Source organism: Gottfriedia acidiceleris, from assembly GCF_002128425.1.
Lineage (GTDB): Bacteria > Bacillota > Bacilli > Bacillales > Bacillaceae_G > Gottfriedia > Gottfriedia acidiceleris.
Genome location: NZ_NESS01000012.1, coordinates 57,672 through 115,342, shown reverse-complemented (window position 1 = coordinate 115,342; position 57,671 = coordinate 57,672). Strand labels below are relative to the sequence as shown.

General features: G+C 32.3%; 55 protein-coding genes, 1 pseudogene and 1 riboswitch (1 of these 57 only partly in view). Of the genes and pseudogenes, 14 read left to right on the top strand and 42 right to left on the bottom strand.

The genetic code is table 11. The annotated features are described in order from the left end of the window. The 3 genes from B6K90_RS18510 to B6K90_RS18500 all read right to left on the bottom strand — a co-directional run. On the bottom strand, nucleotides 1-89 hold the 5' portion of the coding sequence (locus B6K90_RS18510) for a hypothetical protein (protein WP_139840760.1). It extends 205 nt beyond the left edge of the window; the window shows 89 of its 294 coding nt (coding positions 1-89); it begins with the start codon at nucleotides 87-89; its stop codon lies off the left edge, out of view. Nucleotides 90-201: 112 nt separating this feature from the next. Beyond that, nucleotides 202-474, bottom strand: a complete 273-nt coding sequence (locus B6K90_RS18505; protein ID WP_088014244.1) for a hypothetical protein — start codon at nucleotides 472-474, stop codon at nucleotides 202-204. Nucleotides 475-646: 172 nt separating this feature from the next. Further along, nucleotides 647-2,068 (bottom strand): SpoVR family protein, encoded by a 1,422-nt coding sequence (locus B6K90_RS18500; RefSeq protein WP_088014243.1) that lies wholly within the window; start codon nucleotides 2,066-2,068, stop codon nucleotides 647-649. Between the two features lie 632 nt (nucleotides 2,069-2,700). Between B6K90_RS18500 and B6K90_RS18495 the strand changes: the two genes are divergently transcribed. After that, nucleotides 2,701-2,958, top strand: a complete 258-nt coding sequence (locus B6K90_RS18495; protein WP_088014242.1) for a YhdB family protein — start codon at nucleotides 2,701-2,703, stop codon at nucleotides 2,956-2,958. Nucleotides 2,959-2,998: 40 nt separating this feature from the next. Here B6K90_RS18495 and B6K90_RS18490 read toward each other — a convergent pair whose 3' ends face one another. Then, nucleotides 2,999-4,723: a phospho-sugar mutase gene (locus B6K90_RS18490; RefSeq protein ID WP_088014241.1), complete on the bottom strand. Its 1,725-nt coding sequence runs from the start codon at nucleotides 4,721-4,723 to the stop codon at nucleotides 2,999-3,001. Between the two features lie 172 nt (nucleotides 4,724-4,895). Here B6K90_RS18490 and B6K90_RS18485 point away from each other — a divergent pair, with 172 nt between their 5' ends. Next, entirely contained in the window at nucleotides 4,896-5,108 is a 213-nt protein-coding gene (locus tag B6K90_RS18485) for a DUF1540 domain-containing protein (protein WP_088014240.1), read from the top strand. A gap of 49 nt (nucleotides 5,109-5,157) precedes the next feature. On the opposite strand, the gene B6K90_RS18480 is transcribed toward B6K90_RS18485, so the two are convergent. Then, complete coding sequence (locus B6K90_RS18480; RefSeq protein WP_088014239.1) at nucleotides 5,158-6,024, bottom strand: SDR family oxidoreductase; 867 nt, start codon at nucleotides 6,022-6,024, stop codon at nucleotides 5,158-5,160. Nucleotides 6,025-6,208: 184 nt separating this feature from the next. Here B6K90_RS18480 and B6K90_RS18475 point away from each other — a divergent pair, with 184 nt between their 5' ends. Together B6K90_RS18475 and B6K90_RS23830 are read left to right on the top strand one after the other, a co-directional pair. Beyond that, nucleotides 6,209-7,510 carry an NCS2 family permease gene (locus B6K90_RS18475; protein ID WP_088014238.1) on the top strand — a complete coding sequence of 434 codons (1,302 nt, stop codon included), beginning with the start codon at nucleotides 6,209-6,211 and terminating at the stop codon, nucleotides 7,508-7,510. Nucleotides 7,511-7,698: 188 nt separating this feature from the next. Continuing rightward, nucleotides 7,699-7,842, top strand: coding sequence for a hypothetical protein (locus tag B6K90_RS23830; RefSeq protein WP_167555425.1), 144 nt, complete (start codon nucleotides 7,699-7,701; stop codon nucleotides 7,840-7,842). A 309-nt stretch (nucleotides 7,843-8,151) separates the two neighbouring features. On the opposite strand, the gene B6K90_RS18470 is transcribed toward B6K90_RS23830, so the two are convergent. Both B6K90_RS18470 and B6K90_RS18465 read right to left on the bottom strand, forming a co-directional pair. Continuing rightward, nucleotides 8,152-9,024: a patatin-like phospholipase family protein gene (locus B6K90_RS18470; RefSeq protein ID WP_088014237.1), complete on the bottom strand. Its 873-nt coding sequence runs from the start codon at nucleotides 9,022-9,024 to the stop codon at nucleotides 8,152-8,154. 330 nt (nucleotides 9,025-9,354) lie between these two features. Beyond that, the gene (locus tag B6K90_RS18465; RefSeq protein WP_088014236.1) at nucleotides 9,355-11,751 is read right to left on the bottom strand and encodes a penicillin acylase family protein; all 2,397 of its coding nucleotides are present in this window, start codon (nucleotides 11,749-11,751) and stop codon (nucleotides 9,355-9,357) included. Nucleotides 11,752-11,879: 128 nt separating this feature from the next. Between B6K90_RS18465 and B6K90_RS18460 the strand changes: the two genes are divergently transcribed. After that, nucleotides 11,880-12,434 (top strand): thioredoxin family protein, encoded by a 555-nt coding sequence (locus B6K90_RS18460; RefSeq protein ID WP_088014235.1) that lies wholly within the window; start codon nucleotides 11,880-11,882, stop codon nucleotides 12,432-12,434. Nucleotides 12,435-12,497: 63 nt separating this feature from the next. On the opposite strand, the gene B6K90_RS18455 is transcribed toward B6K90_RS18460, so the two are convergent. The 6 genes from B6K90_RS18455 to B6K90_RS18430 all read right to left on the bottom strand — a co-directional run bounded on the left by B6K90_RS18455 (nucleotide 12,498) and on the right by B6K90_RS18430 (nucleotide 18,185). Beyond that, nucleotides 12,498-13,223 carry a prepilin peptidase gene (locus tag B6K90_RS18455; protein ID WP_328588131.1) on the bottom strand — a complete coding sequence of 242 codons (726 nt, stop codon included), beginning with the start codon at nucleotides 13,221-13,223 and terminating at the stop codon, nucleotides 12,498-12,500. Nucleotides 13,224-13,489: 266 nt separating this feature from the next. Beyond that, nucleotides 13,490-13,948 (bottom strand): C40 family peptidase, encoded by a 459-nt coding sequence (locus B6K90_RS18450; RefSeq protein WP_088014233.1) that lies wholly within the window; start codon nucleotides 13,946-13,948, stop codon nucleotides 13,490-13,492. Nucleotides 13,949-14,259: 311 nt separating this feature from the next. Continuing rightward, nucleotides 14,260-15,933 carry a glycoside hydrolase family 13 protein gene (locus tag B6K90_RS18445; RefSeq protein ID WP_088014232.1) on the bottom strand — a complete coding sequence of 558 codons (1,674 nt, stop codon included), beginning with the start codon at nucleotides 15,931-15,933 and terminating at the stop codon, nucleotides 14,260-14,262. Nucleotides 15,934-16,206: 273 nt separating this feature from the next. Further along, nucleotides 16,207-17,019 (bottom strand): polymer-forming cytoskeletal protein, encoded by an 813-nt coding sequence (locus B6K90_RS18440; RefSeq protein ID WP_167555424.1) that lies wholly within the window; start codon nucleotides 17,017-17,019, stop codon nucleotides 16,207-16,209. A 21-nt stretch (nucleotides 17,020-17,040) separates the two neighbouring features. Then, nucleotides 17,041-17,658, bottom strand: a complete 618-nt coding sequence (locus B6K90_RS18435; protein ID WP_088014230.1) for a DUF4004 family protein — start codon at nucleotides 17,656-17,658, stop codon at nucleotides 17,041-17,043. A gap of 191 nt (nucleotides 17,659-17,849) precedes the next feature. Further along, a complete protein-coding gene (locus tag B6K90_RS18430; RefSeq protein ID WP_088014229.1) occupies nucleotides 17,850-18,185 on the bottom strand; it encodes an MGMT family protein in 336 nt (111 codons plus the stop codon). Between the two features lie 154 nt (nucleotides 18,186-18,339). Here B6K90_RS18430 and B6K90_RS18425 point away from each other — a divergent pair, with 154 nt between their 5' ends. Both B6K90_RS18425 and B6K90_RS18420 read left to right on the top strand, forming a co-directional pair. Then, nucleotides 18,340-19,038: an FTR1 family protein gene (locus tag B6K90_RS18425; RefSeq protein ID WP_167555423.1), complete on the top strand. Its 699-nt coding sequence runs from the start codon at nucleotides 18,340-18,342 to the stop codon at nucleotides 19,036-19,038. A gap of 180 nt (nucleotides 19,039-19,218) precedes the next feature. Then, complete coding sequence (locus tag B6K90_RS18420; protein ID WP_088014227.1) at nucleotides 19,219-19,509, top strand: HesB/YadR/YfhF family protein; 291 nt, start codon at nucleotides 19,219-19,221, stop codon at nucleotides 19,507-19,509. Between the two features lie 89 nt (nucleotides 19,510-19,598). Here B6K90_RS18420 and B6K90_RS18415 read toward each other — a convergent pair whose 3' ends face one another. The 7 genes and pseudogenes from B6K90_RS18415 to B6K90_RS18385 form a co-directional block, all read right to left on the bottom strand. After that, on the bottom strand, nucleotides 19,599-22,700 hold the full coding sequence (locus B6K90_RS18415) for an efflux RND transporter permease subunit (RefSeq protein ID WP_088014226.1): 3,102 nt from the start codon (nucleotides 22,698-22,700) through the stop codon (nucleotides 19,599-19,601). Between the two features lie 110 nt (nucleotides 22,701-22,810). Further along, nucleotides 22,811-24,142 carry a HAMP domain-containing sensor histidine kinase gene (locus B6K90_RS18410; RefSeq protein ID WP_088014225.1) on the bottom strand — a complete coding sequence of 444 codons (1,332 nt, stop codon included), beginning with the start codon at nucleotides 24,140-24,142 and terminating at the stop codon, nucleotides 22,811-22,813. After that, nucleotides 24,139-24,822, bottom strand: a complete 684-nt coding sequence (locus B6K90_RS18405; protein WP_088014224.1) for a response regulator transcription factor — start codon at nucleotides 24,820-24,822, stop codon at nucleotides 24,139-24,141. The genes B6K90_RS18410 and B6K90_RS18405 overlap by 4 nt, the downstream gene beginning before the upstream one ends. A gap of 173 nt (nucleotides 24,823-24,995) precedes the next feature. After that, a complete protein-coding gene (locus tag B6K90_RS18400) occupies nucleotides 24,996-25,229 on the bottom strand; it encodes a hypothetical protein (RefSeq protein WP_088014223.1) in 234 nt (77 codons plus the stop codon). A 41-nt stretch (nucleotides 25,230-25,270) separates the two neighbouring features. Then, nucleotides 25,271-25,410: riboswitch (cyclic di-AMP (ydaO/yuaA leader) on the bottom strand. A gap of 287 nt (nucleotides 25,411-25,697) precedes the next feature. Further along, nucleotides 25,698-25,834 (bottom strand): annotated as a pseudogene (locus B6K90_RS24245) (VOC family protein); the annotation flags it as partial. Nucleotides 25,835-25,843: 9 nt separating this feature from the next. Beyond that, nucleotides 25,844-26,422: a TMEM175 family protein gene (locus B6K90_RS18390; RefSeq protein ID WP_088014222.1), complete on the bottom strand. Its 579-nt coding sequence runs from the start codon at nucleotides 26,420-26,422 to the stop codon at nucleotides 25,844-25,846. Between the two features lie 98 nt (nucleotides 26,423-26,520). Then, a complete protein-coding gene (locus B6K90_RS18385; protein ID WP_235821844.1) occupies nucleotides 26,521-27,006 on the bottom strand; it encodes a DinB family protein in 486 nt (161 codons plus the stop codon). A gap of 394 nt (nucleotides 27,007-27,400) precedes the next feature. Between B6K90_RS18385 and mprF the strand changes: the two genes are divergently transcribed. The 3 genes from mprF (at nucleotide 27,401) to B6K90_RS18370 (ending at nucleotide 31,026) form a co-directional block, all read left to right on the top strand. After that, nucleotides 27,401-29,923: a bifunctional lysylphosphatidylglycerol flippase/synthetase MprF gene (gene mprF / locus B6K90_RS18380; RefSeq protein ID WP_088014220.1), complete on the top strand. Its 2,523-nt coding sequence runs from the start codon at nucleotides 27,401-27,403 to the stop codon at nucleotides 29,921-29,923. Between the two features lie 205 nt (nucleotides 29,924-30,128). Beyond that, complete coding sequence (locus B6K90_RS18375) at nucleotides 30,129-30,575, top strand: MarR family winged helix-turn-helix transcriptional regulator (protein WP_088014219.1); 447 nt, start codon at nucleotides 30,129-30,131, stop codon at nucleotides 30,573-30,575. Between the two features lie 31 nt (nucleotides 30,576-30,606). Then, nucleotides 30,607-31,026: an organic hydroperoxide resistance protein gene (locus B6K90_RS18370; protein ID WP_088014218.1), complete on the top strand. Its 420-nt coding sequence runs from the start codon at nucleotides 30,607-30,609 to the stop codon at nucleotides 31,024-31,026. Between the two features lie 51 nt (nucleotides 31,027-31,077). Here the strand turns inward: B6K90_RS18370 and B6K90_RS18365 are convergent, their stop codons facing one another. From B6K90_RS18365 to B6K90_RS18345, 5 genes are read right to left on the bottom strand one after another with little or no spacing between them, the layout of a single operon-like run. After that, nucleotides 31,078-31,857: an ABC transporter permease gene (locus B6K90_RS18365; protein WP_088014217.1), complete on the bottom strand. Its 780-nt coding sequence runs from the start codon at nucleotides 31,855-31,857 to the stop codon at nucleotides 31,078-31,080. A 12-nt stretch (nucleotides 31,858-31,869) separates the two neighbouring features. Further along, entirely contained in the window at nucleotides 31,870-32,592 is a 723-nt protein-coding gene (locus tag B6K90_RS18360) for a phosphate ABC transporter ATP-binding protein (RefSeq protein ID WP_088014216.1), read from the bottom strand. A 60-nt stretch (nucleotides 32,593-32,652) separates the two neighbouring features. Continuing rightward, nucleotides 32,653-33,453, bottom strand: coding sequence for an ABC transporter ATP-binding protein (locus B6K90_RS18355; RefSeq protein ID WP_088014215.1), 801 nt, complete (start codon nucleotides 33,451-33,453; stop codon nucleotides 32,653-32,655). Between the two features lie 4 nt (nucleotides 33,454-33,457). Beyond that, a complete protein-coding gene (locus tag B6K90_RS18350) occupies nucleotides 33,458-34,510 on the bottom strand; it encodes a FecCD family ABC transporter permease (RefSeq protein ID WP_088014214.1) in 1,053 nt (350 codons plus the stop codon). Further along, a complete protein-coding gene (locus tag B6K90_RS18345) occupies nucleotides 34,507-35,508 on the bottom strand; it encodes a FecCD family ABC transporter permease (protein WP_088014213.1) in 1,002 nt (333 codons plus the stop codon). Before B6K90_RS18345 ends, B6K90_RS18350 begins: the two co-directional genes overlap by 4 nt. A 169-nt stretch (nucleotides 35,509-35,677) precedes the next feature. Here B6K90_RS18345 and B6K90_RS18340 point away from each other — a divergent pair, with 169 nt between their 5' ends. Beyond that, nucleotides 35,678-36,637: an ABC transporter substrate-binding protein gene (locus B6K90_RS18340; protein WP_088014212.1), complete on the top strand. Its 960-nt coding sequence runs from the start codon at nucleotides 35,678-35,680 to the stop codon at nucleotides 36,635-36,637. 112 nt (nucleotides 36,638-36,749) lie between these two features. Here the strand turns inward: B6K90_RS18340 and B6K90_RS18335 are convergent, their stop codons facing one another. The 6 genes from B6K90_RS18335 to B6K90_RS18310 form a co-directional block, all read right to left on the bottom strand. Continuing rightward, the gene (locus B6K90_RS18335) at nucleotides 36,750-37,289 is read right to left on the bottom strand and encodes a GNAT family N-acetyltransferase (RefSeq protein ID WP_088014211.1); all 540 of its coding nucleotides are present in this window, start codon (nucleotides 37,287-37,289) and stop codon (nucleotides 36,750-36,752) included. A gap of 231 nt (nucleotides 37,290-37,520) precedes the next feature. Continuing rightward, complete coding sequence (locus B6K90_RS18330) at nucleotides 37,521-38,222, bottom strand: response regulator (RefSeq protein ID WP_088014210.1); 702 nt, start codon at nucleotides 38,220-38,222, stop codon at nucleotides 37,521-37,523. After that, nucleotides 38,188-39,822 carry an ATP-binding protein gene (locus B6K90_RS18325; protein ID WP_170927389.1) on the bottom strand — a complete coding sequence of 545 codons (1,635 nt, stop codon included), beginning with the start codon at nucleotides 39,820-39,822 and terminating at the stop codon, nucleotides 38,188-38,190. The genes B6K90_RS18330 and B6K90_RS18325 overlap by 35 nt, the downstream gene beginning before the upstream one ends. 68 nt (nucleotides 39,823-39,890) lie before the next feature. Continuing rightward, nucleotides 39,891-41,396 (bottom strand): tripartite tricarboxylate transporter permease, encoded by a 1,506-nt coding sequence (locus B6K90_RS18320; RefSeq protein ID WP_407920541.1) that lies wholly within the window; start codon nucleotides 41,394-41,396, stop codon nucleotides 39,891-39,893. A gap of 39 nt (nucleotides 41,397-41,435) precedes the next feature. After that, nucleotides 41,436-41,888 (bottom strand): tripartite tricarboxylate transporter TctB family protein, encoded by a 453-nt coding sequence (locus B6K90_RS18315; protein ID WP_088014208.1) that lies wholly within the window; start codon nucleotides 41,886-41,888, stop codon nucleotides 41,436-41,438. Between the two features lie 63 nt (nucleotides 41,889-41,951). Continuing rightward, nucleotides 41,952-42,971, bottom strand: coding sequence for a Bug family tripartite tricarboxylate transporter substrate binding protein (locus B6K90_RS18310; RefSeq protein WP_407920540.1), 1,020 nt, complete (start codon nucleotides 42,969-42,971; stop codon nucleotides 41,952-41,954). Nucleotides 42,972-43,532: 561 nt separating this feature from the next. Between B6K90_RS18310 and B6K90_RS18305 the strand changes: the two genes are divergently transcribed. Continuing rightward, nucleotides 43,533-44,117: a DNA-3-methyladenine glycosylase gene (locus B6K90_RS18305; RefSeq protein WP_088014207.1), complete on the top strand. Its 585-nt coding sequence runs from the start codon at nucleotides 43,533-43,535 to the stop codon at nucleotides 44,115-44,117. 79 nt (nucleotides 44,118-44,196) lie between these two features. Here B6K90_RS18305 and B6K90_RS18300 read toward each other — a convergent pair whose 3' ends face one another. The 5 genes from B6K90_RS18300 to B6K90_RS18280 all read right to left on the bottom strand — a co-directional run bounded on the left by B6K90_RS18300 (nucleotide 44,197) and on the right by B6K90_RS18280 (nucleotide 49,770). Continuing rightward, nucleotides 44,197-45,843 (bottom strand): glycerol-3-phosphate dehydrogenase/oxidase, encoded by a 1,647-nt coding sequence (locus B6K90_RS18300; protein ID WP_088014206.1) that lies wholly within the window; start codon nucleotides 45,841-45,843, stop codon nucleotides 44,197-44,199. Between the two features lie 474 nt (nucleotides 45,844-46,317). Beyond that, nucleotides 46,318-47,553 carry a sensor histidine kinase gene (locus B6K90_RS18295; protein ID WP_088014205.1) on the bottom strand — a complete coding sequence of 412 codons (1,236 nt, stop codon included), beginning with the start codon at nucleotides 47,551-47,553 and terminating at the stop codon, nucleotides 46,318-46,320. 8 nt (nucleotides 47,554-47,561) lie between these two features. Further along, entirely contained in the window at nucleotides 47,562-48,233 is a 672-nt protein-coding gene (locus B6K90_RS18290; protein ID WP_088014204.1) for a response regulator transcription factor, read from the bottom strand. 554 nt (nucleotides 48,234-48,787) lie between these two features. Beyond that, the gene (locus tag B6K90_RS18285) at nucleotides 48,788-49,063 is read right to left on the bottom strand and encodes a hypothetical protein (protein WP_088014203.1); all 276 of its coding nucleotides are present in this window, start codon (nucleotides 49,061-49,063) and stop codon (nucleotides 48,788-48,790) included. A 332-nt stretch (nucleotides 49,064-49,395) separates the two neighbouring features. Next, the gene (locus B6K90_RS18280) at nucleotides 49,396-49,770 is read right to left on the bottom strand and encodes a hypothetical protein (RefSeq protein WP_088014202.1); all 375 of its coding nucleotides are present in this window, start codon (nucleotides 49,768-49,770) and stop codon (nucleotides 49,396-49,398) included. Between the two features lie 533 nt (nucleotides 49,771-50,303). On the opposite strand from B6K90_RS18280, the gene B6K90_RS18275 reads away from it, so the two are divergent. Next, entirely contained in the window at nucleotides 50,304-51,554 is a 1,251-nt protein-coding gene (locus tag B6K90_RS18275) for an MFS transporter (protein WP_235821843.1), read from the top strand. 37 nt (nucleotides 51,555-51,591) lie between these two features. Here the strand turns inward: B6K90_RS18275 and B6K90_RS18270 are convergent, their stop codons facing one another. Beyond that, nucleotides 51,592-52,725 carry a zinc-dependent alcohol dehydrogenase gene (locus B6K90_RS18270; protein ID WP_088014201.1) on the bottom strand — a complete coding sequence of 378 codons (1,134 nt, stop codon included), beginning with the start codon at nucleotides 52,723-52,725 and terminating at the stop codon, nucleotides 51,592-51,594. A gap of 303 nt (nucleotides 52,726-53,028) precedes the next feature. On the opposite strand from B6K90_RS18270, the gene B6K90_RS18265 reads away from it, so the two are divergent. Next, nucleotides 53,029-53,901, top strand: coding sequence for a hypothetical protein (locus B6K90_RS18265; protein ID WP_088014200.1), 873 nt, complete (start codon nucleotides 53,029-53,031; stop codon nucleotides 53,899-53,901). A gap of 49 nt (nucleotides 53,902-53,950) precedes the next feature. On the opposite strand, the gene B6K90_RS18260 is transcribed toward B6K90_RS18265, so the two are convergent. Genes B6K90_RS18260 through cobS form a run of 5 tightly spaced genes read right to left on the bottom strand, consistent with a single transcriptional unit; the run spans nucleotide 53,951 to nucleotide 57,670 of the window. Further along, nucleotides 53,951-55,039 (bottom strand): DNA alkylation repair protein, encoded by a 1,089-nt coding sequence (locus B6K90_RS18260; protein ID WP_088014199.1) that lies wholly within the window; start codon nucleotides 55,037-55,039, stop codon nucleotides 53,951-53,953. A gap of 31 nt (nucleotides 55,040-55,070) precedes the next feature. Next, entirely contained in the window at nucleotides 55,071-55,841 is a 771-nt protein-coding gene (locus B6K90_RS18255; protein ID WP_088014198.1) for a hypothetical protein, read from the bottom strand. Beyond that, nucleotides 55,822-56,319 carry an ECF transporter S component gene (locus B6K90_RS18250; RefSeq protein ID WP_167555422.1) on the bottom strand — a complete coding sequence of 166 codons (498 nt, stop codon included), beginning with the start codon at nucleotides 56,317-56,319 and terminating at the stop codon, nucleotides 55,822-55,824. The genes B6K90_RS18255 and B6K90_RS18250 overlap by 20 nt, the downstream gene beginning before the upstream one ends. Before the next feature lie 14 nt (nucleotides 56,320-56,333). Beyond that, nucleotides 56,334-56,933, bottom strand: coding sequence for a histidine phosphatase family protein (locus B6K90_RS18245; protein ID WP_088014196.1), 600 nt, complete (start codon nucleotides 56,931-56,933; stop codon nucleotides 56,334-56,336). Further along, nucleotides 56,930-57,670, bottom strand: a complete 741-nt coding sequence (cobS, locus tag B6K90_RS18240) for an adenosylcobinamide-GDP ribazoletransferase (protein ID WP_088014195.1) — start codon at nucleotides 57,668-57,670, stop codon at nucleotides 56,930-56,932. Before cobS ends, B6K90_RS18245 begins: the two co-directional genes overlap by 4 nt. Nucleotide 57,671 lies beyond the last annotated feature (1 nt).

Sequence of the window (57,671 nt, the reverse complement as noted above, 5' to 3'; positions counted from 1 at the left end):
GCGTTTGCCCACATTTCTGCTTGTCGATGTGTTTCGAAAATATAATTATCTTCTTTGTAGCTACCGTTTATCCATTGTACGCTCTCCATTGGTTCACTCGCTTTCAAAGTGTTTAATACATTTCCTTATTTAACTAATGCACTGTGTTTGTTGAATAGAAATATGTGTTAAAAGTATCTGAAAACCTCGACAAATATAAGACTAGTTTTTTTTAGAAAAAGACGGGATACTTTGTTTCCTTTTTATTGCAAAAGCCATTAATAACAGACTTTCGTAACCAATTATAGAAACGCCAATCCTAATATGGCTATTTACACTGCTATTCATATGCGTTTTAAAGATATGGGTCTCATTTACTGTCATATTAGTTGAACTTATTGCATCTTTATAGTGTGCATAATCCATCGAAAAGTCAATTGCTGTAAGTATAAGAAATGATAAAGCAACAATTATTGATATCGATCTTAGATTCATAGTTCACTCCTTATAAGCGATTCGAATAACGAAACTTTATTAATAGTATAATTCAACGTCTTATCTTTAAGTCCTTGTTCAACTAAACTGCCATTTAGTCACATAAGGTCCACTTACCGAAAAAGAATTCTATACTTTCTAAACATAAAGAAAACCACCTATAAAAGGTGGCTCAAATATACTTCCGATGAATATTCTTCCCATCATAACTAAACAACACAGACTTATTCTCAATATTTGTCTCCAAATGAACCCCTCTACCCCACAACTGGTGAATATAAGGCATTACCTTCTCAACATACTTCACATCAAGTTCCATATGTTCATAGGAATGCTTCAAATAAAGCTCTCCATTTTTTAAATAATCACCCTCTTGGACAACTATATAAGGGAATCCGCCATTTACCCTACTTACAACAAGTTGATCTCGTACATTTTCCCATGCCTTATCAGTGACTTTATATTCCTTACCTTGGCGCTGGAATAAATACATATCTTCACGCATGACAAGGTCTTTCGTTAAGTAGTTTCGTATAAATGAACTATCAGACTCTAACTCTCGTACTTCAAACATTTTTTCTCGACCGCTACCAGGTTTTACACCTAATTCTCTCATTTCTTTTGTTGGATTATTATATCGCTCTTCTATATCTTCAAACATTCTTAATCCTAAATAATACGGGTTAATGCTTGTTTTTGATGGCTGAACTACTCCTGCATTAAGCTTTGCGTACTCAATTGCTTCATTAGAATCAAGGTTTAATTTACGCATAATTCTTATATGCCAGTAACTTGCCCAGCCTTCATTCATAATTTTCGTTTCAAGTTGTGGCCAGAAATAAAGCATTTCTTCTCGTAACATTGTCAGGATGTCACGTTGCCATTCTTCTAGCTCTCTTGAGTACTCTTCGATGAATAATAGGATATCTTTTTCGGGTTGTGGTGGGAAATGTTTACGTTTAATTGGGATAAGATTTGAATCATTTTTCTTTTCTTTACTTTGATCCATATTCCATAGATCATCGTATGGTGTAACTCTCTTTTTCTCTTTTATTGGGAAATCACTTTCTAAATCATAAGCTAATTTTGGCCGCATTAAAGATGGATCAATATGCTCTTGAATCGAGAGAACTGCATCTAGGAAATTTTCAACTTCTTGTTTTCCGTATATATGTTCATAATGTTTAATTCGTTCAGCTGTAGCTGCCATACTTTCGACCATATCTCTCTTCGTATTTGAGAAACGTATATTATTTTTAAAGAAGTCACAATGAGCTAATACGTGGGCAACGATTAATTTGTTTTGAACGAGAGAGTTCGTATCTAATAAAAATGCATAACATGGGTCAGAGTTGATTACCAATTCATAAATTTTGCTTAACCCTAAATCGTAATGAAGCTTCATTTTATAAAACTGTTTTCCAAAGCTCCAGTGGGAGAATCTTGTAGGCATACCGTAAGCGCCAAATGTATAAATGATATCTGCAGGACAGATTTCATAGCGCATTGGGTAAAAGTCTAGCCCAAATCCTCTCGCAATCTCTGTAATTTCGTCAATCGCATATTCCAACGCTCTATAATCACTCGCCTTCATCACACTCTCCTCCTGTCTCTTCTTATATTATTCTATGAACTGAAAATTGAATTAATGTAAAAATAGTCATATCTCTACTATATTCATTTGCTTAATTTTTAATTTTTTGAAAAAAATTTTAAACACAAAAAAACGTATGAAAAAATTCATACGGTAGTTAATTTTATTTGTACAATGCGATTGATATAACTTCTTTTTTGAATTAAATACTAATTGTTATTAAGACAGTGTTTTAAGTTTTAGGAATCCACACTTACTCCAGTATTTCTATCCGTTATTTATTTAATGTTATTATTCCTGTTTCTTATGGAAGTATACTTAAGTGTTGGAAAAGATTAGTTCTATATTGAAAGAAGAAATCCAAAACAAACGCAAAAATATTCAGTAATTAATATATTTTGCTAATTTCAGGTTCAATTGAAAAGGCCACTTCTTTCAAAATTTTATCAAAATCAATAAAATATTCTTGTTATACGACTAATCTCACTACTCTTCTTGTTTTCCCTACAGTTCCTATACCTAACCATCCTTTTTTTACCTAACCTCTACCGTAACCTTTTGTTAAATTCTCTCATGGCTAATTAATTTTTTTCGCCATAAACTATGTGTACCCTCTAAAAAGGAGGTTCACAATGCAAGCACAATCCGATTATGATTTAGCATTGTATTACACTTATTGTTGTCAATGGGATAAGCTTCTCGTGTTAATGGTAAATACGAAAGACGAACTTTTTTCAAAGCGTATCGAACATTTTCTACATGCCTTTAAATACGAGAGGGACTTAGCGATCATTGATGAAAAGCTAAAAGGTATGTTCCAACATATTGAGCATGCTACTAGAGAAGAAAGTGTCGAGGAACAATCTTTTATCTCATCATTAGAGCTTTAACTAAAATAAATGAAAAGAGCGACTAAATAGTCGCTCTTTTTTAGACTAATACTTCAATTTTTTCCATAAATGCTTGTTGTAAACTATCCAATTTTTGGATGCTATCTTCACGAGATTTTCCAACAATGCCGAAATAGAACTTGATTTTTGGTTCAGTTCCAGATGGACGTAGGCATACCCATGAACCGTCTTCAAGTTGATACTTTAATACATTTGATTTAGGTAGAAGTATTTGCTCTTTTTCTCCTGATTCTAAAGTCGTTTTTTCTTGAAGTTTATAATCTTCAACAGTAACAACTTTTAGACCGTTTATATCAATAGGAGGGTTTTGACGGTAATTTGTTAAAATCGATTGGATTTTTTCTGTACCTTCAATCCCTTTTAATGTTAATGATTTTAATCCTTCTAAATAATAACCAAATTGCTCATATAGACTATTTAGGCCTTCATATAAAGTCATACCTTTTGTTTTATAATAAGTAGCAATTTCTGCAGCAAGTACTGTTGCTTGGATTGCATCTTTATCACGAACAAATGGTTTAATTAAATAGCCATAGCTTTCTTCATAACCGAATAAGAATGAGTATTCATTTGTTTGCTCATATTCTTTAATTTTTTCACCGATAAACTTAAATCCAGTAAGTGTATCGATTGTTTTAACACCGAATTTTGATGCGATTACTTGACCAAATTCTGATGTAACGATTGTTTTAAGTAATAGCGCATTTGAAGGTACGTTTTGTTGGCTTAATAAATAATGAAGCATTAAAGCTCCTGTTTGATTTCCAGTTAAGACTACATATTCGCCGTTTTCATTTTTTGTAGCGATTCCTAATCGGTCTGCATCCGGGTCAGTTGCAATTAATACATCTGCATCAATTTCTTTACCGTAACGAATTGCATATTCAAACGCTGCGTGCTCTTCAGGATTCGGTGATTTTACAGTTGTAAAATTCGAATCTGCTTTTGCTTGTTCTTCAACAATTGTTACATTTTCAAAGCCAACTGCTTTTAATGACATCGTTGCAGGTACTAGTGCCGTGCCATGTAATGGTGTAAAAACAATTTTTAAATCTTTACCATGCTCTTTTACTAACTCGTTGTTAACAACAACTGTTTTTAGTTGCTCTACATATAATTTGTCCATTTTTTCATCTAATCTATGTATTAAGCCTTTTTCAACTAATTCTTGTTCAGAAGTTACTTCAATTTCTAACTCATTTTCAAATGAATTAACATATTCAATTACTTGATCAGCAGCAGCTGGAGGTAATTGGCCACCGTCATCGCCATAAACTTTAAATCCATTATATTCAGGTGGATTATGACTAGCCGTAATAACAATTCCACCGAAGCAGTTTAACTCACGTACTGCAAATGATAATTCTGGTGTAGGACGTAATTCATTGAATACATAAGCTTTAATGCCATATGTTGCAAGAGTTTTTGCTGCTTCCATTGCAAACTCAGGACTTTTATGACGAGAATCGAAAGCAATTGCAACTCCACGGTTTTTTGCTTCTTCTCCAAAGCTTTCAATATATTTTGCAAAACCAGCAGATGCTTTACGAATTGTATAAATGTTCATACGATTCGTTCCAGGTCCGATTTCTCCTCGCATTCCACCTGTTCCAAATTCTAAATTTTGATAGAAGCTTTCCTTAAGTATAAGGTGATTATTCTCAAGATTAATTAATTGTTCTTTTAGTTCTTGATCTAATGTCGGCGATTGAATCCATTTTTCATAAGTTGTTTCCCAATTCATTTTGTTCTCCTCCTATACTTAATCAGAGTTCAGAGTTCGATAATAGTCTCACGAACTCCTTCTATATAACAAAAGTTTACAATATTCTCACTAAAATATCTATAATGCACTATCTTAAATCTGAATGAGATTGCAAAGTATGTAGAAAATAAAACAAAAGGAGGGCGAGTTCATGCCAGAAATTAGATGTAGTGTTGCAAATTGTAATTTTTGGGGTCAGGGAAACTTTTGCCAAGCAGACTCAATTCTTGTTCAAACAGAAGCATATGAATATTCAAATGACTTTGATTTATCGATTCAAAATGCAGTCTTAGACGGCGAAATAACTACTTCTGCTGTACATAGTGGTGAAACTTGCTGTCACACATTTCGACCTAAATATTAATGAAAATGGTGCCATTTACATTTTATCGTATATGGCACCATTTTATTTTTTATCCGTTCACAATTACTCCACCATTAACATGAATGATTTGTCCTGTAATATAGGAAGCTTCATTGCTGGCTAAATACAGATATGCCGGTGCAAGCTCTACTGGTTGTCCAGCTCGTTTCATTGGAGTTGTGCTACCAAACTTTGCTACTTCTTGTTCGTCAAAACTTGCTGGGATCAACGGTGTCCAAATTGGTCCAGGAGCTACACCATTAACACGAATTCCCTTTTGAGCAAGGTTTGTAGAAAGTGAACGAGTAAATGAGACAATCGCTCCTTTCGTCGCAGAGTAATCCAATAATTGATCATGTCCTTTATAAGCAGTTATTGACGCAGTATTTATTATAGAGTCCCCTTGCTTCATATGTGGAAGGCAAGCTTTTGATAAAAAGAACATTGAAAAAATATTTGTTTCAAATGTTCTTTTTAATTGCTCTTCCGTAATGTCTTCCAAATTCTTTTGTGGATACTGAACAGCAGCATTGTTCACTAAAATGTTAATTTTTCCGAAGGTTTGGATTGCATTTTGAACAATTTGTTTACAAACTTCTTCAGTTCGAATGTCACATCTCATTATTTCACAATTTCCACCTAAATCATTTATAAATTTCTTTGTATCTTGTGCATCTACATCCTCATCAAAATACGGTATAAAGACCGATGCCCCTTCTTTCGCAAATAGTATTGCAACTGCTCTACCTATCCCACTATCTCCTCCAGTAATAATGGCTACTTTATCCTTTAATTTACCACTTGGAGTGTAATTTGGATCATCCGATATAGGTATTGGTGTCATTTCCTTTTCAATACCTGGTTGCTTATTTTGATGCTGCGGAATAAATTTAGTCGGAAACTGTTTTTGAGTCATTTACTACATCCTCCTTTTGAATAATTCAGATTTAGCATGCCCAAATCATACTTTTTGGAATACTAAATATAATTGAATTCGTTAAAAGAGGTTAATCTAATAAAAAAGCTTGCACTTTTATAATAAAACGAATATTATTAATAACTGTTGAGTTTATCATTCGTATTTTACAAGGAGAACTATTATGTTTAAATTAAAAGAGGCTAACACTACCGTTAAAACAGAAATTATAGCCGGCTTTACAACTTTTTTAACTATGGCTTATATAATTATTGTTAATCCTATTATATTATCTGCTGCTGGCGTTCCATTTGACCAAGCATTTACTGCAACAATCATTGCAACTTTAGTCGGGACATTATTTATGGCATTGTTCGGAAACTACCCAATTGCAATTGCTCCCGGAATGGGAATGAATGCATATTTTGCCTATTCAGTTGTTTCAAAAGCACATGGTATTTCATATCAATTAGCTTTCTCAGCTGTATTTATTACAGGTATTTTATTCGTTATCCTATCTTTAACTAAATTTAGAACTCATTTAATAGAAGCAATTCCAAATACATTAAAACACGCAATTAGTGTTGGGATTGGATTATTTATCGCATTTATAGGCTTACGTCTTTCAGGGATTATCGTTGCTAACAAAGATAATCTTGTAGGATTAGGCGATCTTCATTCTCCTGGAGTAGTTCTTACTTTAGTCGGAATTGCAATTACGGTTATCTTATTTGCCCTAAATGTAAACGGAGCTTTATTCTTCGGAATGGTTTCAACAGCAATCATTGCGGGCTTTGCTGGAAAATTACACATTAAAGGAAGTATTTTCTCTTTACCTAAATTACCTGAGCATATCATTGTTGCTAATCCAATAACAGCTGCTTCAGATGTCATTCATTATGGACTCTATTCAGTTGTCTTTTCATTCTTATTAGTTACAATTTTTGATACGACAGGTACATTCTTAGGAGTAGCTTCTCAAGCTGGTTTATTAAATAAGAAGGATGAAAAACGTACTGGTCGTGCGATGCTTTCTGATTCATTCGGTACAACAATTGGAGCTATGTTTGGTACTTCACCTACAACAGCTTATATTGAATCTACAGCAGGTGTTGCAGCTGGGGGTAGAACCGGTTTAACAGCACTTGTTGTTGCATTACTATTCGTTTTTGCTGCATTCTTTAGCCCACTTGTTAATTCAATTTCTGATGTAGCGGCAATTACTTCACCATCATTAATTGTAGTAGGTTGCTTAATGATGGGTAGTGTTCGTCATATTGAGTGGGATAACTTTGAAGAAGCATTCCCTGCATTTCTAGTTATTATCACAATGCCACTTACATCAAGTATTGCTACAGGTATTGCACTTGGGTTTATTACCTACCCATTATTAAAAGTCGTTAAAGGGAAAGCAAAAAATGTTAAACCAGTTATTTATATATTTGGAATTTTATTCTTAATCCAATTGGTTTTCTTCCCACATTAATATTAAATAATAGAAAAGCACATGATCTTTAACAGATTAATGTGCTTTTTTTATTTTTATTTAGGTACTAGCCTTTCCTTGATGGGACATCTATGCATACTTTGTTTATGTAGATTATTCAAGGAGGTGTTCTACGATGTGGAACAACCAAGATCAAGTCAACATGAACTCAAGTAGATGTAGACGTAATGACTGTGATTGTGACGATTGCAGAAGAAGACGTTGCGATTGTGATGATTGTCATCGAGATCGTTGCGATTGCCATAACCATGATTGTCATTGCAGATGCAGATGCTGTTGCTTTAGAAGAAAAAGTCACTGTGGCTGTATGAATCCGTGTTTAGGTGTAGATATGGTAATGTTTGAAATGATGATGAAAAACATGATGAACAATAAAAACAACAAAGATAATGATAAGGATTAGTCAAATTTCTCCCTCCCCCAATTAAAAGACGACCTGAAATGAACAGGTCGACCAAACTGTTGACAAACGCTCGCTTTCTTTGTTGTTTTGCTTTCCTTAATTAATCGTTTAATAAATCAATTTCTCATCATGCTTTGTACTTTGAAAGACAAGCGTTTTCAATCAGTCTGAATATCGTAACATTAATATATTTTCAACATATTAAAACGACCTGCAGTTAACAGGTCGTTTTTTCGTATGAAATAAATTCTAAAATTTGTTCACGAAGGCGTTTAGCATCTTCGTAGCCTTCTTTATAAAGCTCTAATAAACGTTCTTTATTTCGTTCAATTCGTCCAACTTTTAACTTTTGTATAGGACGAATAACTAATATATTCCCAGCTTTTTCTTGCTCCTCAATATATTCAAGCTGCTTATTATAAACATCATATCTATTAAGAACCGCCTGAACTAGTCCAGGATAATCTTTATATTTTTTTTGTAAATACCAAGTACCTTTTGAAGGTTTTTTTCGATAACCAGCATTTCTAGTTAAAACAACTATATTTTTTTTATTTCCATCCGCTTCAGATTTACCAATTGGAATCGGATCAGCAATACCACCATCCATTAAGAAATGCTCATTAAACTTAATAATTGGAGCCATTAGTGGTAAAGAACTTGATGCCCGAATTATCTTTAACATATCTGTTGATTCAACAATTTGATCTTTATCAAAATAAACAGGTTCTCCCGAAATACAATCAGTCGTACCAACTACAAATTTTTGCTCAGCATTATAAAAAGAATCAAAATCAAATGGATCTAGCTCATTAGGAATAATATCAAATAATAAGTCCATACCAAAAAGCTGCTTATTACGAATTAAATTTTTAAAAGAAATATAATCTGGATGCTGTAAAAATTCCGTATTTACTCGTTTATTACGTCCATGTTGTTTTGAAAGGTAAGAAGTTCCCATACAAGCACCTGCAGAAACACCTATTACATAAGGAATTTCAATATTTTGTTCTAAAAAATAATCAAGAACACCGGCAGTATAAATACCTCTCATTCCACCGCCTTCTAGAACTAAGCCCATTCCATTCATTTTCACAGCCCCCCTTTTTCAATTAATTACTATTTAAATATTTTATTATATGAAGGGAGGAAAGTGAAGAAATTAGAGTTGAGTGAAAGATATGGAATTTAAATCTTTGTGGTACATAGTACTTCCTTAGATACTGGAAATAAAAATGGAGAAAGTGCAATTAAATTTCGGGTATCACAATTAAAATCCAGGAATCACAGGTTTCCACCCTTTCTATACAAATTTACAAATAGCTGATCAGTTTCCTTAAAAATTGACCATATAAATCACTACATTTTTACTTCTCAAACAAAGAAAACAGACCTCCTAAAGGTCTGTCTTCTGCCCTTCCTACTTCTTCCTAGCTTTACCCGGTTCTAATATTTCTTTAACTCCTTCAATATCCTTCAAAGAAGTAGTATGATATGTTCCATTTGCCCAATCTTCCATTTGGTCGCTATACCATTTGCTTCCGAGGTTTCCGGATTGTCCTGGTCCAACTACGTTTACTGATTTACTTAAATCTGAAAAATCTACCACGGTTCTCCATGATGCACCGTGGTCTACGATTCCTTGGTTATCATATCCTGCTGCTTTAACGGTAGTTGAGCTACCTCCTACTGGGATTGGATCTCTTGCATTAAAGAAATAGCTTAAGATTTTAATACTGGATAATGGGTGTTCGAAAGCAACTTTATGGTGATAACCCCAATTCCATTTAGCTACATTTTCACCGTCTGTTTTGCTAATATTTTTAATTGTTGTTTTAAATGTTTTTAATAGAAGTTTATCAATTCCACCTTCTTCATCAATCCAGATCACTTTTTTCCCATTAAAGCTGTCGCGTAACAATTGATCGACTATGACTTTGCGATCTCCAAATAAATCCATCATATCGTTTGAGATTTGTTGATCGAACAATGCTTTATTTATTTCAGTCATCCACATTTGGAAAATGAGAGGAGAAGCTTCATCTTTATCATCTATAAAATTCCATTTTTCAAGTTCCTTTAAAGCTGATTTTTCAACAGATGATAATTGATTTTTATTTTGTTTTATTGATTTAATAAACTTCGGTGCATGTTCCTTCGCTTGTAAGTTCATTTCGTCCATTTGTAGCTTTTGCATGTCTTTAACGGTCAATTTGTCATTCTTTTTTAATACTTCCTGAATGCGTAATTGACGATAAGGCTGTGCCCATGAATTTGAAATATGGTATGGATATGAATCATCTACTACTTTATTATTAGCAGAAGATATGAATCCTTCCTTTGGATTGACGATTGTTGGTAGTTCATCGTAAGATATATATCCTTTCCAACCGTAATCACTAGTCCATCCTCGCACTGGCATTAGCCCATCGCCTTTTTTACGAATTGGAATTTTTCCATTCGCTCGGTAAGCAATTGTTCCATCATCCGATGCAAAAACGAAATTTTGGGCGGGGGCTTCAAATAATGCTAATCCTTCTTTAAACGAATTCCAATCCTTCGCAACATCAAACTTTAAAACGGCTTCTAGCTCCGTTGTCGGTTGTAGTGCTGTCCATTGTAAAGAGAATACAGTATCTTTCCCAGCGTCACTTGCAAATTCCGAAACCACTGGCCCATGTCTCGTAATCATTACAGGTAAAATCTTATTCTTTTTATCTTTAATTTTGATTGTTTCATTTATGACCTGTGCCTTTTCCCATTTACCATCATATAAAAATTCGTCTGCCTTATTTGGATTTCTCTTTTCAATGTATAAATCTTGTACATCCGGTCCTACATTCGTTACTCCCCAGGCAATATGTTGATTATGACCCACGATAATTCCTGGTACCCCTGCAAATATTACTCCACTAACATTCATATCACCAGATTTTAATTGAGTTTCATACCAAATTGCCGGTGTCGCTAATCCTAAATGAGGATCATCTGCTAATAATGGTTTACCAGACTTGGTTTTAGATCCACTAACAACCCAATCATTACTTCCATTCCAAACAGGTGGAATAATTGCACTCGCAAAACTCTTTTCTACATCTATTTTTGAAGTATTACTAGGAATAATATACGGATCTAAATCATTATTAGCCGGGAATAGCTCCAAAGCCTTATCCTTTGGAAATTTATTCAAAGCATAATAACGAAATGCTTGTTCGTTCCAGTGCCCGCCTAAATCAAACGCCATATATTTACCAATAACTAGTGAGTCAATTGCCGTCCATTTAGTTGGTTTATATTGTAAAATTTTAAATTCAACTGGTAGTTTATTTTTCTTAATTGCGTATTTTATGTACGCATTTACTCCTTCTGCATACCAATTTAAAACATTTTGTCCATTTTTATCGTATTTACTGTAAGAAGCTTCAGCAGCTCTTCTTAAACCAAGCGTTCGAAAATATGAGTCTCGCTCCACTGTAGCATCACCGATTATTTCACTTAATTGTCCGGATGCTTGTCTTCTGCTTAAATCCATTTGAAATAATCGATCTTGTGCAGTTACAAAGCCTTGCGCAACATACAAGTCATGCAAACTCTTTGCACTAATATGAGGTACCCCTTTTTCATCCCTTACTACGTCTACTTTATCGTTTAGCGTACTAATCGTTAAATTCCCTTCAATACTTGGTAATGATCTTTTTGTTAAGTACAGACCGGATCCTACAACGATTAAGATGATTATAATTAAGAAAGTAGAAGTAACTTTAATCCACTTTGGAAAGCGCTTCCTATTTTTTGATATCTCAATAGGCGTACTCATTTTTCTCCCTCCTGCTTAAACTGCATTTAAAATATATACTGTATATTAATTCTGCAAGTCTTATTACAATCCTTCTTAAGACGAATGGGGTATAATACTATTTATTAACATTAAAGGAGTGTATGGAAATGTCATTAAATTCTTGGTTCGAAAAGGGCATGACTTTTCAAGAATATGTAGAAGCAATGAATGTAAATAAGGAAGAACTTCTAAAAATCTATAATGAAGTTACGATTCCTGAAAGTACACTAGCAAAACTTGAACAATTAAAGAATCGTCATTGGAAAGTTGTTACTTTAACTGCGGATTGGTGTGGAGATGCATTACTTAATGTACCAGTTATTCAAAAAATGATGGAAATAGCTAATATAGATACTAGCTTCCTAATTCGAGATGAAAACCTAGAATTAATGGATCAATATTTAACAAATGGTAAATCTCGTTCTATTCCAATTTTTATTTTCATGGATGAGCAAGGTAATGAAGTAAATGTTTGGGGTCCACGTTCTACGGAGATTGAAGAGATTGTAGTTGGAATGAAAAAAGAGCTTCCTGATAAAGATGATCCAAATTTCCAAGAAAAACAAACTGCTGTTTTTAAAGCGATTCGAACAAACTTCGTTGAAGACAAAAAATACAGGGATTCAGTAATAAATAGTGTAGAAGAGAAATTATTTTCATAAGAAATAGTAAGGGGGTTATTTAGTTGAAAGAATTTTCAATTAAATGGCCTTTTTTTTATGAGCTTAACGAAGAATTAAGTCGTAGAATTCTAATAGATTTTCACTATAAAAATAACTAACTATTCCACCCATTGCAATGAATGGACCAAAAGGAATCGGACTTCGCTGCTTTAATTTTCCGGACACTATTACGAATAACCCGTAAATACTGCCTGAAAAACATGCAAGTATAAAAGTAAAGAGAGATAGTTTCCAACCTAAAATTATTCCGAGCACACTAAATAACTTTATATCTCCTCCTCCCATACCACCTCTGCTAACCATACTAATAAGTAGCAATACTACAAATGCTCCTAATCCCCCAACAATACTACTCCACCAAGGATCCAATGGAATTAAGATTCTTTCAAAGCTATAAATAAATAAAAAGATTAGTAGAATACGATTAGGGATAATCATAAATTTCACATCCGAGACAACAATAATAATCAATAAAGATATTATCGAAAGAGGTATCATTAAGTCTTTATGAAAACCAGTTTCATAGATGGATAAAACAAATAACGCACCTGTTAGTATTTCTATTAATATATAGAGTTTAGAAATTAGAATTCCGCAACTTCGACATTTCCCTCTTTGAAGTAAAAAAGAAAATACCGGTATTAATTCTATAGAACTCAATTTATGTCCACAAGTTGAACACGAGGAACCCGGTGAAATAATTGATTTCCCAATTGGAACTCTTAACCCAACAACATTAAAAAATGAACCAAATACTAGACCTAATATAAAAAAAGTAAAGTAGATTATCGCTATAATTACCAGCTCCTTTTAAAGCACATTATATCATTGGAACATAAACTACTTATTTAATAAAATAGAAAACTTTATGAAAAGATAAAGAAAACTCACCGATTGATGAGCTTAAGGCGAAGACAAAGGCGTAGTTGCACTTATACTTAATTCCTAACGTCGCTGCAAATTTTTACTTCTTAATATGCAAAAAAAAGCAATCTACCCTTCGTAAGAAAAGTAAATTGCATTTATTATTATGTTTATTTAATTACACTACCTGAGCCAGCGAATTTCGGTTTCCAATATGAATTAGAAAGACTTACAACAGCTACTCCCTTACTTGAAGTCGCTGAAATAAAATTATTATTTCCCATGAAAATTCCTACGTGGCTAATACCTTTTTTGTATGTATTTTTGAAGAAAACTAAATCTCCAGGAACAGGCTTTTTAACAATTGAGCTGACAGTATACATTGACGAAGCAGTTCGAGGTAATTTAGTACCTACTTTTTTGTATACATACCCTACGTAACCTGAACAGTCAAAACCTTTAGTCGTTGTACCACCAAAACGATATGGTACTCCAGTATATTGTTTAGCGATTTTTGTTACCTGATTTTTCTTTGAGTATGGGTTATATGTAGATGCTGCTTGTGATTTAGTCGTAAAAAACACCATGCTCAGTAAGCATACGAAAGCTATAAGAACTTGCTTTTTCATCTCTTTCTCCCCCTTCATTGATAAAGTAAGTCTAACAAAATACGATTTTGAAAGCCATTACAAGAGTGTTACAAATTGTCGAAGTGTTTGTAATACTATAAAACTGTGTAGATTTTTGCCAGAAAGATGTAATAAAAAAGACTGCCATTCGACAGCCGATTTTGCAGAGTATTGAAATATCTGAACCTCAAATGAAGTTATTTTCACTTGCACAAATTTGCCTCATGGAAAGCGATTTTCCTGTACAAAAAGAAAACAGACTGTCATTTTACAGTCTGTTAACTAAGTATCATATAACTCAAAACCTAAAATTAAATTAAACGATAAACCCTAGCTTCAAAAGGCATAAACTCCATGTCCTCAACTAATTGGTGATCTGTTAATTCAATGTTAGTTAAACTCAATTGCGCATTCTTTTTCGTAAGTTCTTTCGGTAAAATAAATTTTTGTTTTTCTGAAGATAAATTAGTAATCACTAAGAATGTTTCATTTTCACCATTTCGAGTGTATGCATAAACAGGTTCATTTTTAACATCTAGGTATTCATACGGTGCATAAACAAGTGCCTTATTTTCTTTACGTAAAGTAATCATCTTTTTATAGAATGATAAAATAGAGTCTTCATCTTTTTCTTGAATTTCAACATTTATTACATTAAAGTTATCATTTGTTTTAAGCCAAGGTTTACCTGTTGTAAATCCAGCATTCTTTGTACTATTCCATTGCATAGGTGTGCGGGAATTATCACGGCCTGTTTTCCATAAAATATCTAGTACATCTTGTTCAGTCGAACCATTTTCAATCATTGTATTAAACATATTTTTTGCACTTACATCATTATAATCGTTGATAGATGTGTAATGAACGTTTGTCATTCCAATTTCTTGCCCTTGGTAAATGAATGGCGTTCCTTGCATAAAGAAATACATTACTCCAATAGCTTTTGCCGAAATTTTCCAAAAAGCTTCATCGTTTCCTAATGTACTGACTGCTCTAGGTATATCATGATTCTCTATAAATAAAGCATTCCATCCATATCCTTCTAAACCAGTTTGCCATTTCGTAAGTATTTCTTTTAAATCGGCGATCGAAGTATCAGATTCATCGGTTTTCTTCCAAAGATCTAAACTTTCAAATTGGAAAATCATATTGAACTTACCTTCTTTTTCTCCAACCCACAGGTGTGCATCTTTCGTTGTTACACCATTTGCTTCTCCGACTGTCATGATGTCATGTTTATCAAATGTTTCACGTTTTAACTCATCCAGATATTTGTGAATCCCTTCTTGATTCATGTGCATATCAAAGCTTGCCACATATTTCTCTTTCTTTGGATTTGGCATATCTGGAAAGCCTGGTCGTTTTCTTATATGACTGATTGCGTCTACACGGAAACCGTCAATTCCTTTATCTAACCACCAATTAATCATGTCATAGATTTTTTGTCTTACTTCTTTGTTCTCCCAATTTAAATCAGGCTGCTTTTTTGAGAATAAATGTAGGAAATATTCACCTGTTTCTTCATCATATTCCCAAGCAGATCCACCAAAAATACTTTCCCAATTATTTGGCTCATGGCCTGGTTTTTTTCCTTCTCTCCAAATATAGTAGTCTCTATAAGGATTATCTTTAGACTTTTTCGATTCTAAGAACCAAGGATGTTCATCACTTGTATGATTGACTACTAAATCTAAAATTAACTTCATTCCTCTTTTGTGTACATTCTCTAATAACTCATCGAAATCAGCCATTGTACCAAACTCATCCATAATGTCTTGATAATCCGAGATATCGTAACCGTTATCATCATTTGGTGATTTGTAAAATGGACATATCCAAATAACATCTATGCCAAGTTCCTTCAAATAATCTAATTTAGAAATTACACCTCTTAAGTCACCAATTCCATCACCATTTGAATCCATAAAGCTACGTGGATAAATTTGGTAAGCAACCGCTTCCTTCCACCAACTTTGATTTGTCATACTCTCTCTCCTCCAAATGCATAAAAGCGTTTTCATCATTGACTATATTAGAAATTTAATAAAAAATAAGTACAATTTCATTGCAACCGTTTGCACATTATTATCTTAACATTCAACTAACTATAGTTCAATAACAGAAATAGAGAGCAAGCTTCCACTTTATTAAAACAGTCAATTTTAACTTTATTAGCTGCCTTATAGTTTTCATTTTTCTTTTTAAAAACCGTTTTCACTAAAAGCAAAAAAAGCGACTCAGGATATCCCTTAAGCCGCTTATTGTTCTAATTTCTTTACATCCTTTACCTTTGCTGAAGGATGGATCTGAACATCTTCTGTATATTCCACAAGGTCGATTACACATTTTGGTCCAATTGTTACAGCATCGCCTCGTACTACACTCGCTGTCGTATAATCAATCTTTACAGCACTTCCTTCAATTACATCTGATTTGAAGTTCAATCGATTGTTAAAAAGTTTAGTAAAAACACGTGAAAATATATTCTTGTCATCGAATCGACTAATTTCAATCGTTTCTCCACCAATTTCAGGTATATAGCTAAATCCATTATGAGGAAAATGGCCAAACCCACCGTGGGTAATTTTTACGTTTTCTGCATTTAACAATCCGTTCATTGATAAATGTCCTTTAGCTGTAAATACTTCACATTCAGATCCTTTTTCTGTAGAAAGCGATCCTTTTACAGTAATTACTTCAGCCTTTACGATACCTGTCGTTTTCATTGAACCTGAGACATTAATACTTTGAACATTTAAGTCGCCCTTTGTTTTAAAGCTACCACTAACATTTACATCTCCACCAGAAACTTTTCCATCAATCGAAGCCGAGCCACTGACACTCATTTTTTTAGCATCAACATCACTTAGACATTTAGCGCTCCCACTGCAATTAAAATATTCAGTTTCTACTTTTCCATTGAATTTTGCAGAACCACTTACTTTCACTTCATGACAAAAAATATCACCAAGTATACGTCCGCTTCCACTAATTCTAACGTCATCATATTTTCCAGTACCAATTGTTCCTGAACCGTTAATAATCGCATCATGCTTTGATTGCACGCTCACTATAATCGCTCCTCCATTAATTTATTTAATCGATTTATTTAAATAATTCGAGAGAGTAACATTGATTAAGATTGAATCCTTTTGATCAACAAACGTTTCATGTTGATTTCCAATAATCCACGTACCCATACCAAATTTTCGAATATAAATGACAGTCGCTTCATCCAAATTAATTTGGTTTTTATGCGTTTCAACCAAATTTAAAAATTGTTTTATTTCATCTATTGTTACACTCCCTTTTGAAAGCCACTCGTTTACAAAAAGTAATGAACATAGTTGAACCGTACCTAAATGCTCTAATTTAGTGTTCGGAAAAAGTGATTGATATATTTGTATGACTTGTATAGGGATTTGCTCCAAAGATAAAGTAACATGCCCGCGATCAGAAACGGTTTCTTCATTGATTGAAAACACTCTAGCAATATCATCTAATGATTGATCATCCTTCAACTCTTTTATTTTTTCAATCCGATTCAAAATTTTCTGCTTAGGAAAAAACGTTTCCTGTCCAGTAAAGCTTGATTTTTTCATAAACCACTCTTCAGGAATGATGTTTTTTCTTTTCCATCTATATAGCTGTCCGTACGATATGCCTGTAAGTTGTAGTAAATCTTTTTTGGATATTAATTCTTCACTCATATGACATTCCTCCTGATACGAGTATAACAAAACAATGTTTTATTGTAAAGCATTCAAACGTAACACTTTTCACACAACATTTAGATAATTTCACAACAATATTTTGCGTAACAATGTTTTAATTATAGTCATTTTTGGCAAAAAAATACCCAAAATCCATTAAATAATGAATTTTGAGTATCAATCTCATTCTAAATTAAATCCACATCTTCTTTCTCAAGAACTAATCTTACTTGATATTCCATCAGGTTAATGGTTCTCTCACTTGCAAATTTGACCCCTTCGTTTTGGAGGAAATGCTTTTGCTTTAAAAATCCTTCTTCATCCTGGATTCCGATTTCACCTTTAGCATTTAGAACTCTATGCCATGGCAATTGGTATTTTTGGCTCATCGAGTGTAAGATTCTTACAACCTGTCTAGCTCCTCTTGGGCTTCCAGCCAATTTTGCAACTTGACCATATGTCATTACTTTTCCTGATGGTATATTTTTTATGATTTCAATCGCTCTACTTGTAAAAGATTCCATTTTTCCCCCTTTTAAATTTACATTTTAGACCATTTTATATTAATTTTACCACATAAATTATTATGCCTATTTATTAATAAAATAGTGTCCGGTTCTACTATTAAAGAATAATCTAGTTAGTAGATTTAAATATATTCGGGAGGATGATAATGAGTTGAATGCTAATTTTTTAATAGCTTTGCGAGAAGGCCTTGAGGTTTCCTTAGTGATCGGGTTCTTACTCATCACTTTAATTCAGAGTAAAAAAGAGCATTTAATTAAGTCAGTTATTTACGGTACAATTCTTGGAGTATTAGTTAGTATTTTTGCCGGATTTTTCTTATTTACAACTTTTGGTGAACTAGATGGAAATGTTGAGCATACTATTGAAGGTGTAATTCAATTAATTGCAGCATTGCTAATCTTCTATTTTATTTACTGGTTAAGTGGTCAAAGTAGCATTAATATTTCAGATAAGTTAAAATCAGAAGTTAAAATTAAGGATAATAATTTTTCATTATTTTTAATGGCAAGCGTGTTTGTGATCCGTGAGGGCTTAGAGCTTGTACTATTTGTTTTGTCAAATGCACAATCTATCGCCTTTGTTGGTATGATTTCTATTTTACTAGGTTTAATTGCAGCTGTCTTAATCGCATATTTATTTATCAAAACTACTATCAATTTAAATATTAAAGTCATTTTTACTTTACTAGGTATTCTATTAATTTTCTTTGGCGGAAAAGTATTTACTGAAGGAATTTTCTCATTTGTAGATGCCACACCATTATTAGAAAAAATCGTCTATTATGGTTTTGTCGTCATTTCACTATTTATTCTATTTAAAAACAACATACTTTCATTTTTCAAAAAATAAAATAGATTAGTCTAAAAGTTACTGTGCTAAAATACTTTCTATAAGAGAAGAAAATCTGATGTAGGTTTTCTTCTTTTATTCAATTTCGATCATTCATATTGACACTTAACATCACTTTTCTGTATAGTTTTTCACATTCATACTATAATATTTTTATAAGATAAAGAAAGGTCGGTTACAATGAAAATTACGATTTCTGAAGATGCAATAAAATGGTTTCAAGATGAGATGAATGTTAAACAAGGAGATACAATTCGTTTTTTCGCGCGATACGGTGGTAACAGTACAATACATAAAGGCTATTCTTTAGGTGTTACTAAAGAACAACCTGTAGACATTGGAGAATCGATTACTATTGATCATGTAGTCTATTTTATAAACGAAACTGATTTATGGTATTTTAAAGATTATAATTTAAACGTAATTTTAAATGAAAATAATGAATTACATTTTGATTATGAACCTAAATAAAAAAAGGAGCTTAGGTAGCGTTTTAAACCTAAGCTCTTTTTTGTTACTAAATAAAAAAGAGTACCCCATTATGAGGCACTCTTCATCAATTATTCTTCAATCTTTTTCTTTTTGCTTACTAACTTATAAATAACTGGAATGATGATTAGTGTTAAGAATGTTGATGTTGTTAATCCACCAATTACAGTTACTGCTAGTCCTTTCGAAATTAAGCCAGATGTTGAATTTGAAAGGGCCATTGGAACTAATGCAAGAATTGTCGCTAATGCTGTCATTAGGATTGGACGTAATCTCGTTTTTGAAGCTTCAATTAATGCGTCAGTTACTTCTAATCCGTTTTTACGGTTGTGTTCAACACGGTCTAATAATACAACCGCATTCGTTACAACAATACCGATCAACATTAATAGTCCGATCATTGCACTCATTGATAGTGTTTGCTTTCCAATAAATAATGCTAAGAAAGCTCCAACTGGCACGAAGATTAATGATGTTAAAATGACAAACGGTGTTCTTAATCCGCCAAATGTCATGCTCATGATTAAGAATACTAATCCAACAGCTACAACCATTGCTAATCCTAAATCACTGAATCCATCTGTAATCATATCTAAACCGCCGCCAATTTTCATATCGACGCTTTTTGGTAAATCAAATTTATTTAAGTTAGTTGTTACTTCTTTTGTAATTGCTGCTGTGTCTTTACCTTTTACAACCGCACTTACTGATGCATACATTTTTCCATCTTCATGGTTGATTGAAACAGGTGCATCCTTTTGAGAAATTGTTACATAGTCTTTTATTTCTTTCGGACCTGTAGCAGTCATAAATTTAATTTTTTCAATATCTTCTTTTGAAGCTGCTTTATTTTTATAACCTACTGTAAGCTTATTTGTTTCTCCGTTTAAATCGTAATCACCGATTTCAACGTCGTTAATTTTTTCATTAATTGCTCCCATTACTTGGAACATTGAAATATTTTCATCGCGTGCTTTATCGTTTAATGTAATTTCTAATTTAGGTTGTACATCTTTTAAATTATTGGTAACATTTTTCAGACGATCATCACTATTTAATTCTTTTTCAATTTTTGATGCTGCTTCTTTTAAATCATTAAAGTTAGCAGAATATAAGTTTACATCAATATTGTTTCCTGTTGGAGGACCATTTTGAGAAAGTTCTTTTGCTGTAACTTCTGTACCTTTTACTTTCGCATCAACAATAGAAGGAACTTCTTTATTGATTTTTGAAAGTTCTTTATCCATGTTCTTTCCATCTTTTAGATTGATTTGGAAGATTGCTTTATTTTTGCCACCATCCATATTCATCATAAAATCACGTTTACCACCAACAGTAGCTTGTACACTGTCAATTAGGTCTGAATCTGCAAAATATTTTTCTAATTCTTTTGCAACTACATTAGATTGGTCTACAGTACTATTTGATGGAAGAGTTGCAGTAACTTGAAGTGTTTTATTTACACTACCAGGTAAGAAAGAGAATCCTAATAAAGGAATCATCGATAATGAACCAGCTAATAAAACGATTGATAATAAAATAACAATCCATTTACGTTTTAATGCAGAACGAAGTAACTTTTCGTAACTTCTCATAAAACGAGTATCATTACTGTGCTCTTTTAATGGTTTTGATAAGAATTTTGCTCCTAATGTTGGAATTAATATAATCGCAACAATTAAAGAAGTTAAAATAGAAACTACTACTGAAATAGCAAATGGTCTAAAGAATTCCCCAATAATACCACTTACAAATGCTAAAGGTAAAAATACTACTACGGTTGCAAATGTAGATGATGCAATGGCACCAATTACTTCTTTAGTTGCATACAATGCCATCTCTTTTTTCTTATATTGATTACCTTTTTGTTGTTTCCATCTGTATATATTTTCAATTACAACGATACTATCATCAACAATACGTCCAATTGCAACAACTAGACCACCTAAAGTCATAATGTTCAATGTATAACCCAATGAATTTAATACTGAGATTGTTGCAAAGATTGAAATTGGTAAAGATAATATTGAAATGATTGTCGCTCTAATGTTTCTTAAAAATAACAGAATAACGACCACAGTAAATAACGCACCTAGTAGACCTTCTTTAATTAAAGAACTAACGGATTTCTCGATTTCTTTACCGTTATCCATAATGACATGCGTTTCTACATTATTATCTTTCTTAAATGATTTAATTTCTTTTTTAACAGCTGTTGCTACATCCGCTGTATTTGAATCTTGTGTTTGAGAAACCGATAATATATAACTTTCTTTACCGTTATATCTAGAAATTTGGTCTTGAACCGAAACTACTTTTACATCTGCAATGTCAGCAACAGTAACATTTTTTGGCATGACTGTTTGAGCTTGACCTGCACCTTTACCTAGTTGTTCCCCCTGAGTCATCGTACCCATTTGTGCACTTTGAGCAGCTGCACTAGATAAAACTGTTTTTTTGATTTGATCGACTGAGTTTAAAGTACCTTTCATTCGAACAGAAACTGTTTTTCCATTATTCTCAACAGATCCTAATGGCACTGCGTAATCTTGACCTTGAATTGCCGTTTTAATTGTATCTAAAGAAATTCCTTTTTCTTCAGCTTTTTTATTATCTACAACGATTTGAATTTCTTCTTCTTTAGTTCCTTGCAGACTTACATCACTTACCCCAGTTATTTTTTTAATTTGAGGAAGTAAATCATTTTCAATTGATTGCTGTAAATCTTTTACTTGTCCATTATTTGCAATTGCAACTTGATAAATAGGAGCAGAATCCATCGCAATTCGCTGAACTGTCGCTTCTGCTTTTTCAGGTAACTTTGTTTTATTGATTACATTATCAACGTCTTTTTCAATTTTATCCATATCCGATCCAAAAGGATAAATCAAGAAGATTGAAGCCATATTTTCACTTGAAGTACTTGTTAACTGGTCATAATTTTCAAGCTTCATTAAACCTGATTCGATCGGTTTAGTGACCTCAGATTCTATATCCTCAGATGATGCACCAGGGTATACTACCTGTACTGCAACAGCTGGAAATGAAACATCTGGAAATGTTTCAATTTGTATTTTTTGGGCAGAATAAATTCCCCCTATTAAAACAAGAACACTTAATATAATAACTGATATTGTGTTCTTCAAACTTAATTTCGTTAAGCCTGCAAACATAATGTATCTATTTCCCCTTTCGATTGGTTACAATTCTAACACGTGATTATTTTATCAAATCTATATGAACAGAATATGAACAATTAAGGACATAATTTGAACTTTTAATTTTATAAGTTTTTCGGGAGGATGATCATAAAGCTAGTTCCTTTTCCAACAACACTTTCAACTTCTATATTCCCATGATGTATTTCGATAATTTTTTGTACAATCGAAAGACCAAGCCCGGTTCCCTTTTTATTTCTAGAACGGTCTGCTTGATAAAATCGTTCAAAAATCCGTTCAATATCTTCCCTACTAATTCCTAGCCCACTATCGCTAATGAGGACATGAATACTATGATCCAATTCCAAAATATCTACTTTAATGTAACCAGCTATATTTGAGAACTTAATCGCATTTTGAAGTAAATTAATCCAAACTTGTTCAAGTAGTAAACGATCTGCTACTATCTCCGTTTGTGGTAAATTTAAAACTAATTGAAGTTCTTTACTTTCCCAATGTGGCTCTAATGCCAAAATAATTTTCCGAATTTGTTCATCTAATTTGTAGGACGTAGGCTGGAAAGGATGTTGCTCAGAGTCCAATGAAGCTAACTTTAATAATCTTTCACTCATAATAGAAAGACGTTCACTCTCTGTTTCAATAATAGATAAATAATGTTCTTTTTTCTCTTCAGTTAATTGCTTATTTCTTAAAACCTTTGCAAACCCTTTAATAGATGTTAACGGTGATTGAATTTCATGAGAAACATTTGAAACAAATTCACTTCTCATCTCTTCTAACTTATTTAATTTATTGGTCATCAAATTAAAGTTTGAAGCAAGTAATCCTATTTCATCCTTACGTTTAATCGTCACTTGAACGTCATAGTTACCTTTAGACAGTTCTTTTGTAGCACGAATTAACTCTTTTACAGGCTTTACTAATAACTTAGCAACAAATAAAAATGTTACTGATCCAATTAATAATGTTGTAAGCAAACTAAAAAATAAAACCCTACGCATTTTAAAGAATCCACGATCAATGTTTGGCTGAATAAACAAAGCATATTTATGCCCAGCTTTTTCAAAAGATAGGCCTATGAGATAATGATTATCTTTTGTTTGAACATTACTTTTGTTTAGTACGTTGAATACTTGTTCCTTTTTTATATTCTTCTTTTTTTGTGGTTTATTTTTCAAAACGACTTTACCCGACTCGTCATACAGCGTTAGATAAAAATTTTTACTAAGAATCTGCAATGTCGCATCTACTCCATTTTGATTATCTGGTTTAGAGTATATGGAAATAAAATTTTCTCCAACGTCTATTAAATCACTTTGAACTTCTGTTTCAACGTGTTTTATAAAGTATTTTGAAGCGATAAAAAAAGTAATGACTAAACTTAACAAAATAACTGAAATAAAGATTAAAACCAATCTTGAATACATGCTTTTCATGTGTGATTTCCCTCTAATTTATAGCCTAAACCTCTTATTGTAACAATTTCGACAGTAGCCTTTAATTCTCTTAGTCGCTCTCGTACTCTTTTTATATGCACATCAACTGTGCGTTCATCTCCTTCATAATCGAGTCCCCATATTTGCTCAATCAAATCATTTCTCGTAAAAATTCTTCCAGCTTGACTAGCAAGCTTAAACAACAATTCGAATTCTTTTAATGGTAACGTAATCGATTGATCATTCGCCGAAATTTCATATTTAATTTGATTAATCATTAAATTACCTACAAAAACATTTTTATCAGATAGTAATTGAAATCTTCTTAATAGAGCTTTTACACGGGCTACAATTTCCAAAGGATCAAAAGGCTTTACAACATAATCATCTACCCCAAGATCAAAGCCTTTTAATTTATCTTGAGATTCACCTTTTGCTGTGACCATTAAAATTGGAATATCATAATACTTCTTAACCTCTTTTGTCAGCTCATATCCATCTACTTCAGGCATCATCACATCAACTACTACTATTTGAATATTATTTTCTTCAAGTAACGTTAATGCTTCTTCACCATTTTCAGCCTCAATAACCGTATATCCCTCTCCACTTAAAAAAATAGAGATCAACTCTCGAATATTTGCATCATCATCGACAACTAATACTCTTACATGATTCAAAAAATCCACCTACTTACATTTACAAATAATTATGTACATATTATATAAACTCATTATGAACTAAATATGAATTAAGAAACCAAAACTAATATATAAAAAAGAGAATGGCCTTAATTGACCACTCTCTTAAGAATTTTTGAATTATATTAATTTCAATCTTTTGGAAATACTAATCAATCTATTCTTACAACTTTACCTGATTTTCTCTCTCTAACGATTCTTTTCCTATTCCCTGACTTTACTCGTCTATATTTTCCATTTTCATCATCCATACGAGAATCTTTACGAGTCATATATACTGCTATTAATATAGTTAAAATAAGAAACCCGCCAAACATATACATTTCTAGCACTTCATAACCCCCACTTACTACTTCTTTTATCAAAATTGAATGCAAAAAAGACACTGGGAAAATCTCCAGTGCCTTAATAAGACATCATTTTGGAAACCTTCTCCCTACACGCCTACGAGGTTAGCTGTCGGATTCGGACCTAAAAAGTAGCCCTACCTAAAAAGGATTCACCCCAAAGTACAATTGTACAAAAATTGGTTCCCCCGCTTCAAAATTGAAATGTCCCTTTTTAATAGAAGAAACACCCAACTAAAACTCAGCGATCTATGGTCATTTAATTTTATGTATATTACTTAAATTACAATTCAACTACTAAATTGTAAACTATTTTACTTCTTAAAGAAACTAATATGTCTTTTGTTTAAATATACTGGGCCATTAATTCAGCTATTAAACCAATTTTTCAAAACATTTCATAGTTGATTTTTGAAGAAATAATGTTATTGCTTGTTAATCTAAACAGCCCATTCGTCAAAGAAAAAAGGATTGCCGCAGCAACCCATTCTTAAATTCAAACGCCCGTTATTTCTCCCAAAGCTCAACTAATCTACCTTCAGGATCTATAATCCAAGCAAACTTACCATATTCACTAATCTCTTTTTCCTTTGCTTAGGTACACCGACCTGTTCAAGATGCTTAATCATCTCGTCTACTTTGTTACATAGTGTTTACTTACTTTGCATAACTCTCTCGATTCGACGATCCGGTAATAACCACATAATTGCAACGATTACATAAATTATTTGAGCGAACCATGGCCATAATAAAGACGTGCAAACTGCAGTTAAATAACAAACCACCGAAACTTTTCCTTTCCAATCATTACCTACAGCCTGTTTTAACTTTGAATTCTTTCCCTCTTTTTGAATAATTATACCTTGTAATATGAAGTAAGCTATTGCGGCCAATAAGAGTACTACACCATAAAGCATTGTAGGATATGGCTTATAATGGTTTTCTCCCATCCAACCAGAAGCAAAAGGAATTAATGATAACCAGAAAAGCAAATGAAGATTTGCCCACATGATTGATCCTGTCACCTTTTGTATTGTGTGTATCATATGATGATGGTTGTTCCAGTAAATGCCAACATAAATAAAACTAAGTAAATAACTAAGAAAAGTTGGGAAAAGTTGCAATAGGTCGTGTATATTGGGACTATGAGGAATCTTAATTTCTAGGACCATAATTGTAATAATTATTGCAAGTACACCGTCACTAAAAGCTTCCAAGCGATTTTTATTCATTGTTCACTCCCAATTATTATTTATCTTTTTGTTTTATAGTTTTTCTATCTAGTAAAATTTCTTATTTATCTTAAAAAAACAGTCATATCTAGGAACTGTCACTTAACAAGCCTTTGTTCTAACTCACGTTTTTGACGCAAGTGATGACGAAAATGCATATAAACCAAATCATACCATTCCCTTGCATTCAGCCAGCCGAACCCTCCATGCTGGACTTTATAATTTGGATTTATATGATCCACTTTCGATTCCCATTGGCTCAATCTTAGAATTACTTGATCCATTCTGCTGATAAGCTCGTCCTTGCTATCTGAATTATTAGGTGGACTATTTAGTTCATCCGGTAATTTAATTTTTATTGGTGGAAAGCCCCCGATCTTATATAAACGCTCACCAAATTCCGTTTTCCCATGAGGTTGTTCAACATTTAACGTAGCACATGCTTCCATATTATCTAGATATTCATGGGCACAAATGATTAAATGGTCATACATTTGTCCAATAGACCAAACCGCCTCTTCACATTTATACCTTAGCTTTTCCAAAGAGTAATTTTGAAGCTCGTTTTTGTATGTATTAATCAAATCAAGTTTGCTCAGGTTAGATTCCCCCTTGTAAAATTTTACATTTTTTGTCTATGTAACTAATCATTCAATATTTGATGAAAAATACCTTTCTCTCCAACATACCATTTACCTCAATTAATAAACCGACTATGTAGTTGCTAGGAACGAATGGTGATTGACTTCTATGAAATAGAGTACTTTTAGTGTGAATTCATAACATATTTTCGATGAAACTAAATCGTAAAATCGTCCTGAAAATTAAAATATAATTAACTTTTTATCTCCAAAATAATAAGTTATTAAATTTTCTAAGACGTGTTAATATTCTTCTTGTTAAATAGTGGAATAATATGGAATACTAAAGCTAATAACTATTATTTTATTTGTTTAATATTAACTTCAGGAGTGTCTTATGAATAAGATTCGGATTAGTAAAGTCGGTTTATTTAAACTATTTTTCATTTCAATATTACTTGTTACATTTATATTTGTTGGAAAAAACGTACTTTTAAACTTCGACTTTAAAATGTTCTTTAACTATATGGAGTCTCTTACATTAATACAATACTTTTTAATTTTTGCTTTAGGTATTTTAGCCGTATCTCCCATGTTTTTATATGACTTTGTACTTGTAAGACTATTAAAATTAGATTTCAGTTTTCGAAAAATATTAATGGTAGCTTGGCTTGCGAATACTTCTTCAAACCTAATTGGTCTTGGTGGTGTGGCAGGTACCACCATTCGAACTCTGTTTTATCGAAAAAATCGCTCAGGACCAGAAATAGTTAAAGCAGTTAGTAGTGTAACGATATTCCTACTTTCTGGATTATCTATACTGAGCTTAGTTTTGTTTACTGGAATATTTGATTTATCATTTTTAAATGAATATAAGTATTTATATATCGCTATTATCATTGCAATATGTTATTTCCCGGTAATGTTTTTAGTCGTTTATTTAAAACGTAATTTTTTCTCGGAGAATTTTTCCGCAAAATATATGCTATCATTGGTTGTCATTTCCTTATGTGAATGGTCTTTTATTTTATTATTTATTTACTTCATTTGTTTATTTTTACATATCGACATTTCAATCATAGAGGTATTACCTGTTTTTTTAGTGGCCTCTGTTGCAGCACTTTTAAGTATGATTCCAGGAGGTCTTGGATCTTTTGATTTTATTTTCCTACTAGGTTTTACATATTTTGGAATCGATAAGGAAACGACACTTCTTGTTTTATTGATTTATCGTTTCAGTTATTTCTTTTTCCCGTTTGCTTGCGGTATTATTTTAGCTCTTAAATTATTATGGAATAAATTAAATCAATCATTTAATAATATTCCAAATCAAATTTCCACTTTTTTGGGGCATAAACTTTTAACGATTTTAATATTTTTATCTGGCGTTATTCTATTAGTTTCTGCTGCTGTGCCAAGTATGCTTTTAAGAATTAGTCTTTTAAATTTAATTTTACCTTCGACAATTATTAATATTTCACATTTAATTTCGGTCACTGCAGGCTTTACATTGTTAGGACTCTCTCGTGGAATTGATTATAAAGTTAAAAGGGCATGGTATATTACATTATTCATGCTGATTGTTGGGGCAATTACAACGTATTCAAAAGGATTAGATTATGAAGAAGCTCTTTTTGTATTAGCAGTTGCTTTTATATTATTTATTTCAAAAAAACAATTTTATAGAGAAAGCTTCGTTTTAACTTGGGGTAAGCTCATTGTTGATAATTTTATTTTATTTTTCTTTTTAGGCAGTTATTTACTTATTGCTTATATCAATCTACCTCAAACAAATGTGAAAATACCTGCTAAATATTTACCTTATATACTTGTGAATTCGAGGGATATCGTTATTAGTGCAGTTCTTGGTTTTGTGGCTGCTTTACTATTTTTTTATATCGCATTTTTTAAAGTTAAAAGAAAAGAATTCGATTTTATTAATACTAAAGCTGAAGAAGAAAAAATAAAAGAACATTTTAATAAATATGGTGGTACAGAACTTTCACATTTGGTTTTTTTACATGATAAATATTTATTCTGGGCTCAGGATGAGACAGTATTATTTATTTTTCAGCCATATGCAGACAAATTAGTTATTTTAGGTGATCCGGTTGGAGATAAATCTCGCTTATATCCTGCCATTGAGGAATTATTAAACTATGCTGATCAATTTGGGTATACACTCGTCTTCTACCAAGTAAACTCAAATTCACTTTCCTATTTACATGAAAACGGATTTGATTTCTTTAAACTTGGTGAAGAAGGATTTACTGATATTTCAACATTCACTTTATCAGGAAAACGTAATAAAGGAATTCGTGCACTTTACAATAAATTTGAACGCGAAGAATTTAGTTTTGAAATTATTGAACCACCTTTTTCGAATGAATTCTTTACGGAATTAAAGGAATTATCACAAGAGTGGCTGAAAGGGCGAAAGGAAAAAGGTTTTTCACTTGGTTATTTTGATGAAGATTACATCAAACTTGCACCTGTAGCTATTATTAAAAACAATGAAAATAAAATGATTGCATTTGCATCCATTATGCCAAACTATAACGAACATACAATTTCAATTGATTTAATGCGTCATAAAGTTGACGCACCAAAAGGAATTATGGATTTTATGTTTGTTAACTTAATTGAATGGTTCAAGTCTAGAAATTTTATTTATTTTAATGTCGGTATGACACCTTTAGCAAACGTTGGCCTGTCTAAGTATTCATTTACAAGTGAAAAAATTGCAGCACAAATTTATCAATATGGTCAATTTTTATATCACTTTCAAGGTTTAAGAAGCTTTAAAGAAAAATATGTTAATTCTTGGACACCTAAGTTTTTGGCATATCATAAAAAAACATCCTTACCAATTACAATGCTACAAATAACTTCATTAATTTCTAGGTCTAGGAAAAATTAAATTTACAGCCAGTTAATGTATTGAACATTAACTGGCTTTTTTATTGTGAATAAGCTGATTTCCACTTCAAACCTACTCAATTAATAATCAAAATTAAAAAATTGGTAAAAAATAATAGTTATTATTGCTTGCAAAACTATTTCTCATCAATTATGATTGTGTCATATTAAATTGTGCACAACTAATATATAAGGATGTTGATCGAATGAATAAAGAAAATCAGCTTTTGCTTGAAAATCAATTATGCTTTTCAATTTATGCATGTTCACGAGAAATTACTAAATTATATCGTCCTATCTTAGATGAGATTGGTATTACTTATCCGCAATATCTTGCATTGCTTTCACTTTGGGAAAAAGACCAACAAACTGTTAAAGAACTAGGGGAGACTCTTTTTTTAGACTCAGGTACTCTTACACCAATGCTAAAACGAATGGAAACTGCGGGACTAATTTTACGTAAACGTAATTCAAGTGACGAGAGAAAAGTATTTATTACACTAACTGAAGAAGGTACTAAATTAAAAGAAAAAGCTCTCTGTATACCTGAGAAATTTTTCAAGGAAAGTAATACTACTCAAGAAGAATTTTTAACTTTATTAAATCAAACAAAAGCATTATTAAAGAAAGTTCAATCTGCAAATGAAAATTAAAAATAGATAGTTTATTTAAGGAGAGATTGTAATGGAAAAATTATATACTGCTACAGCAACTGCAACAGGTGGACGTGACGGAAGAGTTATTTCATCAGATGATTTTATTAATTTATCACTTAAACCACCAGTGGAATTAGGCGGACCTGGAGGAGCAACAAATCCTGAACAACTTTTTGCCGCTGGCTATTCAGCTTGCTTTGACAGTGCATTAAATTTAGTAGCTCGCCAGCAAAAAATTAAACTAGAATCTACATCAGTAACTGCAAACATAACAATCGGTAAAGACCCTACTGATGGAGGATTCAAATTAGCTGCTCAACTTGATGTTAAAGTACAAGGTGTTCCAACAGAAGTAGCCGTAGAACTAGTAAAAGCAGCCCACGGCGTATGCCCATATTCAAAAGCAACTAAAGGTAACATGGAAGTACAATTACGAGTAATCGGATAATAGATAAAGGGAGAAGGAAAAGTTTTTACTTACCCCCTTCTCCCAATTTACTTATCCCTGTTCTATTATCGTTTCATATTTCAATGAGTCGTCTTTTGTGAAGAATTTTCTATAGGATAGAAGTGTTGAGGAGAATACACTAATAGCAATTGCACCAATTAAAATACATTCAATTAGCAATTGATATTTAATCGCATATAAAGGACTTATGCCAGCAAAGATCATTCCTGTCATGGAGCCTGGTAAAGTGACAATTCCTACAGTTTTAGCTCGATCAATTGATGGAATTAAGGCTGCTTTAATTGAATTTTTTATGACATTATTTGAGGCTTGTTTAGTTGTTGCACCTAAGCACAGTGCAGCTTCAATTTGATTTTTACTTGCTTGAATTTCAGCTCTAAGTCTCGTTAATGCTAAACTATTTGCATTCATTGATGTGCTAATAATCATACTTGAAATTGGAATAACATATTGAGCTTTCAATGCAATTTTGTTTGCTATCAACACGACTCCTAAAGAAATCATGACACCAAGAAGAATACTAATAAAAGATATAAAAAATGCTCCTTCAATTTGTTGTGACCTTTTACTCGAAGTATGAGCACCGAATAATATCATACAAAATAAAATAATGATAACAATTAAAAAATGCTCAATTTGCAGTATGTATTCAAGTACATAACCCATTATCATTAATTGGATGACTGTCCTTACTGAAGAAATGCCAATGTCTTTTTCAACACCGAGCTTTTGATAATAGGATAATGCGATAGCAATAATAATTAATAAAAATGTCAGAGATACCCCTGTAATATGCAAATTACCTTCCATAATTTCACCTCTTTAAGCAATTGTAGAAAGAAAATTTTTCCCTAATTCTGTGCTTGGATTATTAAAAAATTCATTAACTGGACTCACTTCTACTAATTGCCCATCAATAAGCAACCCTACCCGATCAGCAATTTGTTGAACTAGATCCATATTATGTGTGACAAGAATAATCGTCATATTTTCTTCTTTTTTTAAAGTTACTAGAAGCTCCTGAATATGTAGTGTGGATTGTGGATCCAATGCTGAAGTAATTTCATCACATAATAAAATAGTTGGTTTCATGGCTATTGCTCTAGCGATTGATACTCTTTGCTGCTGACCAATAGAAAGTGTTAATGCGCTACGATCAAGTAATTTCGTCTCTAATCCTACTTTTTCTAATAAAGATCTCTCGACTGTTTTGGAATCCGTCATATCATAATTACCGTTTAATTTGACTCCAAACAAAATATTATCCTCCACTGTCCCTTCAAATAATGATGGAGTTTGTAGAATCATTACAGCACTTTTTCTTAAATTTTGAGGAGTCATTTTGTGTATTGATTGTCCATTTAACTTAATTTCCCCCTTATTAATTGACTGTAATCGATTTAATGTCCGAAGCAATGTCGATTTTCCTGATCCTGAAGTACCAATTATGCAAAAAATTTCACTTTTTTTAGTTTGAAAAGTAATGTTTTTAAGGATCGAACTGCCATGAATATCTACACTTATATTGTTAATTGATAACGTCATATTATCTCACCTCTTACTAAATGAAAGGTGCCCTATCGAAGGACACCTTTTTAAAATTAATTAAATTATTTTTCTTCCTCGGCCATGAGGTATGCAAAGTGGCGTTCCGAATAATGGATCCTTCACAATATCGCAGTTCATACAGAAAACATCACAGATTAAGTTCTGATTAATGATTTTTTCTGGGTCTCCTTCTGCGTAAACTTCACCATTTGAAATCGCAACAACGTTATGTGCATAACGACATGCCAGATTTATATCATGTAGTACCATAACAATTGTACGCTGTTCTTTTTCATTTAATTCGTAAAGTAAGTCTAAAATCTCGATTTGATGTGTTAAATCCAAATATGTTGTTGGTTCATCTAATAAAATTGTATCTGTGTCTTGAGCCAATGTCATTGCAATCCAAGCACGTTGACGTTGCCCGCCAGATAAAGAATCGACTAATTGATCCTTTAATTCATACATATTTGTAATTTTTAAGGCATGATTTACTTTTTCTTCATCTTCTTTTGACCATTGTTTTAACCAAGTTTGATATGGGTATCTTCCTTGTTTTACTAATTGAAATACTGTTAAACCTTCAGGTGCAACAGGACTTTGAGGCAGGATTGAAAGGTTACGTGCAATTTCCTTTGTAGGTCGCTTACTTATTTCTTTTCCATCTAGTAAGATTGTTCCACTTTTTGGTTGAAGTAATCTTGCAAGTGAACGAAGTAATGTTGATTTTCCGCACCCATTTGCTCCAATTAAAACTGTAATTTTTCCTTTTGGAACTTGAAAATTTAATTCGTTTATAATTGTACGATCATCATACGATAACGTTAATTTTTCTGTTTCAATTGCGCTCGTTGACATCTTATCACCTTTTTCCAGTCTTAAATAATAAATAGATAAAATATGGTGCACCAATTACGGCAGTAAATACACCAGCAGGTATTTGAATAGGACTAAAAACCGTTCTTCCAATTGTATCAGCCACTAATACCATGATCGCACCGATTATTCCAGATAACGGAATCAATGCACCGTAAGAAGCACCAACTAATCTCCGAGCAATATGAGGTGCAATTAGTCCAACAAATGCGATTGCACCTGCAAATGAAACTGCACCAGCTACTAATGCTGTACTTATAAATAACAAGATTAGTCGATTTTTTTCTACTTGAACTCCTAAACTTGTTGAAACGTCATCTCCAAGTTGTTGCGTATTAATATGTCTAATAAACGATAAAGCTAACACGATAAAAACTACAGTCCAGACTGTAATGATTTTAACCTGCTCCCAGTTCGCTCCATATACGCTCCCCGTTAACCACATATTCGCTTCAGTTGCTCTAAAAATCGGTCCGATGATCATAAAGAATGAAGTTGTTGCCTGAGCCAATGCCGAGAAACCTACTCCAACTAATACTAATCTTAGCGGTCTTAATTCACCATCTTTATAAGCAAAAGCATAAACAAATAGTAAACTAATGATGGCACCGATAAATGCTGCTAACGGTAACCATTTAATACTGACTGTTAATTGATTCGTACGGTCATTACTAAAAATAGCTAAAAATAATACAACAGCAGCTCCTGCTCCACCTGTAATCCCTAGTATATCTGGAGAAGCAAGTGGATTTCTAACTAAACCTTGTAGAATTGCTCCGGCGATCGCTAATGAAATGCCCGCAAAAATTGCAACGATGATCCGAGGCATTCGAAATGCTTGAATAAATAATTCATCTATTTTTTCACCTTCACCTAAAATAACAGATAATACTTTTGGGATTGAGATGTAACGGTCACCTAGTGTTAAACTCACAATAAATGAACTGATCAGTAAGAGAAGTGCAATTGTTAAAACGTAAAATGAACGTTTATTAAATAGTAATGAAAAGTACTTGTTTCGTAATTTGATCATGCTCATTTTACTGTACCGCCTTTTCTTGCCAAATAAATAAAAAATGGAGCACCAATAATTGCGGTCATAATACCAACTGGAGTTTCTTCTGGCATTAATATGTAACGAGATCCTACATCAGCTAATAGAAGTAAAATTGCCCCGAAAATACCGCAAAATGGAATCATCCAGCGATAATCATTTTTAACGAACATTCTAACTATTTGAGGGACAATTATTCCAACTAATCCAATTGGTCCTGCTATACTTACTGCACCACCTGCTAGAATGATTACTAAAACGACTAATGTGACTTTTAATAAAGCTGTATTTTGACCTAAAGCTTTAGATACATCCTCCCCTAGCATGAATGTGTTAATCTTTCCACCAAGTGCAAGTGCAATCACCCAAGCTATTACGATATATGGTAGTACCATATGTAAAGAATCAAGTGAACGACCTTGAACTGAACCTGCTAGCCAAAATAGTACTTGCTCTAATGCTACTTCATTTGTTACAAGTAGGCCTTGAGTAATTGAGCTAAACATCGCTGCAATTGAAACACCAGCTAAAGTGATTTTTAAAGGTGTTGCTCCGTCTTTTCCTATTGAACTTAACCCAAATACAAATACCGCTGATAATGTAGCGCCTATAAATGAAAGCCATATAGTCGCATTAGGCGACTGTAAATGGAAAAATGTAATACTTAGTACAATTAACATCGAAGCACCTGCGTTAATTCCAAGAACGCTTGGTGATGCTAAAGGATTTTTAGTTAAAACTTGCATAAACAAACCAGCGATGGCTAAACTTGCACCTACTATTGAAGCAATGATCGCCCTTGGAATCCGAACATTTTGAATGATTAAATGTTCATTAGATCCATTAAATTGTGTAAATGAATGAATTAAACTTGTAAAACTAGTATCCGTATACCCTAGTAAAATGCTAGAAAAAAAACAAATTACTAATAATAACATACAAGCTATTAATACCATAATTCTTGATCTTGGATGAATAAGCATTTTATTTCTCCTACTATTCTATTCTCTTCTTTCAGTCTAAATGATATGAATTATCAAGTCAATGAGAATGATTTTCAATTTCTTGTTGACTTCTAATTAAATCTTAATCTATAATACTACTTGTCGAGAGAAATGATAATCATTATCAACTAAAAAGGGAGACCATTCTATGAAAAAACTAAAATTTTCTTCTATAATTGCTCTATTCATTGCAGCAATTATGGTATTAGGTGCTTGTGGCACTAAAAAATCAGATGAAGCTTCTGGTAAAGAAAGTAAAAAAGCAAATACAATTACGATTGAGCACGCAATGGGGACGACAAAAGTTCCTACTAATCCAAAAAGAGTTGTTATTTTAACAAATGAAGGTACTGAAGCTTTATTAGCATTAGGTGTGAAACCAGTAGGGGCTGTTCAATCTTGGACAGGAAATCCTTGGTATGACCATATTGCTAAAGATATGGATGGCGTTGAAGTTGTAGGTTTGGAAAGTGAAGTTAACCTTGAGAAAATCGCTGGTTTAAAACCAGATTTAATCATTGGTAATAAAATGCGTCAAGAAAAAGTGTATGAGCAATTAAGTGCAATTGCACCAACAGTTTTCGCTGAAACATTACGCGGTGACTGGCAAGAGAATTTCAAATTTTATGCAAAAGTTTTAAACAAAGAAGAACAAGGCAATAAAGTATTAGCTGATTATTCAAAACGTGTTGATGATCTAAAAGCTGAACTAGGCGATAAAGTAAATCAAAAAATTTCCATGGTCCGTTTTATGGGCGCTGATGTGCGAATCTATCACCAAGATACATTCTCTGGTGTAATTCTTAAACAATTAGGATTCCAACGTCCAGAGGAACAAAATGCTCCTGATTTTGCAGAAAGAGGCGTAACAAAAGAACGTATTCCAGCAATGGATGGAGATTACCTATTCTACTTTACATTTGATGACGGTAAAGAGTCTGGATCTAAGCTTGAAAAAGAATTTACAGAGGATCCATTATTCAAAAAATTAAATGCTTCTAAAAATGGACATGTAATGAAAGTAAGTGACACAATTTGGAACACTGCGGGTGGAATCAAAGCTGCTTACTTAATGTTAGATGACGTTGAAAAGACTTTTATTAAATAATAAATAATAAAAAGGTTTACCTTTATTGTCAGATGACAATTTAGGTAAACCTTTTTGTTAATATCGGAAGTAAGGAAAACTTTATAAGAATTACCTTACCTACACTACCTGCTTATCCCGCTTTCCCTGCATCTTCAGCCTTACCTGCACTTAGCGTAAGCATCATATGCTCTTGGTCCCAATATTCATTGTTAAATTTTAAACTATTAGGGGTTTTTGCGAATGTTTTGAATCCTAGTTTTTCATATAGTTTTTTTGCTGTTTCATTTCCTTCTACGATATTTAATGTAAGTTGTTCAAGTCCTAAACTTTTTGCTAAGTGGATTGCCTCTTCGATTAAAAGATAGCCTGCCCCCATTTTCCGAGCTCTAGTAGAAACATAGACAGACTCGATTTTCCCTTTATGTTCTGCTTTAACCTTTTCAAATGTTTTTAAAGTTGCTACTCCAATTAACTCACCTTTGTCAGTAAATGCACCGATTGTATAATTTTTATCTTTATCTAATATTTCTGCTTTGTATTCAATAGGGTCATCTTGATCAAGTATTTCATCCATAGTCGTACTAAAAACTTCAGGATTCTCTTTTAAACCTTCTAAACGAATATTAAGATAGATTTCGGCATCTTCTTTAGTTAATAAACGAATTTTCATAACTATCCCTCCGTAATTGTTGCAAAGTATATTTTATAGAACAAATGTAAGGTTTTCAACGCTTTCACAAACGATACTCTAGTAAACTGATAATGTCACAAACTTGTAAAAAACATAAGAAAACGCTTGTATACCAAGCGTTTAGATCGTTCTCTTATTATTAATTTTCTCAATTCCTGTTACAGAAATGTTAGGTTTGTCATAGTCTTTAGGTAAACTTTACTAAATAACTTAGCTTTTTATCAAATAAACTCTTTCTGGCCTTCCGATTGTTCCGTACGCTAAATCAGCTGAAACTTTTCCTTCAGATACTAGATATTCTAAATATCTCCGGGCAGTAGTGCGGCTAACACCAATTTCGAGCCCAATATTCTCCGCAGTCATTCCGTTATGAACTTCGTTTATCGCAAATAATACTTTATCTAAAGTAAGCTTATCAATTCCTTTAGGGTATATACTTTGCTCTTCAATCACTGAATTATTTTTTCCGATTAAACCATCTATTTCTTCCTGGGTTAGATAAGCACTTTTTGATTGTAGGCTTTTCACTTTATTTGAATAATTTGCATAACGGATTAGAGACCTTTTAAAACGATCAAAAATGACAGGCTTAATAATAAAATCAAATACTCCATAATGTAAAGCCTTATTAACTGAATCGATTTCTTTGGATGCTGTAATCATAATAACATCTGCCAAAATTGAATGTTTCTTCATCCATTGTAAAAAATCTAAACCATTCATATCCGGAAAATAAACATCTAGTAATACTAGCTGCGGTTTTAGAATTTCAATCAAATCAACTGCTTCTTGGTAATTTGTCGCAATACCAATTACACTAAACCCTTCTATTCTTTCAATAAATCGCTGATGAATTTCTGCAATTCTACTATCATCTTCAACTATTAACACTTCTATAAAATTCTTTTTCATCGTATCTGTTACTCTCCTTTTGGCGTTTCGGAATGGCAACAATAAATGTAGTTCCCCCATGTTCGTTTGAATGAAAAGTAATTTGTCCGTTTAATTTATGGAGTAATCTTTGAACTAGGTGAAGTCCGATTCCTGAGTTTTTAGATTGCTCCTTAGAAGTAACACCGTATTCAAAAATCTCATCTATTAATTCTTCAGGGATTCCGTTTGCATTATCCTCAATTTCAATTACTAAATCTTCACCTAAGTCAGTAAGAAATAGTGAAACAAACATTTCCGATTTATTTGTTTCTAATACTGCATCGAACGCGTTATTTAATAGATTTCCGATAATTGTTATTAAGTCTTCCCGATTTATTTCTTTTGGGACATCTGCAAAACTACTATTATAATCAATGTTAAAGTCTACTTTTAACTCATTAGCTAAACTTATTTTACCTAATAGAAGTCCTGCAACGACTGGGTCCGAAATTTCCTCCATTATAAAATGGATAATATTTTGAGTTATATTTGATTCCGTTGAAATTAATTCAATCGCTTCTTGGTATGATTCAAGCTGTATTAAACCTAAAATTGTATGCAATTTATTCGAGTATTCATGCGCCTGTGCTCTAAGGCCTTCCGAATATGCTTTTATTTGTGATAGTTCATTTAACAATTTATTCAATTCCGATTTTTCCCTGAAGGTTGTTACTGCTCCGACAATTTTAGAGTTCACACCAATAATTGGTATACAATTAATAATCATTACTTTTTCATTTATTAAAAACTCTAAATCATAAATTGGCTTACCAGTTTCAACTACTTTCTTCAGATGCGAATTATGCAATATGTCTTCTATTTTTAAACCCCTAAGCTTTATATTGTTAGGAATAGAAAGTACTTTATGAGCATTTTCATTTACTACTGTAATCTCTCCATATTCATCAATCGCAATAATCCCCTCGTGAATGGATTCTAAAATTGCGTGTTTTTCTTTGTACATCCTTCCAATTTCTTTCGGCTCCAATCCGAATATGGATTTTTTAATATTAAATGAAATTAAAAAAGCTGCTCCAATTCCAAGTAACAAAATGACAATACTATTTTTTAATAGTTTTTTACTAAACGCTTTTGCCTCGTGATCGATATCCTTTATTAAGTAGCCTACAGAAACAACTCCAATTACTTTGCCATTATCATCAAAAATAGGAGTTTTTCCTCTTAGAGAAGGGCCGAGTGTACCAGTTGATTCTGATACAATTTCCTGCCCTTTAAATACTTTATCATTATCTCCACCGACCATTTTCCGGCCAATTAAGAACGGATTTGGGTGTGAATAACGTACTTCATTTTTATTCCCTACTACGATAAATTCTGCACCAACTTTTTTCCGGATTTTTTCAACGATTGGTTGAATAATACTCGAAGGATTTTCATTAGAAAATGCTTCACGAACTTCTGGCATATTCGCCACTGTTTGAGAAATAGCTAAAGCCTTTAATCCCTTTTCATGTTTAAGATTTTTTAGAAACATTTCTTGAGATACTATTTCAAAAACACTACTTATAACTAAAATGAGAACAGAAATAAAGATGATCAACTTATAATGTAAACGCATAAAATTTCCCCTTATATTTTTATAATAATCAAAAAACTCCTTTTATAAAAGGAGTTTTGTTAGAATTTTTAAGCTTCTACATTAATAACTACTTCTTTACCTCTCAATTTAATAATAATTGGAATGAGGATCCAAAGTACACCAATTATTAAAAATACTAATGAAATAGGATGAGTAAAGAAAATACTATATTCACCATTTGATACAGTTAAAGCTCTTCTTAAATTATTCTCAATCATTGGACCTAAAACGATTCCTAATACTAATGGAGCGATTGGGAAATCATTTTTTGAAAGGAAATATCCGAAAATACCACATGCTATTAATAGAAGTAAATCATTTACAGATACTTGTACGGCATAAACACCAAAGATTGAAATGGCTACAATTAGTGGTAATAAGTATTTCTTTGGTGTTTGAATAATCTTTGCAAATATTTTTACTAAAGGCATGTTTAAGATAATAAGCATTACATTACCTATAAACATACTTGCGATTAATCCCCATGCTACGTCAGGATGTTCATCGAATAATAGTGGCCCTGGCTGTATATTATACATCATCAAAGCACCCATTAAGATTGCAGTTGTTCCTGAACTTGGAATACCTAAAGTTAGTAAAGGAATCATCGCTCCTCCTGACGCTGCATTGTTTGCTGACTCAGGAGATGCAACACCGGCAATTGTACCTGTTCCGAACTTTTCTGGCGTTTTACTAATTTTCTTTTCTAATATATATGCAAAAAACGAAGCTAAAATAGCACCTGCTCCAGGTAATAAACCTACGAAGAATCCTAATATTGAGCCCCTAGCGATTGGTGCTGCACTTTCCTTTAATTCTTCTTTAGATGGTAATAAGTTATTAATCTTTGCCATCTCGCCATCTTCTATTTCATTTTCAATAATTGTTTTAAATACTTCCCCTAGAGCAAATAGTCCTACTGCTATTGTTAAAAATTCTAACCCTTGGTAAAGCCATGGAATGTCATATGTAAATCGAGAAACTCCTGATACGGAATCAATTCCAATTGTAGCCAGTAGTAAACCGAAGATCGTCATAATTAATGCTTTTGTTACGGACTTTCCTGCAAGTCCACTTACAGCACATAATCCAAGAAGCATTAAAGAAAAATATTCAGCTGGACCGAACTTAATGGCTAATGCTGATAATGGTTTTGCTAATACGATCAGTGCAATAAGAGTGAAAATTCCTGCTACAAATGAACCAATCGCAGCAATTGATAAAGCACTTCCTGCTCTACCTTTTTTAGCCATTTGATAGCCATCTAAAGTCGTCACTACCGAGGAAGATTCTCCTGGAGTATTTAATAAAATTGATGTAGTAGAACCACCATACATAGCACCATAATATACACCAGCTAATAAAATAATTGCACTGCCCGCTGCTTGCTCAGGTCCTAAAAAACCAGTTACCGAAGCAGTAACAGGTATTAATAAAGCGACGCCACTCATTGGCCCAATACCAGGTAATACCCCTACTGCTGTACCAATTAATACTCCGGCAAAAGCAAACAATAAGTTATACCATGTAAATGCAGTTTCAAATCCCTGCATTAAATATTGAAAAGTACTCAAGTTAATAACTCTCCCTTCTTAAAACCAAATTGACCAAACAGGTAAAGTACCTTTTAAAACATCGACAAATATAAAATAAATAATGAGTGAATAACCTAATGAAATCGATAGTGATTTTATCCAGTTTCCACGCTCCATTGTTTGAATCGAAACAATCAGGAATAAAAACGAACTAATAATAAAACCGATTTTCTCAAGTAAAAGTGCATAAAGAATAGCAGAAGCTAGGATGATAAAAAATTGCTTATAATTATATTGAACTGCTTCCTTTTCTTTTCCCTTATAAGAAAATGTTTCGTAAAATAACCTACAGCTTAATAGGGACAGCGCACAACCAAGTATAAATGGAAAAACGTTCGGGCCAACTACACTTCCATAAGCAGTGCCTGCTATACTCCGGCTTTCTATAATAAAAGTAATACCTGTAATAAGAAAAATGATAGCTGCTAATCGATCAAATTTTTTATTCATGTATCTCACCTCTTTATGTTCAGTAATGGAAAAGAGGGAGTGTTTCCCCCTTCTTTATTTCAACTATTTATTCATACCTAATGCTTTTAATAAATCTTGAACTTGTGTTTCTTGTTCTGATAAGAACGAATCAAATTCTTTACCATCTTTATATTCTGGCTGCCAGCCTTGCTTTTCCACTTCTTCTTTCCATTCATTTGTCTCAACTAATTTTGAAATTGTTTTTTCCCAATATGAGTATGCATCCTTAGACATTTTCTCTGGTCCAAAAACCCCACGCCAAATGATAAACTCAGCATCTATTCCTTGCTCTTTCGCTGTTGGAAACTCAGATAATACATCTCCTTGTAAACGTTCAGGTGATGTTACAGCTAAAACTTTAACTTTACCTGATTTAACAAACTCAAGTGTACTAGAGACATCAGTCGAAATGACATCTGCATTATTACCTAATAGTGCTGTTATTGCCTCAGAACCACCATCATAGGAAACATACTTAATTTTCGTAGGATCAATACCGTATTTATAAGCTGGTAATATTCCAATTAAATGATCCATTGACCCTGGTGCAGATCCGCCAGCTAAAGTAATATTCTTTGGATTTTTTTTAATGTCATCTAAAAGTGACTTTAAATCTTTATATTTAGAATCAGTCTTTACAACAATTGCACCATAATCCTTTGTAAGTTGTGCTAACGGTGTACTATTTTTATAGCCGTAAGGGCTATTCCCCTCTTTCTTCAAATTGTTAATAATGATTGGTGGTGAATTTACAAATAATTTTTCATTATTAGCTTTATCTTGTGTGGCATACTCGGCCATAAATACTGTACCGCCACCACCCGGCTTATTTTCTACTGTCATTGGTTCTTTAACAAGTTTTGTTTCACTTAATACTTTCGTAAAAGATCTTGCCGTTAAATCCCATCCTCCACCTGCTCCTGATGGTGCTACAACCGAAATTGCCTTATTAGGATAAGATGAGTTATTGCTTCCCGTTGTTTCACTACTACTTTTACATGCTGCGAGACTTACAGCAATTAAAGAAGTCATTACGAATAAACTAGTCTTTTTAAATTTCACTTTTAGTTCCTCCCCTTTTTGGAAACGCTTTCTAATACAAGTATTATAGTTTAATAATTCTGAAAAAAGTTTTTATGAACGTTAAAGACGTAAAGTCCATTAAAACCATTTTGTTCATAAAAACCACGATAAAGAAAACTCGCCGATTGGTGAGCTTTAAGAGAAGACAGATGCGTAGTTTCACTTATGCTTAATTCCTAAAATTTGCAACTACTCGAGCCCCATTCATCGCTACAAATTTATACTCTTTTAATGTACGAAAAAACCTCGTCTTTTGATAAGGTTTTTTTGTGTTGATACATAGTCATAAAGGTTTCGAGTGAGTAAGTATAAATGCAAAATGACGAAATGAAAAGAATTTACTCAGAAAAGTCTATAATGGGAATCAACCAATACCAACAATACCAAAAGTGACTAAATGACAAACTCATTTTTTGGGAAAACTTAAACAAAAAAGAATACGAGCATTTAATCAACAATTCCTTAATTAGGAATAGGTAAATAATCTTATAACGGTGACTACATTTTCTCTTTTATCAAACAAATTTCAAGGAGTTTTTTATGGAATCGACATTAAAACAAGATTTCTTTTTAAAACCATCTATACAAGTAGCAAAGGAGCTTTTAGGCTGTATATTAGTTCATCGTACTGATGAAATGGAACTTTCTGGAATAATCGTAGAGACCGAGGCATATATGGGCCCAGAAGACCGAGCTGCACATAGTTTTCAAAACCGACGTACGAAACGAACGGAAGTAATGTTTCATGAGGCAGGTTACATCTACACTTACCAAATGCATACCCATACTTTAATTAATGTAGTTTGTGAAGAAGTCGGCTTACCACAAGCAGTATTAATTAGAGCACTAGAACCTTTGAATGGGATTGAAAAAATGATCGAATTTCGAAAAAATCAACCGATCTCTAATTTAACAAGTGGACCGGGAAAGCTTACAAAAGCACTGAATATTACGATGGAGTCCTATGGAAAACCTATTTGGCTACCGCCTGTTTATATCAAGGAGGGAATTAAACCAGAACATATTAGTAGTGGACCAAGAATCGGTATTGAAAATACCGGCGAAGCAAGAGACTATCCTTGGAGATTTTGGATTACTGATAATAAATTCGTTTCTAGAAAATAAAAATACCCAGGCTGTAGATGAACTCTTGCTTTCAAACAGTCTGGGTTTTCTTAACTTCGAAACATAATATTTTTTAACGTCATTCATCATATGCAGTAACTGCATTTTTTATTTGCTCTTCCAATTCCAAACAGTATTCTACGATTTGGTATTTGCTCCAACTTAATCTATTTGCCATATAACGAATCACTTCATCTTTGTACTCGTTAACTAGATCAATTTGAAAATATAAAAATCCAGTTCTCCTAATAAAAAAGTCTACTGGTTTTACAATCATTTCGTTTTGAATTCCATATTCTAGTTGTAAAAATAATGATAGAGGTAGATTTGTATCATTCTTTATATCACTAAATGCAATATTCATTAAATGCTCTATATTCGATCCATATACTCTACTTAATTTTTTATACTCCGCTTCACATAATCCAATTGCGATAGCAGCAGATGAAAATCGTTTTTTAAAATAATTAAAACCTTTTGAGCCTCCAACATCTCCACCTGAAATTGGTAAATTTTTAGTCTGACATTCCTTAAATCGATTTTCATTATCTTTTGAGATAAAGTCTACAGTTGTCTCGGCCATTTTACGATATCCTGTTAATTTTCCCCCAGCAATCGAAATTAACCCAGAGGATGATTCCCAAATCTCATCCTTTCTTGAAATTTCTGAAGGATCCTTACCTTCTTCAAAAATTAATGGACGAATGCCAGCCCAGCTTGATTCAACGTCAGTATCTTCCAGTTTTATTGTTGGAAACATATACTTAATACAATTTAGTATATATTCCCTATCTTCATTACTTACTTTTGGATTAGCGGTATCTCGATCAAAAAATGTATCTGTAGTACCAACATAAGTCTTTCCTTCTCTTGGAATTGCAAAGACCATCCTACCGTCTACCGTATCAAAATAGACAGATTGATTTAAAGGAAACTTCTTATGATCAATAACTAAATGAACTCCTTTCGTTAGTCTAAGATTTTTATCGCTTTCTAAGCGTTCCATTTCCCTAAGCTGATCAACCCATGGTCCTGTTGCATTAACGACTTTCTTTGCACGAATTGTAAAAGGTACTTTCGTTATTAAATCGATTACTTTGGCGCCTACTATTCTACTATTTTCATATTTGAAATCTGTCACTTTTACATAATTGAGTGCCTGAGCGCCATGTTCAACTGCTTTTTTTATAACTTCAATTGTAAGGCGGGCATCATCCGTTCGATATTCAACGTAATATCCTCCAGCTTTAAGTCCTTCTCGTTTAACTAATGGCTCCTTTTCTATCGTTTCTTTTTGATTTAAAATTTTTCTGCGCTCATTTTTTTTTACACCAGCTAAGTAATCATATAATCTAAGCCCAATAGAAGTAGTAAATTTACCAAAAGTTCCCCCCTTATATATGGGAAGTAACATCCTTTCAGGGGTGGTCACATGTGGACCATTTTCATAAACAATTCCACGTTCTTTCCCAACCTCTGCTACCATTTTAAATTCATACTGTTTTAAATATCTTAAACCACCATGGACTAGTTTAGTGGAACGACTAGATGTGCCCGATGCAAAATCCTGCATCTCAACTAGGGCAGTACTCATTCCTCTAGTAGTTGCATCAAGTGCAATACCACAACCTGTAATTCCTCCACCAATTACTAATAAATCGAACTCTTTTTCAGCTAATGTGTTCTTAATCTTTTTTCTATTTAAACTCGAAAATTGTTCTTCCATTGTAAAACCTCACTTCAACAATTTTTCTAGTTGTTTTGTAAAAGCCCCCATAAAAAGAAATCAATCTAAAATTAAAAAGGACCGCTACAATTACAACTGTATGTAGAAAGGTCCTAGAATTTCGGTGTTTAACTTATTTAAACGTTAAAGCTGCATTAACTGCTTTTTTCCAGCCTGTATAAAAAACTCGGGAATAATACATTTAATCTTTTAAATACATATTCTAATCAATAATCAATGATTCCTTTCATATTAAAAGTACTGTATCGAATATCCTTCATTTTTCTTCTAATAAAAAAAATCTACTTAATTCAGTAGATTTTCTCATTTCCATTATAACTTTCCGTACAGTTGGCTTTGATTATTATTTATTGTAGTTTATCGTTATTTCTTAGGAAATAATGTCGGAAATATAGCTTATTTTTAAGGGAAATATCTAAAATACTTCCTTAATTCGATACAATGTATTCAAATTTAGCCATTTTTTGAAGATGATAGTATCGGTAAAGTAATTTCAAAGTTTGTGCCTTCTCCTTTTTTACTTTGAACTTTGATTTTCCCACCATGTTCTTCAACAATCCATTTTGCAATTGATAATCCAAGTCCAATTCCATTTTTAGATGTACGTGAGACATCTTCCTGGAAGAAACGGTCAAATATTCGAGGAAGATTTTCTTCTTTTATACCTACCCCACTATCAATAACCTTTATAAGAAAATTATTTTTTACTTGTTCGCAGCTAATATGAATCTTGTCATTTTCATTTGTAAATTTGATTGCATTATCGATTAAAATCACAAGTAATTGGTGGATTCTTTCTTGATCACCAAAATAAAAATACGTATCTTTAATCGACAAAAATATTTCTTTATTTTGAAAAGAAATGATTTCAGTGAAGTGTGAAACGATTTCTTCTAATAATTCATTTAAGGAAAATATTTTTTTATTTAATTGTATTTGTCCTGAATCTGATCTAGCTAATGTTAATAGACTTGCTACTAGTTTGGAAAGGCGCCTATTCTCTTTTAACATAATTGAAAAATCTTGTGCTTTTTCTTCAATTGTTGCCCCTGGCTCTCTAAGCAATAATTCCAACCGTGATTGAATAACGGTTAAAGGCGTTCGAATTTCATGAGAAGCATCAGATACGAACTCCTGTTGCTTTTGCCACGCATTTGTAATTGGTACGAGCGCACGTCCAGCCAAAACATAACCCGCCACAACTGCTAATGCGCTTCCTAAAATCCAACCAACGATTAATATGAGTAATAATGTATCTACTAAATCCTTTTCCGAATCGATATTACGTAATATTTGTAGTGTAATTTTCCCTCGATTTGTTGCACCTTGAATGGAGATCGTTCGATAATTCATATCACCGATTGTATCATTATAAATTTCGTTTATTTTTGTAGGATATTTAAGTTCATCTTGTAAAATGATAGCATTCATACCTGGCATCGGATTTACTAATTTTTTATTTTCATCCCACATAATCATTAAAACACGTGGATCTCGATTGGAAATTGGTAAACGATTTGGATTATCACTATTTTGTATACGATTAATATTCCATAAAAGTGATTGATCAACTTCTTTATATAAACGATTATTTGTATAAGTGTATATAATTAAAGAAAGGATGCCAATTAGCAAGATAAATACTACTGAATTTATAATCGTTAATCGAATTTTTGTTTTCTTAAACATCTCTTCACCTAGTCATCTTTCATAATATAACCGATTCCTCTAACAGTCTTTATCATACTACCATAATTAAATGGTTCTAGCTTTTTACGGAGTTGATGAACATATACTTCTACGATTGCAACGGTCGTATCCGAATCAAATCCCCAAATTCTATCAAAAATTTGTTCTTTCATTAAAATCTTTCCTTGGTTTTGAATAAAGTATTCTAGTAGTTCATATTGTTTGATAGTTAAATGAATCGTTTCATTATTTATTTCAACAGGATGCTCTTTTCCTTTTAAAATGATTCCTTGATACTTCAATGAACTATCAATTGTTAATTTACCACTTCTTCTAAGTAATGCATAGATTCTTGCTAGTAACTCAGGACCTTGAAATGGTTTTACTAAATAATCATCTGCACCTAAGTTTAATCCTTCAACACGATCTTCTAATGAATCTTTGGCAGTTAGAAATAGTACTGGCGTATGTATACCTTCTTTTCTTAAGTCTTTTACAATTTCAAAACCATTTTTCTCAGGCAGCATGACATCTAATACAATCACATCATATATATTTTGCATTGCTAAGAAAAACCCTTCTTCCCCTTCTAACGCTTTATCTACTGTAAAATCATTTGATAATAATTCAACGATTGAATTTAAAACTTGCTCATGATCTTCTACAACTAAAATCCTCATTACAACTCCTCCAATAAATAAAGAAAACTCGTCAATTGCCGTTCCTTGTTCCTAAAATTTGTAGCTATGTCGACTGATTATCGCTGCCAATTTATCCATTCTTAAAGTACTAAAAAGAAGCGTTCCCTATATGCAACGCTCCTTTTCCTTTATTCATAACTTAATGCTGAATTGTTTCATAAGGAATATCCCGAAAATACCACCTACTAAAAGAGAAATGCGATCGTTTTACTAAACTATATTTTTACAGCAATACCCTCTAGTCATACTCCTATCATACCACCAAGACATTTTATAAAATTATTAAATTAAAGACTATAATAAAATATCTGTTTAATTATCAACAATTCTTTTATATTCATAAATCCAAAAACTAAAACAGATAAAGTGCTTTCTGCATTACAAATTTAACGATTTTCTCGTTTTCTGCTTTAGGTTATATAGAACCAATCGTAATTTATTCATGCACAATCAAAAAAAGTTTGGATGACATCATAAAGTCTTTCCAAAATAGCAAAAATTTTTCACCCTGACTTTTGATCAAGACGATGTTCTTAATTGCTGTTACCTGATGATGGTTGTTGATTAAAATAGCCACCGCCACCATTTTGAGGAAAGCCTTCTCCGTTACGAAAGTTTCTCATCATATCGGTACGGCTATTATTTTTATAGCCTAAATAGCCTACACCTACTAAAGTAAAAATTCCAATTACTAAATTTACGATTAGTAAAATTGAGATGACTTTAGGAGAAAAACCACTTGTAGTACGATTTTTCAAATTCGTTTTTTGGTTTTTTTCTACTAAATTTGATTCTAAATTATCCATCACTAACCCCACTCCTTCATATTAGTTAATTGTATTATGTAATAGAATCCTTAACTTTTACTTAAAATAGATTGCCTATAGTGTTAGAAATCGAATTTGGTTAGATAGGATTGACTAAAAAGCATCCATATAAATGAAGAAAAGCCTCAAGATATTAACAATCTAAAGAGGCTTTTTTTGTGTAACTAGAACTTGTAAAATAAACAAAAAAAGGGCGTCTGAACAGCACTATGACTATAGGACACCCTTAAATATCTAAAATATATAAGTCCAAATAAATATTAAGCTTTAAATTATAAATTAAAATAATAATTGTTTTAACAGTAAATAAATTTTTATGCTAACTTTACTTTACGAACTACTTGGATCTTGACGTGTTTTGGAATATCTCCTTTAATCGTCACCTCTCCATTTGATAAAGCAATTTTTGCTCCCCATCCATTTTTAAATTTTTTAATTTTTACTCGAAGTAATCTTATTTCCACCTGACCTAAACCAGATTTGTTTTTCACTTCTAATTCTGGTGTTTTCGCATTACCTATAGTTTGAAGAAGTAGCTTTACTCTAATTAGAGGTTCTTCCGCACTTTTTACAATTACATATGCGTTTCCTTGTTCATCCTCTTTAAATTGGTCGTATGAAACTGAAAAACTTTTCGTACTTAAATAAATTTCTCCCTCATCATTTACTTTGTAAACTGGTGAAAACATATGTCTCTTCTCCTTGCCGTATATTCTTAATTATGTAAAATAAAGAAAACTTCGATTGACTAGCCTTTTAGGCAAAGTCAGAAACTTAATGCGCTATACTTTATTGCTAGAATTAGCTACTCGTCCGCGTACTAATCATCACTGACAATTTATACTTTCTTAAAGTGAAATAAAAAATTGACGATGAAATAATTGAGATTATTTTTACGTCAATTCTAATATTAGTATGGCTTAACTATTAAAAAATGTTCTTTCCAATATTTAATATGTTTTAAATATGAATCTTAGTACATCAGACAGATTATTCTAGTTTAGTAAAAATTAATATAAAATGCAATTTTTAAACTCTGAAATTAATATCTAAATATTGGAAATTCCTACTCAAAATAATGCCATTATTTTACATTAAAACTTGGTTCTAAATCATAGTATTTAAGGAATAAATATGCTATTGTTCTTATGAATTATTTAAAAATTTAAAATCGAATATTTTATCTAAATTATGAAATTAAAAAAGGAAGAAGGAACGTGCGTTGATTTACAGTAAACAAGATGTGCTACATAATGAATCCCAGAGTATTAAAAATGGAGCCGCATCTACAATCGCAATCAGTTTATCAAATAACTATTTTATATTGTTCGCAATTGCAATTTTAGGTGCCACCAATTATCAAGTTGGTTTAATTTCTTCCTTACCTTCAATTGTCGGAATGGCCGCAATGCTGCCAGCTGCTTTTATGGTTAATAAGTTAGAAGAAAAAAGAAAATTCACTGCTTACTCAATTTTCTATACGCGTTTCTTTCTATTAATTATGGTTTTTCTTCCATTTATCAAATCAGAGCATATAGCATGGTTTTTTGTTATTTTAATTGCATTAATGAATTTTCCAGGTACTTTTTTAAACTTAAGTTGGCAAGCATTTATTGGTGATTTAATTCCAGCAGAACGTCGAAACACATTTTTTGGCAACCGAAATCGAATACTAACCTTTACGGGAATGATTGTAACGCTTGTAGCAGGAATATGTATGAAATCGATTAGTCCAAAAAGTGCCCTTCCATATCAATTACTTTTTTTATTTGCATTTATATTTGGAATGATCGAGTTTTTTTATATATTGAAACATAAAGAAGAAAAGCAAAAAATAGAGATTTCTAATCATTATTCTCCTTTTTCAAAACATCTTTTTCAGTATAAACCATATATCTCATTTTTAGTTTGCGCACTATTTTTTAACTTTGCGTGGCAAATGGCATGGTCTTTATTTTCGATTTATCAAATTAGATTTGCTCATGCAACTGCTTTTTGGATTAGTTTATTTACTGTAAGCAACCAACTTTCACAAATCGTTAGCTTTCGTTGGTGGGCAAAAATGGCGAATCGTTATAGTAATACTCAATTACTAATTTGGATTTCAGTCGGAATGGCTTCTGCACCTATTTTAAATATTTTATCAACAAATTATGTATACTTATTTATCGTAAATTTCACATCAGGATTTTTTGTATCTGGTACAGTTTTAATATTATTTAATAGCTTACTAGAAGCTACTGAAGAAGAACATCGCACTTCCTATATTGCTAATTATAATTTCTTACTTTCAATTGTAGCCTTCATCGCTCCACAATTTGGTGTTTTTTTACTTGAATCGTTCAGTATGAATATTGCGATGATTATTTCAACGATATTCAGAGGATTGGCAGGAATTTTATTTGGAGTGATGGCATATAAAATGTCGCATTCAAAACAATTAGATTATAAGCAAAACAAACTATCTCTTTAGATAAATTTAAAGGAGTTCAAATATAGGACTCCTTTATTTATGGTTTCAAAACCACTTTAATACAATTATCTTCCTTATTATTAAAAATATGATATGCATGATCTGCTTCATCTAAAGATAATTTATGAGTAATAATTTTTGTTGGATCAATCTTTTCATTTACGATTTGTTCATATAAGAATGGCATATAATGTCTTGCCGGAGCTTGACCCATTTTTATATTAATATTTCTACTGAAAAATGCGCCTAAAGGAAAAGCATTATAGTTCCCACCATAAACTCCTGTGATTTGAACGGTTCCACATTTTTTTACAGCTTTTGTAGCAATTTGAATTGGTCCTAGTGTCCCACCTTGTAATTTCAATTTCTGTTCAATAAATTCTAACGGCGATTTCTTCCCATCCATACCAACACAATCAATTACAACATCCGCTCCACCTTTTGTAATCTCCTTTAAGGTTTCACCCATATCTGGGTCTTTCGAAAAATCATAGGTTTCAGTTTTATTCATCTTTTTTGAATGCTCTAATCGATAATCGATATAATCTACTGCAATAACTCTTTTTGCTCCTTTTTTCCAGGCAAACTCCTGAGCCATTAACCCTACCGGACCGCATCCTAATACAATGACTGTATCTCGTTCTTTCACGCCTGCATGATCAACACTCCAATATGCAGTTGGTAGTACATCTGACATAAAAAGTAGATGATCATCATCTAACTCACAGCTTTCTGGTATTTTAAACGGTGTATAGTTACCAAACGGAACCCTTAAATACTCTGCTTGCCCACCTGGATAATCTCCGAACTTTGAAGTATAGCCAAAATAACCCCCTGAATCATAATGTGGATTCGAATTATCGCACTGACTTTGTAATCCATGATTACAATATGGACAAGTTCCGCATGCTACTGTAAATGGAATTACGACTCGATCCCCTTTTTTTAAATTGGTAACACCTGGGCCAATTTCTTCAACTATTCCCATCGGCTCATGTCCAATAATATAGCCTTCTTTTATTGGAAAATTACCTTGATAAAGGTGTAAATCAGAACCACAAATCGCTGTTGAAGTAATTTTAATAATGACATCATCTTTATGTTGAATTTTTGGATCCTCTACTTTAATCGTTTTTACTTGATAATGCCCTTGATAAGTAACAGCTCTCATATTACTCCTCCTAATATATAGGTCATTTTCATATCGTTACCTTAAGGACTCTAATTATGTAATCATTAATAAAGAACGTAACGGCCTTCAGTAATATAATCATCAAAGCATTGATTTTACCAATTCTCTTTTTATAGGCAACAGACTGACTATAAAATCATACTTTAATTAATGTGATATTTATTTAATTAAACCTATTAGATATTAAGATTGATTTTTAGTAAAATTAGTTATTTTTGACGATTCAAATCCAAATTAATTTGTTACTATAAAAATTAGTACGATTTAGGAAAGGATATTGATATGACTATAGATTATCGTTTTTATGAGAATCCTTCAGACCTTGATCTTCAGTATGATTTTTGGAATAAGATGACAGAATCTCTACCATATGCTTGGAAACCAACTTTATCTCCGAAATTATTCGAACTCCAATCTGAATTTAATGAAAAATCTAGATGTTTTGCTTTTGACGGAGACCAACTTGTAGGTTATATGAGTTTTTCTGGTAAAGGGGAATTTGTTTCATTAGGTTATCCATGGGTATTGCCAGAATATGAAGATACAGTGCGAGATGAATTGTTTGAAAGAGTTTATCAATTTGCTATTAGTGACGAATATGGTGGAAAATTACTTGCACAGCGATTTAGAGGACAGTGGTCAAAACAAATAGACTATTTTTTATCAAAAGGATTCAACATTACTAGTCGTTCTCAAATAGTTGGCGCGCATTATCCACTTCTTATAAAACCAATCCAAAGTATTCCTGGATTTTCGTATGAGATAAAAGATCAATTTAAATTTAATATTTGGAAAGATTTAAAAATGAAGCAACAAATTCTTACTAATGATCAAGTTGCCATGATGAATGAGTATTATGGTTCAATTGAATTCGACTATGCAGTTGAATGTAAGCTAGAAAATCAAGTCATTGCCTATTTCGGTATGACAATAAGACCGGATACAGGGTATTCAGAAATATTAGCTGTTGCTTATACTGAAGCAGCCATACCTTATTTCTATGATATAATGTCGATCATCCATAATGAAAACGTCAATCGAAAAGTTACAGTAGTTACAATCACTAAGTCACAAATTCCAAAAGGTGTATTACAAGAAAAACTTGGCTTTACTCCATTAACTGAAGATGTGATGATGCATAAGAGACAGAGTTAAGAAGGTTTTAGAAAAAATAGAGAGATTCCAAATAATTGGAATCTCTTTTTTATATTACCGTAAAATCACAAGTTCCACTTTCCACTCCATTGATTAGTAGTGTGATGCTATGCTGACCTGGGTAGTGTGTTCTAGTTGAAAAGTTTTTGAATGAGTGTGTTTTGTTGTATGATAATGTTTTGTTATTTTCAATTGTGGTTTCGGATATTTTAAAGCTTTTTCTTGTACGGTTACCTTTTGACTTTACGTAATCAATTGCGAATTCGATTCTAAGTTTTGTCGTGGTCGGCTCGTTACTATGAATCGTAAATGAAAAGTTTAAGTCTCCACCAATTTCTATTTTGTCTGATTGTAATTGAAATTGGTCTATATGGATTGCATTTGTCGTTTGAAATCCAAAAATCGTTAAAGCTTCTATATTACCTTTTTTTAATAGCGTTCTACATGCGTGCTTTATAATCCAATTTGTATGTGGATTTTTTCCATACCATTCTTTTGCAATCTTTAATACTAGAGTTGGGTGATCTTTTGAAATATCGTTTAAATTATTCGCTACACTTTTACGAACATATAATGACTCGTCTTCCTTTAGGTTTTCTAAAATAGGCAGAATTGGAGTTGGGTCTTTTTTTAGACTTTTTAAAACCATCCCCCATGGTAATTTTGGACGGCATCCTTCACTTGCAAGTCTTCTTACATGTTCATTTGGATGAGTAGACCATTTTAGCATTTGTGTCATCATTCGTTCTTGGTCTTGTACAATGAACGGTCTAACAGCAAATTCTGAAGTTGAGTGCTGTGTGAATTTTTCTAGAGCTTCCATAGATTTTTCCCAATGATCTAAACCGTACACTTCAACGAAATCAGGAAAAAAAATACTACTTAATTGACCCGTTGGAAATTCATTTACTATACTACTTAAAATCTCTATTGATTTTTCAAATTTGTTTGGAAGTGTCTCTCCCAAGCAAATCGTAATATGTCTCATTCTTTCCTTTAATGTTTTTTCATCCCAATTTCCATCGAATACTTTATCCATAAAAGTTTCACGGTTAAAATCTGTATAAACGGCATTGATTTCGTTTGCGATTTTTGAAATTAAATCGTGGTTATATACATTTTTCAAAGCATCTGCCATTTTAATTCTCCAATCATTTTATTTCAAACTATTAAACAATCTCACCTAGTAAAGTGATTGGCTGTGAGATTTGCCTTTTTAATCCCTCAATTGTATCCTTTTTAATAATTGCTAGAGCACATGTAGCTGGACCTGCAGATTTATGTAATGGGATACTAGATTGTTTCAATAATTTTATATCGATATTATTCGTTTCCATCAATAGATTCAATTCATATTGAACACCATTTGAACCAATCGGTAATAGATCAATAACATCTTCATTACGAGCTAAGTGCTTTATTGAATTGAAGTTGATTATTTCATTTTTATTGTCATTTATATCCTCTACTACTTCTTGTCCTACTTTCGGATAACCGATTAAGATTACTACATCACCAGAATTTATTTCTTTTTTATTAAATGGATTATAAATTTCTCCCATTAAAGTGATTCCTAAACCTGTTTGTTTTGTAGGGATATTTTCTTCTGTACTTCCAGTAATATTTACTTCTAAGTGGTCTTCATAAAAATTAGCTTCATTATACTCTTTAATTGCTTTTTCAATCCCGTTTATTATTCGTTTTCCTCTACCGTTCATTTCTACGCATAAAGTATTAATTAATACAGTTGGCTTAGCGCGAAATGCCAATGTTTCAACAAAGCATAATTTCGCAGTTAAATAACCTACAATTTCTTCATCAACTTTTATGAAATCAAGCTCACTCATCCCTATTCCACCGCAGCTATCACAAGCAATTGTAAAATAACGATTCCCATCTATATGCATTAAAGTTAAATCCCTATATTTTGAAATTTGCACGTTTCATCACCTTTTGAAGTATAAATGCTAAAATAATATTGGCCGCTGAAGTTAAAGTCAATGGCACAACCATTAAGATAAAAAAACTACTAACAGTCTTTACAGTAAACGAGTGATTCAAATAAGCAATTAATAGACCGCTTAATAACGTTGCCACTGGACCATTTAAAATAATTGCAACGACCATCGCTATGTATTGATTCATTTTTTTAAATAATACGCCAAAAATCCAAACAATCACAAGCATTTGTATTGCGATAAATAGATGCACTGGTACTGTAAAAGGAAAACCCGAAGTAATTGCTGTAAGAAGATGACCTAGTGCCCCTACAATCCCACCGGCAATCGGTGAAATCATCATAGCAGCCAGAAAAGCCGGCAATGAATCAAATGCAATAGAATAAACTATTTTTATATTAGACAGTACTGCACTTAATGCGATAAATAATGAAAGTAAAACAATTTTTTTTGTGTTCAAGTTTCTCCATCCTCTTAATTTAGTTGAATGATATTTTTCAAAAATCCAAAACCATCGTTATACTCAATTTCAATAATACATCCATTACTCGTATAAAATTTCCAGAAATGACTTAAATCTAAATGAAGTAAATTTAAGAGTACTAGCTTCATAATTCCCCCATGTGAAACGACTATTACATCATCGTTATTCGATTTAATGTCATGACAAAATGTATTAACTCTTTCTGCACACTGCTTTAAGCTTTCCCCATTCGGAATTTGAAAATGAATCAAATCTTCATTCCACTTTTCTACGAATTCAGGCACTTCATTTAAAAGATCAGTATATGATTTCCCTTCAAATAGGCCAAAATTTGTCTCCTGTAACCTACGATCAACTATTTTTGATTCACCTATTAAATCTTCTAACGCATCACTTAATAAAGTGCATCTACGAAGTGGACTAGAATACAAAGTATAGCGTGAAGTAGGCTCAATCATTTTCGTAAACTGGGTTATCACACCACCTATTTGACTTAATCCTTTTTCTGTTAAATCAAAATCAGTCATCCCTGCATAAACCTTTTTTCTATTTCCAATGCTTTCTGTATGTCTAATTAAATAAATTCTCATACTAATCTCTCACCTATAACAGCAAAAATTAAAAAGCATAATTGGGAAACTTCAATTGTAAATCCAATTACATCCCCTGTAATTCCATCTAGTTTTTGATTGATTCTTTTCGTTACAAAAGTAATAAAAATAAACGTGACACATACCGCAAAAATAATGGCTATTTCATTGATTAATACACTACTTACACAAACGAGTAATACATAGACAATTAGAACAAATAATGAATTAGAATTTTTTGCTTCGATAATAAATTGACTTCCAAATCCTTCATTTCTAGCATATGTACTTATTCTACAAGTGAATAGCGCGATACATCTTCCAATAATCGGAAATAAAAAAATGACAAATGTTGTACTCTTTGATAAAAATAACCAATCACCTAAAAATAAAATAATTAACGAAATGACCCCAAATGCACCAATGCGACTATCTTTCATAATTTCTAGTATTCTTTCTTTTGAACGATGACTAAAAATTCCATCTGATGTGTCAGCTACTCCATCAAAATGTAATCCACCCGTTAACAATAAATAGACTAGTAGAATAAGAAATGCACCCGCTTCATTGTCCAAAATGAACGAAATTCCACTATTCAAACTAACAAGTATTAAGCCAATTAACACACCTACTAACGGAACCAATCTAATTCCCTTTCCTAGTTCGTCTTCGATAAACTCATAGTTTTTCACTGGAATGGTTGAAAAAAAACTAAGGATCATTTTAAATCGATTCATA

Coding starts and splice junctions, on each gene's coding strand:
- B6K90_RS18320 (WP_407920541.1), bottom strand. CDS start 41,396: ATGCAGGGATTTGAAACTGCATTTACATGGTATAACTTATTGTTTGCT.
- B6K90_RS18280 (WP_088014202.1), bottom strand. CDS start 49,770: ATGTTTTCACCAGTTTACAAAGTAAATGATGAGGGAGAAATTTATTTA.
- B6K90_RS18295 (WP_088014205.1), bottom strand. CDS start 47,553: ATGTTTAAGAAAACAAAAATTCGATTAACGATTATAAATTCAGTAGTA.
- cobS (WP_088014195.1), bottom strand. CDS start 57,670: ATGAATCGATTTAAAATGATCCTTAGTTTTTTTTCAACCATTCCAGTG.
- B6K90_RS18420 (WP_088014227.1), top strand. CDS start 19,219: ATGAAAATTACGATTTCTGAAGATGCAATAAAATGGTTTCAAGATGAG.
- B6K90_RS18375 (WP_088014219.1), top strand. CDS start 30,129: ATGAATAAAGAAAATCAGCTTTTGCTTGAAAATCAATTATGCTTTTCA.
- B6K90_RS18325 (WP_170927389.1), bottom strand. CDS start 39,822: ATGCGTTTACATTATAAGTTGATCATCTTTATTTCTGTTCTCATTTTA.
- B6K90_RS18340 (WP_088014212.1), top strand. CDS start 35,678: ATGAAAAAACTAAAATTTTCTTCTATAATTGCTCTATTCATTGCAGCA.
- B6K90_RS18485 (WP_088014240.1), top strand. CDS start 4,896: ATGCCAGAAATTAGATGTAGTGTTGCAAATTGTAATTTTTGGGGTCAG.
- B6K90_RS18480 (WP_088014239.1), bottom strand. CDS start 6,024: ATGACTCAAAAACAGTTTCCGACTAAATTTATTCCGCAGCATCAAAAT.
- B6K90_RS18435 (WP_088014230.1), bottom strand. CDS start 17,658: ATGAGTGAAGAATTAATATCCAAAAAAGATTTACTACAACTTACAGGC.
- B6K90_RS18390 (WP_088014222.1), bottom strand. CDS start 26,422: ATGAATAAAAATCGCTTGGAAGCTTTTAGTGACGGTGTACTTGCAATA.
- B6K90_RS18335 (WP_088014211.1), bottom strand. CDS start 37,289: ATGAAAATTCGTTTATTAACTAAAGAAGATGCCGAAATCTATCTTAAT.
- B6K90_RS18505 (WP_088014244.1), bottom strand. CDS start 474: ATGAATCTAAGATCGATATCAATAATTGTTGCTTTATCATTTCTTATA.
- B6K90_RS18260 (WP_088014199.1), bottom strand. CDS start 55,039: ATGGCAGATGCTTTGAAAAATGTATATAACCACGATTTAATTTCAAAA.
- B6K90_RS18330 (WP_088014210.1), bottom strand. CDS start 38,222: ATGAAAAAGAATTTTATAGAAGTGTTAATAGTTGAAGATGATAGTAGA.
- B6K90_RS18290 (WP_088014204.1), bottom strand. CDS start 48,233: ATGAGGATTTTAGTTGTAGAAGATCATGAGCAAGTTTTAAATTCAATC.
- B6K90_RS18415 (WP_088014226.1), bottom strand. CDS start 22,700: ATGTTTGCAGGCTTAACGAAATTAAGTTTGAAGAACACAATATCAGTT.
- B6K90_RS18300 (WP_088014206.1), bottom strand. CDS start 45,843: ATGGAAGAACAATTTTCGAGTTTAAATAGAAAAAAGATTAAGAACACA.
- B6K90_RS18495 (WP_088014242.1), top strand. CDS start 2,701: ATGCAAGCACAATCCGATTATGATTTAGCATTGTATTACACTTATTGT.
- B6K90_RS23830 (WP_167555425.1), top strand. CDS start 7,699: ATGACTGTGATTGTGACGATTGCAGAAGAAGACGTTGCGATTGTGATG.
- B6K90_RS18470 (WP_088014237.1), bottom strand. CDS start 9,024: ATGAATGGAATGGGCTTAGTTCTAGAAGGCGGTGGAATGAGAGGTATT.
- B6K90_RS18460 (WP_088014235.1), top strand. CDS start 11,880: ATGTCATTAAATTCTTGGTTCGAAAAGGGCATGACTTTTCAAGAATAT.
- B6K90_RS18365 (WP_088014217.1), bottom strand. CDS start 31,857: ATGGAAGGTAATTTGCATATTACAGGGGTATCTCTGACATTTTTATTA.
- B6K90_RS18315 (WP_088014208.1), bottom strand. CDS start 41,888: ATGAATAAAAAATTTGATCGATTAGCAGCTATCATTTTTCTTATTACA.
- B6K90_RS18410 (WP_088014225.1), bottom strand. CDS start 24,142: ATGAAAAGCATGTATTCAAGATTGGTTTTAATCTTTATTTCAGTTATT.
- B6K90_RS18370 (WP_088014218.1), top strand. CDS start 30,607: ATGGAAAAATTATATACTGCTACAGCAACTGCAACAGGTGGACGTGAC.
- B6K90_RS18450 (WP_088014233.1), bottom strand. CDS start 13,948: ATGAAAAAGCAAGTTCTTATAGCTTTCGTATGCTTACTGAGCATGGTG.
- B6K90_RS18245 (WP_088014196.1), bottom strand. CDS start 56,933: ATGAGAATTTATTTAATTAGACATACAGAAAGCATTGGAAATAGAAAA.
- B6K90_RS18345 (WP_088014213.1), bottom strand. CDS start 35,508: ATGCTTATTCATCCAAGATCAAGAATTATGGTATTAATAGCTTGTATG.
- B6K90_RS18360 (WP_088014216.1), bottom strand. CDS start 32,592: ATGACGTTATCAATTAACAATATAAGTGTAGATATTCATGGCAGTTCG.
- B6K90_RS18350 (WP_088014214.1), bottom strand. CDS start 34,510: ATGAGCATGATCAAATTACGAAACAAGTACTTTTCATTACTATTTAAT.
- B6K90_RS18355 (WP_088014215.1), bottom strand. CDS start 33,453: ATGTCAACGAGCGCAATTGAAACAGAAAAATTAACGTTATCGTATGAT.
- B6K90_RS18305 (WP_088014207.1), top strand. CDS start 43,533: ATGGAATCGACATTAAAACAAGATTTCTTTTTAAAACCATCTATACAA.
- B6K90_RS18475 (WP_088014238.1), top strand. CDS start 6,209: ATGTTTAAATTAAAAGAGGCTAACACTACCGTTAAAACAGAAATTATA.
- B6K90_RS18270 (WP_088014201.1), bottom strand. CDS start 52,725: ATGAGAGCTGTTACTTATCAAGGGCATTATCAAGTAAAAACGATTAAA.
- mprF (WP_088014220.1), top strand. CDS start 27,401: ATGAATAAGATTCGGATTAGTAAAGTCGGTTTATTTAAACTATTTTTC.
- B6K90_RS18265 (WP_088014200.1), top strand. CDS start 53,029: ATGACTATAGATTATCGTTTTTATGAGAATCCTTCAGACCTTGATCTT.
- B6K90_RS18445 (WP_088014232.1), bottom strand. CDS start 15,933: ATGACAAATCAAAGTTGGTGGAAGGAAGCGGTTGCTTACCAAATTTAT.
- B6K90_RS18465 (WP_088014236.1), bottom strand. CDS start 11,751: ATGAGTACGCCTATTGAGATATCAAAAAATAGGAAGCGCTTTCCAAAG.
- B6K90_RS18490 (WP_088014241.1), bottom strand. CDS start 4,723: ATGAATTGGGAAACAACTTATGAAAAATGGATTCAATCGCCGACATTA.
- B6K90_RS18500 (WP_088014243.1), bottom strand. CDS start 2,068: ATGAAGGCGAGTGATTATAGAGCGTTGGAATATGCGATTGACGAAATT.
- B6K90_RS18430 (WP_088014229.1), bottom strand. CDS start 18,185: ATGGAATCTTTTACAAGTAGAGCGATTGAAATCATAAAAAATATACCA.